57 protein-coding genes, 1 tRNA gene and 1 other RNA gene (2 of these 59 running past the window's edge) are annotated in these 57671 nt (G+C 38.5%); 13 read left to right on the forward strand and 46 right to left on the reverse strand.

What is annotated here, in order from left to right:
* The 17 genes from KDN24_RS23380 to KDN24_RS23460 form a co-directional block, all read right to left on the reverse strand.
* Positions 1 to 334: the 5' portion of a hypothetical protein gene (locus KDN24_RS23380; protein ID WP_409973434.1), read on the reverse strand. The gene continues 944 nt to the left of window position 1, outside the view; the window shows 334 of its 1278 coding nt (coding positions 1-334); it begins with the start codon at positions 332 to 334; its stop codon lies beyond the left edge, outside the window.
* 638 nt (positions 335 to 972) lie between these two features.
* Positions 973 to 1331, reverse strand: a transfer-messenger RNA (tmRNA) gene (gene ssrA / locus KDN24_RS23385).
* A 304-nt stretch (positions 1332 to 1635) separates the two neighbouring features.
* The gene (gene smpB / locus KDN24_RS23390; protein WP_409973433.1) at positions 1636 to 2103 is read right to left on the reverse strand and encodes an SsrA-binding protein SmpB; all 468 of its coding nucleotides are present in this window, start codon (positions 2101 to 2103) and stop codon (positions 1636 to 1638) included.
* 471 nt (positions 2104 to 2574) lie between these two features.
* A complete protein-coding gene (locus KDN24_RS23395; RefSeq protein ID WP_409973432.1) occupies positions 2575 to 2700 on the reverse strand; it encodes a hypothetical protein in 126 nt (41 codons plus the stop codon).
* Positions 2701 to 2850: 150 nt separating this feature from the next.
* Entirely contained in the window at positions 2851 to 5232 is a 2382-nt protein-coding gene (gene rnr, locus KDN24_RS23400; protein ID WP_409973431.1) for a ribonuclease R, read from the reverse strand.
* A 33-nt stretch (positions 5233 to 5265) separates the two neighbouring features.
* Positions 5266 to 6012 (reverse strand): alpha/beta hydrolase, encoded by a 747-nt coding sequence (locus tag KDN24_RS23405; protein WP_409973430.1) that lies wholly within the window; start codon positions 6010 to 6012, stop codon positions 5266 to 5268.
* A gap of 138 nt (positions 6013 to 6150) precedes the next feature.
* Positions 6151 to 6387, reverse strand: a complete 237-nt coding sequence (secG, locus tag KDN24_RS23410) for a preprotein translocase subunit SecG (RefSeq protein ID WP_409973429.1) — start codon at positions 6385 to 6387, stop codon at positions 6151 to 6153.
* A gap of 367 nt (positions 6388 to 6754) precedes the next feature.
* Positions 6755 to 8050, reverse strand: a complete 1296-nt coding sequence (gene eno, locus KDN24_RS23415) for a phosphopyruvate hydratase (protein WP_409973428.1) — start codon at positions 8048 to 8050, stop codon at positions 6755 to 6757.
* Between the two features lie 70 nt (positions 8051 to 8120).
* Positions 8121 to 9659 (reverse strand): 2,3-bisphosphoglycerate-independent phosphoglycerate mutase, encoded by a 1539-nt coding sequence (gene gpmI, locus KDN24_RS23420; protein WP_409973427.1) that lies wholly within the window; start codon positions 9657 to 9659, stop codon positions 8121 to 8123.
* Positions 9652 to 10401: a triose-phosphate isomerase gene (tpiA, locus tag KDN24_RS23425; protein ID WP_409973426.1), complete on the reverse strand. Its 750-nt coding sequence runs from the start codon at positions 10399 to 10401 to the stop codon at positions 9652 to 9654. Before tpiA ends, gpmI begins: the two co-directional genes overlap by 8 nt.
* A 20-nt stretch (positions 10402 to 10421) precedes the next feature.
* Positions 10422 to 11606 carry a phosphoglycerate kinase gene (locus KDN24_RS23430; protein ID WP_409973425.1) on the reverse strand — a complete coding sequence of 395 codons (1185 nt, stop codon included), beginning with the start codon at positions 11604 to 11606 and terminating at the stop codon, positions 10422 to 10424.
* 369 nt (positions 11607 to 11975) lie between these two features.
* Positions 11976 to 12983, reverse strand: a complete 1008-nt coding sequence (gene gap, locus KDN24_RS23435; RefSeq protein WP_409973424.1) for a type I glyceraldehyde-3-phosphate dehydrogenase — start codon at positions 12981 to 12983, stop codon at positions 11976 to 11978.
* 142 nt (positions 12984 to 13125) lie between these two features.
* Positions 13126 to 14145: a sugar-binding transcriptional regulator gene (locus KDN24_RS23440; RefSeq protein WP_409973423.1), complete on the reverse strand. Its 1020-nt coding sequence runs from the start codon at positions 14143 to 14145 to the stop codon at positions 13126 to 13128.
* 187 nt (positions 14146 to 14332) lie between these two features.
* Positions 14333 to 14593, reverse strand: a complete 261-nt coding sequence (locus KDN24_RS23445; RefSeq protein WP_409973422.1) for a glutaredoxin family protein — start codon at positions 14591 to 14593, stop codon at positions 14333 to 14335.
* A 30-nt stretch (positions 14594 to 14623) separates the two neighbouring features.
* Complete coding sequence (rpoN, locus tag KDN24_RS23450) at positions 14624 to 15958, reverse strand: RNA polymerase factor sigma-54 (RefSeq protein ID WP_409973421.1); 1335 nt, start codon at positions 15956 to 15958, stop codon at positions 14624 to 14626.
* A 530-nt stretch (positions 15959 to 16488) separates the two neighbouring features.
* Complete coding sequence (locus tag KDN24_RS23455; RefSeq protein WP_491348189.1) at positions 16489 to 16854, reverse strand: hypothetical protein; 366 nt, start codon at positions 16852 to 16854, stop codon at positions 16489 to 16491.
* Positions 16855 to 16956: 102 nt separating this feature from the next.
* A complete protein-coding gene (locus KDN24_RS23460) occupies positions 16957 to 17154 on the reverse strand; it encodes a helix-turn-helix transcriptional regulator (RefSeq protein ID WP_409973420.1) in 198 nt (65 codons plus the stop codon).
* Between the two features lie 147 nt (positions 17155 to 17301).
* On the opposite strand from KDN24_RS23460, the gene KDN24_RS23465 reads away from it, so the two are divergent.
* From KDN24_RS23465 to KDN24_RS23475, 3 genes are all read left to right on the forward strand, one after another.
* Complete coding sequence (locus KDN24_RS23465; protein WP_409973419.1) at positions 17302 to 17658, forward strand: helix-turn-helix domain-containing protein; 357 nt, start codon at positions 17302 to 17304, stop codon at positions 17656 to 17658.
* Positions 17659 to 17838: 180 nt separating this feature from the next.
* Entirely contained in the window at positions 17839 to 18342 is a 504-nt protein-coding gene (locus KDN24_RS23470) for an ImmA/IrrE family metallo-endopeptidase (RefSeq protein WP_409973418.1), read from the forward strand.
* Between the two features lie 184 nt (positions 18343 to 18526).
* Positions 18527 to 18670, forward strand: a complete 144-nt coding sequence (locus tag KDN24_RS23475; protein ID WP_409973417.1) for a hypothetical protein — start codon at positions 18527 to 18529, stop codon at positions 18668 to 18670.
* 147 nt (positions 18671 to 18817) lie between these two features.
* On the opposite strand, the gene KDN24_RS23480 is transcribed toward KDN24_RS23475, so the two are convergent.
* A tRNA-Arg gene (locus KDN24_RS23480) sits at positions 18818 to 18889 on the reverse strand.
* A 474-nt stretch (positions 18890 to 19363) separates the two neighbouring features.
* Here KDN24_RS23480 and clpP point away from each other — a divergent pair.
* Complete coding sequence (clpP, locus tag KDN24_RS23485; protein ID WP_409973416.1) at positions 19364 to 19969, forward strand: ATP-dependent Clp endopeptidase proteolytic subunit ClpP; 606 nt, start codon at positions 19364 to 19366, stop codon at positions 19967 to 19969.
* 44 nt (positions 19970 to 20013) lie between these two features.
* Here clpP and KDN24_RS23490 read toward each other — a convergent pair whose 3' ends face one another.
* The 20 genes from KDN24_RS23490 to hprK all read right to left on the reverse strand — a co-directional run bounded on the left by KDN24_RS23490 (position 20014) and on the right by hprK (position 37741).
* Positions 20014 to 20271: an HPr family phosphocarrier protein gene (locus KDN24_RS23490; RefSeq protein WP_409973415.1), complete on the reverse strand. Its 258-nt coding sequence runs from the start codon at positions 20269 to 20271 to the stop codon at positions 20014 to 20016.
* A gap of 33 nt (positions 20272 to 20304) precedes the next feature.
* Entirely contained in the window at positions 20305 to 21246 is a 942-nt protein-coding gene (gene whiA, locus KDN24_RS23495) for a DNA-binding protein WhiA (RefSeq protein ID WP_409973414.1), read from the reverse strand.
* A 6-nt stretch (positions 21247 to 21252) separates the two neighbouring features.
* Positions 21253 to 22230 (reverse strand): gluconeogenesis morphogenetic factor MgfK, encoded by a 978-nt coding sequence (gene mgfK, locus KDN24_RS23500; protein WP_409973413.1) that lies wholly within the window; start codon positions 22228 to 22230, stop codon positions 21253 to 21255.
* Complete coding sequence (rapZ, locus tag KDN24_RS23505) at positions 22227 to 23120, reverse strand: RNase adapter RapZ (RefSeq protein WP_491348190.1); 894 nt, start codon at positions 23118 to 23120, stop codon at positions 22227 to 22229. The genes mgfK and rapZ overlap by 4 nt, the downstream gene beginning before the upstream one ends.
* Positions 23121 to 23135: 15 nt before the next feature.
* Complete coding sequence (locus tag KDN24_RS23510) at positions 23136 to 23594, reverse strand: 8-oxo-dGTP diphosphatase (protein WP_409973412.1); 459 nt, start codon at positions 23592 to 23594, stop codon at positions 23136 to 23138.
* Between the two features lie 476 nt (positions 23595 to 24070).
* Positions 24071 to 25021 (reverse strand): thioredoxin-disulfide reductase, encoded by a 951-nt coding sequence (gene trxB / locus KDN24_RS23515; RefSeq protein WP_409973411.1) that lies wholly within the window; start codon positions 25019 to 25021, stop codon positions 24071 to 24073.
* Positions 25022 to 25307: 286 nt separating this feature from the next.
* Positions 25308 to 26810, reverse strand: a complete 1503-nt coding sequence (locus KDN24_RS23520) for a tetratricopeptide repeat protein (RefSeq protein ID WP_409973410.1) — start codon at positions 26808 to 26810, stop codon at positions 25308 to 25310.
* A gap of 246 nt (positions 26811 to 27056) precedes the next feature.
* Positions 27057 to 27692 (reverse strand): bifunctional phosphoribosyl-AMP cyclohydrolase/phosphoribosyl-ATP diphosphatase HisIE, encoded by a 636-nt coding sequence (gene hisIE / locus KDN24_RS23525; RefSeq protein ID WP_409973409.1) that lies wholly within the window; start codon positions 27690 to 27692, stop codon positions 27057 to 27059.
* A complete protein-coding gene (gene hisF, locus KDN24_RS23530) occupies positions 27689 to 28447 on the reverse strand; it encodes an imidazole glycerol phosphate synthase subunit HisF (protein ID WP_409973408.1) in 759 nt (252 codons plus the stop codon). Before hisF ends, hisIE begins: the two co-directional genes overlap by 4 nt.
* A complete protein-coding gene (hisA, locus tag KDN24_RS23535) occupies positions 28441 to 29178 on the reverse strand; it encodes a 1-(5-phosphoribosyl)-5-[(5-phosphoribosylamino)methylideneamino]imidazole-4-carboxamide isomerase (RefSeq protein ID WP_409973407.1) in 738 nt (245 codons plus the stop codon). Before hisA ends, hisF begins: the two co-directional genes overlap by 7 nt.
* Positions 29150 to 29449, reverse strand: coding sequence for a glutamine amidotransferase-related protein (locus KDN24_RS23540; RefSeq protein ID WP_409973406.1), 300 nt, complete (start codon positions 29447 to 29449; stop codon positions 29150 to 29152). The genes hisA and KDN24_RS23540 overlap by 29 nt, the downstream gene beginning before the upstream one ends.
* 32 nt (positions 29450 to 29481) lie before the next feature.
* Positions 29482 to 30075, reverse strand: a complete 594-nt coding sequence (gene hisB, locus KDN24_RS23545; protein WP_409973405.1) for an imidazoleglycerol-phosphate dehydratase HisB — start codon at positions 30073 to 30075, stop codon at positions 29482 to 29484.
* 5 nt (positions 30076 to 30080) lie between these two features.
* Positions 30081 to 31349: a histidinol dehydrogenase gene (hisD, locus tag KDN24_RS23550; RefSeq protein WP_491348503.1), complete on the reverse strand. Its 1269-nt coding sequence runs from the start codon at positions 31347 to 31349 to the stop codon at positions 30081 to 30083.
* Positions 31350 to 31401: 52 nt separating this feature from the next.
* Entirely contained in the window at positions 31402 to 32046 is a 645-nt protein-coding gene (gene hisG / locus KDN24_RS23555; RefSeq protein ID WP_409973404.1) for an ATP phosphoribosyltransferase, read from the reverse strand.
* Positions 32043 to 33227: an ATP phosphoribosyltransferase regulatory subunit gene (locus KDN24_RS23560; protein ID WP_409973403.1), complete on the reverse strand. Its 1185-nt coding sequence runs from the start codon at positions 33225 to 33227 to the stop codon at positions 32043 to 32045. The genes hisG and KDN24_RS23560 overlap by 4 nt, the downstream gene beginning before the upstream one ends.
* 354 nt (positions 33228 to 33581) lie before the next feature.
* Positions 33582 to 34124 carry an acyltransferase gene (locus KDN24_RS23565; protein WP_409973402.1) on the reverse strand — a complete coding sequence of 181 codons (543 nt, stop codon included), beginning with the start codon at positions 34122 to 34124 and terminating at the stop codon, positions 33582 to 33584.
* Entirely contained in the window at positions 34121 to 34774 is a 654-nt protein-coding gene (ppaX, locus tag KDN24_RS23570) for a pyrophosphatase PpaX (protein WP_491348191.1), read from the reverse strand. Before ppaX ends, KDN24_RS23565 begins: the two co-directional genes overlap by 4 nt.
* Positions 34758 to 35711: a nucleoside recognition domain-containing protein gene (locus tag KDN24_RS23575; RefSeq protein WP_491348192.1), complete on the reverse strand. Its 954-nt coding sequence runs from the start codon at positions 35709 to 35711 to the stop codon at positions 34758 to 34760. Before KDN24_RS23575 ends, ppaX begins: the two co-directional genes overlap by 17 nt.
* A gap of 125 nt (positions 35712 to 35836) precedes the next feature.
* A complete protein-coding gene (gene lgt / locus KDN24_RS23580; RefSeq protein ID WP_409973401.1) occupies positions 35837 to 36655 on the reverse strand; it encodes a prolipoprotein diacylglyceryl transferase in 819 nt (272 codons plus the stop codon).
* A gap of 165 nt (positions 36656 to 36820) precedes the next feature.
* Entirely contained in the window at positions 36821 to 37741 is a 921-nt protein-coding gene (gene hprK, locus KDN24_RS23585; RefSeq protein WP_409973400.1) for an HPr(Ser) kinase/phosphatase, read from the reverse strand.
* A gap of 390 nt (positions 37742 to 38131) precedes the next feature.
* Between hprK and KDN24_RS23590 the strand changes: the two genes are divergently transcribed.
* Positions 38132 to 38836 (forward strand): N-acetylmuramoyl-L-alanine amidase, encoded by a 705-nt coding sequence (locus tag KDN24_RS23590; protein ID WP_409973464.1) that lies wholly within the window; start codon positions 38132 to 38134, stop codon positions 38834 to 38836.
* A 50-nt stretch (positions 38837 to 38886) separates the two neighbouring features.
* Here the strand turns inward: KDN24_RS23590 and KDN24_RS23595 are convergent, their stop codons facing one another.
* The 5 genes from KDN24_RS23595 to KDN24_RS23615 all read right to left on the reverse strand — a co-directional run bounded on the left by KDN24_RS23595 (position 38887) and on the right by KDN24_RS23615 (position 46410).
* On the reverse strand, positions 38887 to 39246 hold the full coding sequence (locus KDN24_RS23595; RefSeq protein ID WP_409973399.1) for a phage holin family protein: 360 nt from the start codon (positions 39244 to 39246) through the stop codon (positions 38887 to 38889).
* 42 nt (positions 39247 to 39288) lie between these two features.
* Positions 39289 to 40404: a DUF4097 family beta strand repeat-containing protein gene (locus KDN24_RS23600; RefSeq protein ID WP_409973398.1), complete on the reverse strand. Its 1116-nt coding sequence runs from the start codon at positions 40402 to 40404 to the stop codon at positions 39289 to 39291.
* 285 nt (positions 40405 to 40689) lie between these two features.
* A complete protein-coding gene (gene uvrA, locus KDN24_RS23605) occupies positions 40690 to 43566 on the reverse strand; it encodes an excinuclease ABC subunit UvrA (RefSeq protein WP_409973397.1) in 2877 nt (958 codons plus the stop codon).
* Between the two features lie 7 nt (positions 43567 to 43573).
* Entirely contained in the window at positions 43574 to 45553 is a 1980-nt protein-coding gene (gene uvrB / locus KDN24_RS23610) for an excinuclease ABC subunit UvrB (RefSeq protein ID WP_409973396.1), read from the reverse strand.
* Positions 45554 to 46176: 623 nt separating this feature from the next.
* Complete coding sequence (locus KDN24_RS23615; RefSeq protein ID WP_409973395.1) at positions 46177 to 46410, reverse strand: CsbA family protein; 234 nt, start codon at positions 46408 to 46410, stop codon at positions 46177 to 46179.
* Between the two features lie 243 nt (positions 46411 to 46653).
* Here KDN24_RS23615 and KDN24_RS23620 point away from each other — a divergent pair, with 243 nt between their 5' ends.
* Positions 46654 to 46932 (forward strand): alpha/beta-type small acid-soluble spore protein, encoded by a 279-nt coding sequence (locus KDN24_RS23620; protein ID WP_409973394.1) that lies wholly within the window; start codon positions 46654 to 46656, stop codon positions 46930 to 46932.
* An 85-nt stretch (positions 46933 to 47017) separates the two neighbouring features.
* Here the strand turns inward: KDN24_RS23620 and KDN24_RS23625 are convergent, their stop codons facing one another.
* The 3 genes from KDN24_RS23625 to KDN24_RS23635 form a co-directional block, all read right to left on the reverse strand.
* Positions 47018 to 48235: an amidohydrolase gene (locus KDN24_RS23625; protein ID WP_409973393.1), complete on the reverse strand. Its 1218-nt coding sequence runs from the start codon at positions 48233 to 48235 to the stop codon at positions 47018 to 47020.
* Between the two features lie 65 nt (positions 48236 to 48300).
* The gene (locus tag KDN24_RS23630) at positions 48301 to 49536 is read right to left on the reverse strand and encodes an amidohydrolase family protein (RefSeq protein WP_409973463.1); all 1236 of its coding nucleotides are present in this window, start codon (positions 49534 to 49536) and stop codon (positions 48301 to 48303) included.
* A 94-nt stretch (positions 49537 to 49630) separates the two neighbouring features.
* Positions 49631 to 51208 carry a glutathione ABC transporter substrate-binding protein gene (locus KDN24_RS23635; protein ID WP_409973392.1) on the reverse strand — a complete coding sequence of 526 codons (1578 nt, stop codon included), beginning with the start codon at positions 51206 to 51208 and terminating at the stop codon, positions 49631 to 49633.
* A 691-nt stretch (positions 51209 to 51899) separates the two neighbouring features.
* Here KDN24_RS23635 and KDN24_RS23640 point away from each other — a divergent pair.
* The 7 genes from KDN24_RS23640 to KDN24_RS23670 form a co-directional block, all read left to right on the forward strand.
* Complete coding sequence (locus KDN24_RS23640) at positions 51900 to 52802, forward strand: ABC transporter permease (protein WP_409973391.1); 903 nt, start codon at positions 51900 to 51902, stop codon at positions 52800 to 52802.
* Between the two features lie 20 nt (positions 52803 to 52822).
* A complete protein-coding gene (nikB, locus tag KDN24_RS23645; RefSeq protein ID WP_409973390.1) occupies positions 52823 to 53743 on the forward strand; it encodes a nickel ABC transporter permease in 921 nt (306 codons plus the stop codon).
* 16 nt (positions 53744 to 53759) lie between these two features.
* Positions 53760 to 54779 carry an ABC transporter ATP-binding protein gene (locus KDN24_RS23650; protein WP_409973389.1) on the forward strand — a complete coding sequence of 340 codons (1020 nt, stop codon included), beginning with the start codon at positions 53760 to 53762 and terminating at the stop codon, positions 54777 to 54779.
* Positions 54779 to 55774, forward strand: a complete 996-nt coding sequence (locus tag KDN24_RS23655; protein WP_409973388.1) for an ABC transporter ATP-binding protein — start codon at positions 54779 to 54781, stop codon at positions 55772 to 55774. Before KDN24_RS23650 ends, KDN24_RS23655 begins: the two co-directional genes overlap by 1 nt.
* Positions 55775 to 56072: 298 nt before the next feature.
* Positions 56073 to 56852, forward strand: coding sequence for a sensor histidine kinase (locus tag KDN24_RS23660; RefSeq protein WP_409973387.1), 780 nt, complete (start codon positions 56073 to 56075; stop codon positions 56850 to 56852).
* Positions 56849 to 57541 carry a response regulator transcription factor gene (locus tag KDN24_RS23665; RefSeq protein ID WP_409973386.1) on the forward strand — a complete coding sequence of 231 codons (693 nt, stop codon included), beginning with the start codon at positions 56849 to 56851 and terminating at the stop codon, positions 57539 to 57541. Before KDN24_RS23660 ends, KDN24_RS23665 begins: the two co-directional genes overlap by 4 nt.
* Positions 57538 to 57671 carry the start of an SLC5/6 family protein gene (locus KDN24_RS23670; RefSeq protein WP_491348193.1) on the forward strand. 1192 nt of this gene lie beyond the right edge of the window, so the window shows 134 of its 1326 coding nt (coding positions 1-134); its start codon is at positions 57538 to 57540; the stop codon falls past the right edge of the window. Before KDN24_RS23665 ends, KDN24_RS23670 begins: the two co-directional genes overlap by 4 nt.

Raw genomic sequence — 57671 nt, forward strand, 5'->3', positions numbered from 1 at the left:
CAGCAAATTCACCAACGCCTTCGTATATATCTTCATAGAATGGTACTGTAGGTAAGACCGCTTTTATTGTCTTTCCCTCTGATGATATTTTAACAAAATCAATTTCAGCAAGATTCTCCACTATACTATTACACATATATGTAGGAATATCTAAAAAATGATATGCTGCCAACTTTAGGGTATCATAAGGAATCATTGGAAGCCCTCGTATATTTAATGCAAGTTTAATCATATTCCCGATTTCTGTTAATAATTCAAACTCTGGTACTTGTTTATTACCTAAACCAATTGTAATATCATGACTTCTCAGCGCTAATTCCTGACGTTTATTCATAATTTCCGACTCACCTCTAGGTATATTTTACCATAAATTACAATTAGTTTTCTATCTTTTAGTGCGTGATCAAAACGAAATACTATTTTCCTTATTACATATAATCATATAATTAAGAAGCCAATTACTAAAATGCCAATTGAATAGTAGTTTTTCTTACTCTTTGGTGTCTTTACTAGCCATTTTATATGCATTTTTTCACAAACTAAGTTTCATTTTTCTTTTACATCCAATTGTTATGAAAGGCATGTAATTATTCAATCTGGCACTTTAATTGAACCATACATTGAAAAGAATACTTCTTATTTATTGATTTTTTAAAAAAACTTTAAGGCTTAGAATAAAAAAGGTTTACAATGAAAAAGAGTTACATTCTTTAAATTAATACCTTTATATTTCTGCACCATAGTATAGGAAATATCTAAATTCCCAAGTTCTTTCCTTACTATTTTCTATTCTTGTACATCAAAAAACACCGTTCGAATAGGAACGGTGTTAAACGTATTTCTTTAAATATTATTATCAGCTTCTTATTGAAGCATATTTTTGCCAAAGGTTTATTGAAGCATACCTTTGCCATTCCGGCAAAATTATGCTTCATTTCACATAAAGTAATAAAAAACCACCAAATATGTATTTGGTGGAGACGGAGGGAGTCGAACCCTCGTCCAGAAATATCGGCACTTAAGCGTCTACGAGTGTAGTCGACATATTCGCAATTCGCTAGTCCTTCTGCCTATCGACAGGCGTCCAGCCAGCTAGTCTGGTTGTTCTCTTCCTTCATCCTCAGACGGTGGAATCCGGCGTAGCCCACTTAAAGTGAGTCCGCTACCCTACCACATGGGCAATGGAGGGGCGAACAGCTACGCGCTATTAAGCAGCGAAAGCTAAGTTATTGTTTGTTTTGCCAGTTATAGGCTTTGACGTTTTAACGAGGCCGATCCCCTCGACTCGCAACCTAAGCTCGAACTATCCCTGTCGAATCCGTAGCGTCCCCATTATAAGAAATGCTCTATGGCGCTCATTCATCAGCGACCAGCATAAGTTGAGCCGGCATGAAGGTTGTTCTCCTTAACCCTCTTTACGAATTGGCTTATGTGCTCGAGCCGATGGTGCCTGGAGCTGGACAACTATTGGAAATAAATCAAATCGCCAATTTATTTCCTATGAAGTGAAGTATCCATTTATACTAACGACTTCCGGAATGCTCAAGTATAGATGAGCTAAAGTTTATGTCACTTCATTGTGACATCTTTTATTATATCACAAATTGCTTCAATTTCAATTGTAAGATATTGTAATTACATTTTCTGTCTTTCACGGAAAGCACGTTCTACTTCACGTTTTGCTTCTTTCTTTTTCAAATCTTCTCGTTTATCGTATTTCTTTTTCCCTTTAGCTAGACCAATTAATACTTTGGCATAGCCATTTTTCAAATAAAGCTTTAGAGGAACGAGTGCATAACCAGCTTCCTTCGTTTCACCGATCAATTTGCTAATTTCCTTATTATGAAGAAGCAGTTTTCTCGTACGAAGTGGGTCATGATTGTAACGGTTGCCTTGTTCATATGGGCTTATATGCATTCCGATTAAAAATACTTCCCCTTTATCGATTCTGGCATATGAATCCTTCAAATTCACTCTTCCAGCACGTATTGATTTAATTTCTGTACCTTGAAGAACGATTCCTGCCTCATACGTTTCCTCAATGGAATAATCATGATAGGCTTTTTTGTTTTGTGAAATCATTTTACCAACGCCTTTTGGCATGTTAACTCCCCCTTACCTCTATCTGCTTAGCAAAAAACCTTTTGGGGACCAACTGGCAAATAGAAATATCTTATCAAATTTATTATCGTAAGTTATCCTTTATTGTAGCAAATTTCCTAATCACTCTCAATGCGAAAGGAAGCTAACTTATCCATTTAACGAATTATGTGATTGGGTGCTTATGCCGCTTTGTACATTTGCATTAGCATAACTATCGGTTATTTTATCGTTTGCATACTCTATTTTAGGTCAATAGACTTGCGCTATTGGTCATTTGAGCTGTTTGATGGCTCTATTTTGGTCATTTGAATCTTGCTATCGGTCATTTTGACGGTTTGATTACTCTTTTTTTGTCAATTGATTTGCGCTATCGGTCATTTGGGCAGGTTGGTAACTCCATTTTGGTCATTTGAATCGCTCTATCGGTCATTTTGACAGTTCAATTACTCCATTCCAGTCATTTGAATCGAGCTATCGGACATTTGGACGATCCCCACACTCCATTTTAACCATTTGAATCAAACTATCTGTCACATCAAGAAATCCACCACCAAAAACTCGCCAAACGTAAAGATGATTGAAAAGCTTGGTATCCACCAAATTTTCCCAGCGAATACCCTAGCTTACCTTATGCGATATTATAAACGCTACTATTATTTGGACTTGATTACACTTTAGTACGTTAATAAACTTAAACTTTCCTACTAGCTAAAAAAAGATGCTCCTAACAAAAGAGCATCTTTCCGATTATCGCTTGTTCTTACGCTTGGCTTTCGGGGCGTTTTCGTAAAATTTGCGTTTCTTCTTTTTCGATTTAGTTCCTGAGCTTCCGCCAGTTTTATCACTTGAACCTCTGCCAGAGCTGTTATTTTTATTCCTATCATTGCTCCGTTCGGAGGTTCTTCCTCTTCTTGGCTTTCGGTCATTGCCACCAGACCCTGATGTTCTAAAGATTTTCTTTTCTCTTGATTCTGGTCGTCTACGAGTTCCTTTCATGCCGACGATTTCAAAATCAACTGACCGTTCATCTTTATTGACACTAATCACGCGAACGGTGATTTCATCGCCGATTCGAAAGACATTTCCAGTTCGCTCCCCGATCATGGCTAGATGACGTTCTTCGTAACGGTAATAATCGTCGGTCATATAGCTAACATGAATGAGCCCTTCGATCGTATTTGGCAGCTCAACAAACATACCGAAATTCGTAACCGAACTGATAATGCCATCGTACTCTTGACCAATTTTATCTTCCATATATTCCGCTTTTTTCAGCTCATCTGTTTCCCGCTCAGCTTCAACTGCTCTGCGCTCCATACTTGAAGAATGCTCGGCAATATCATGGAGCATTGCATTCCATTTCTCTCTCGTCGCCTCATCTAATTTGCCCTCAATTAAATACGTTCTTATTAAGCGATGAACAATTAAATCTGGGTAACGACGAATTGGAGAGGTGAAATGTGTATAAAAGCTCGTTGATAACCCGAAGTGACCTAAGCTTTCTGGGTTGTATTTTGCCTGCTGCATCGAGCGAAGCATGACGGTTGAAACGACCATTTCTTCAGGTTTTCCTTTTACCTCTTCAATAATTTCCTGCAATGCACGAGGATGAACTGAATTCGCGGTTCCTCTAACTAAGTAGCCAAAATTCGTAATGAACTCGAAAAATCTTTGGAGCTTCTCTTCCTTCGGATCCTCATGAATTCGATAAATGAAAGGTACGTCCATCCAATGAAAATGCTCGGCTACTGTTTCATTTGCTGCTAGCATAAATTCTTCGATCAGTTTTTCTGCAACAGACCGTTCACGAAGAACGACATCACTCGGTTTTCCTTCTTCATCCACGATGACTTTCGATTCTTTAAAATCAAAGTCAATCGCACCACGATTCATTCGCTTTTTTCGTAATATCGCTGCCAAGTCTGCCATATCTTGAAACATGGGAACGAGAGGCTCATATCTTTGCATCAATTCTTCATCTTGATCTTCGAGAATTTTATTTACGTCAGAATAAGTCATTCGCTCTGTTGTTTTAATGACACTTTGAAAAATTTCGTGTGAAACAGCTTCCCCGCTCTCATCAATCTCCATTTCACAAGATAAAGTTAATCTGTCTACCTGTGGATTTAATGAACAAATTCCATTTGATAGACGGTGGGGAATCATTGGGATCACACGGTCTACTAAATAAACACTCGTCCCTCGATCACTTGCTTCCGCGTCAATCGCTGAATTTTCTCGGACATAATGCGTAACATCAGCAATATGCACGCCAAGCTTATAATTTCCATTCGGTAATTTTGTGACCGTAACTGCATCATCTAAATCCTTCGCGTCGGCGCCATCAATTGTGACGATCGTTTCATTTCTTAAATCACGGCGGTTTTCAAGCTCACTTTCGGAAATCACTTCAGGCGTTTCTTTCGCCTGATTTAACACTTCTTCAGGAAATTCAATTGTGATTCCATACTTATGAATGATGGAAAGAATATCGACACCTGGATCATTTTTATGACCAAGAATTTCAATAACTTCACCTTCCGCACTTTTCCTTCCTTCTGGATAAGTAATTAACTTGACAACTACTTTATGCCCTTCGATTGCACCTAAAGATGCATTTTTTGGGATAAAAATATCTGTTGCAAATTTCTTATCATCAGGAATAACAAAGCCAAAGTGCTTACTTTCTGTATATGTGCCGACAATTTGCTGAACACCACGCTCAAGAATACGGACAATCGTCCCTTCTCTTCTCTGTCCCAAATGCTCAGATGTAACTCTTGCTAATACGATATCTCCATTTAAAGCATTATTCGTTTCAGTCGGCGGGATAAAAATATCATCCATTCCTTGTTCATCTGGGATTACAAATGCAAAGCCTTTTGCATGTGCAGACAGTTTCCCCCGAACAAGATTCATTTTCTCAGGCAAGCCGTAGCGATTGCTTCTTGTTCTTACGACAAGCCCTTTTTCCTCCATAAAAACAAGTGCCTTAACGAAGTCTTTGAAATCAGAAGAATCCTCAATCCCAAAAGCTCCCTCAAGCTCCTGCACTGTTAGCGGCTTATAGGCCTCATCCTTCATATAGCTTAAAAGTCTTTCTATCGTTTGCTCAATATTATTTTCCATTAAATCTATCTCCTTACCAAGAGGTATCTACTCTTATTCTTCCCAATCTAGCTTCTCTAAAAATTGGTATATATCTTCATGGAGTTGTTCCCGCTCCTTATCAAGTGTTATCACATGACCTGATTCTTCATACCATTTTAGCTCTTTAAAATCTGTTTCTATCTTATTGATAATGATGTTTGCACTATCCGTATTAATCATCTCATCATGACGCGCCTGCACAACAAAAGTCGGTGTGTATACCATTTCAATAGTGTCCCGAACATCGGCAATCAACGTTTGCAAAGCCTTTAATGTTTTCATCGGTTTTTTTTCGAAATCTACCATTTCTCGCTCAATTTCTTCCTTGCTTTTTCCTTCCAACCTTTTATATTCTCTGGCATATTGTAAAATGCCTTCGTACATGACGGCTTCACTTTTTATATACATGGGTGCACACATGGGAATTATACCCTTTATAGGTACAGTGTAACCTAATTTTAATGAAAATACGCCCCCAAGTGATAATCCAGCAACCGCAATCTCATTATGACCATTATTTCTCAAATATTCATATCCATTTACAACATCTTGCCACCAATCATCAGGCCCTGTCGTTAAGAGTTCTTCAGGTGGCACTCCATGCCCTTTATATTGAGGTGCATGGCATGTATAGCCTTTGCTTTCAAGAAAGCGCCCTAACATTCTTACATCAGCTGAATTCCCCGTAAATCCGTGTAATAGTAGCACAGCTCTTTTCCCATTTCCAAATGTAAATGGCTTCGGTGTAACAATTCTCATGTATGTAAACCCCTTTTCTTGCATAATTACGAGCAATGTTTTTTGTATTTTTGCACCTGTTGATAGGAGCGGAAATCAAAAGCATGTTTAACAGAGCCAAACGAAAAAAACCTGACCCTTTTCAAGGTCAGGCATTTTTTATAGCGCAAAATAAGAAACAGCAATGGTAAGTAAAAAGAAAAGTACTGTTAGAACAATCGTAATGCGATGCAAAATTAAATCAAGACCACGTGCTTTTTGTTTTCCAAAAAGCTGCTCTGCTCCTCCTGAAATTGCACCAGATAGACCTGCACTTTTACCAGATTGTAGAAGTACAACAGCGATTAGTCCTATTGAAACAATTACTAACAATGTGATTAAAATTGAATGTAGCATAAAGCCCACCTCCATCAAACGAACAATTACAATATTATTAATTTATCATATATTTCTCTCATATACAATAGATGAGCGAAGGAGGACGAGATTTTCACTCACATGAAATGATTTTTTCACTGAATTTCAATGTTCACAGGTTCCTTAGAAACTTGGCTTTCGGTCAATAGATGATGGCTTTCGGTAAGAATTTTAATATTTACCATAAAATTGCGTCATTAGGAGACAGCTTTCGGTCATTATCTCTTGAAACTACATTGATTATGGTCATTAGATGATTCCTATCGGACAAGCCCAATGAATATTCTATGGAATATTGATTATAGAGTTAAAGGAGATTGCCCATAATAGGCAATCTCCCCTCTTATTACTTCCCTAAATTATAAAAACTCTTTAACCCGCCATACACTGCTAATTCTCCAAGCTCGTCTTCAATACGAAGCAATTGGTTATACTTCGCAATGCGGTCTGTACGGCTCATGGAACCAGTCTTGATTTGACCAGCATTTGTTGCAACGGCAATGTCAGCAATTGTAGCATCTTCTGTTTCACCAGAACGGTGGGAAACAACAGCTGTATAGCCTGCACGCTTCGCCATTTCAATCGCTTCGAACGTTTCGGTTAATGTCCCGATTTGGTTCACTTTAATAAGGATGGAGTTACCCACACCTTGCTCAATTCCTTGCGCTAGTTTTTTCGTATTTGTCACGAATAGGTCATCCCCAACAAGCTGAACTTTGCCACCGATACGCTCTGTCAAGAGCTTATGGCCTTCCCAATCGTTTTCGTCTAAGCCGTCTTCAATTGAGATAATTGGGAATTCATTTACAAGTTCTTCATAGAAGTTTACCATATCTTCAGAAGTTAAGCCTGTTCGACCTTCACCTGCAAGATCATATTTGCCTGTTTCTTTATTATAAAATTCAGAAGAAGCAACATCCATCGCAAGATAAATATCTTTCCCTGCTTCATACCCTGCATTGCGAATCGCTTCGATAATCACTTCTAATGCTTCACGGTTAGAGCCAAGGTTTGGTGCAAATCCACCTTCATCCCCTACAGCTGTGTTCAAGCCTTTTCCAGATAAAACCTTTTTAAGCTCATGGAAAACTTCAGCTCCCATACGGATTGCTTCTTTAAAAGTAGGTGCACCTACAGGCATGATCATAAATTCCTGGAAGTCTACATTGTTATCTGCATGTGAACCACCATTAATAATATTCATCATTGGTGTTGGAAGCTGTTTCGCATTAAAGCCGCCAAGATAACGGTATAATGGGAGACCAACAGATTCAGCAGCAGCATGAGCAGCAGCCATTGAAACACCAAGAATCGCGTTTGCACCAAGCTTTCCTTTATTTTCTGTACCATCTAACTCAATCATAATCCGATCGATCCCAACTTGGTCTGTAACGTCTATGCCAAGAATCGCTTCTTCAATAATATTATTCACATTATCTACTGCCTTTTGTACTCCCTTACCTAAATAACGTGATTTATCTCCATCACGAAGCTCGACTGCTTCATGTTCACCTGTTGAAGCTCCAGAAGGGACTATTGCGCGACCAAAGAAGCCGGATTCTGTAATAATTTCAACTTCAACTGTTGGATTACCGCGAGAATCTAATACTTCACGTGCATATACATGTTCGATAAATGGCATTTTCGTACTCTCCTCTATTTTCATATTTAATCATTGTTTGTGGCTACTTTAATTCAAAATTTCCTACCCGTTATTCATTGACTACAAGTGATTTCCCTGTCATTTCTTCCGGTTTTTCAAGTCCTAATAAATCAAGCATTGTTGGGGCGAGATCTCCAAGAATCCCGTCCTCTCGCAAAGTTAATCCAGCTTCGGTAATAATAACCGGTACCGGATTTGTCGTATGGGCAGTCATCGGATTGCCTTCCAACGTTACGACCTCATCTGCATTTCCATGGTCAGCTGTAATAATTACCTTGCCGCCTTTAGCGACGATTAAGTCCACAATTTTTCCTAAACATTCGTCAACCGTTTCAACAGCTTTAATTGTCGGCTCAAGCATTCCAGAATGTCCGACCATATCAGGATTTGCAAAATTTAAGATAATCGCATCGAAATGGTCATTTTCGATTTCTTTCAATAATGCGGCTGTCACTTCATAAGCGCTCATTTCCGGCTTTAAATCATATGTAGCTACTTTCGGCGAATTAATCAAAATTCGCTCTTCTCCTGGAAATTCCGCTTCACGCCCTCCGCTCATGAAAAACGTCACATGCGGATATTTTTCCGTTTCAGCAATTCTAAGCTGTTTTAGACCATTTTGCGAAAGAACCTCCCCAAGTGTATTATCTAAGTTACTCGGTTCAAATGCAACATACCCATCAACTGTTTCGCTAAAATGAGTTAAACAGACGAAAAATAGCTTGCTTGGGTGCTTAAGCCCACGATCAAATGAACGAAAATCTTTATTCGTAAAAGTGTTTGAAATTTGAATCGCACGGTCTGGGCGGAAATTATAAAAAATAACTGCGTCATTTTCAGATATTGTTGCGACTGGCTCCCCGTTTTCCTGCTTAATAACGGAAGGAATCACAAACTCATCGAAAATCCCATGGTCATAGTTATCTTTCACAACATCCATTGCTTGATTATAGGAAGGTCCTTCTCCATAAACCATCGAGCGATACGACTTTTCGACTCGCTCCCAGCGCTTATCTCTGTCCATCGAATAGTAGCGGCCAGAAATTGTCGCAAATTTGCCGACACCGTATTCCTTCATCTTTTCTTCTGCTTCCTTAATAAAGCCCTCCGCTGTTTGTGGACCAACATCACGGCCATCTAGAAAGCCATGAACATACACATTTTTTACACCTTCTTCTGCTGCAAGATGTAGAAGTGCATATAGATGATTAATATGGCTATGAACACCGCCATCTGATAGCAATCCCATAATATGTAAGTTCGTTCCGTTCTTTTTCACATGATCCATTGCTTTCAAGAAGGTTTCATTTTTATCAAATGCACCTTCGCGAATAGCAACATTCACTCTCGTCAAGCTTTGATAGACGATTCTACCTGCACCGATATTTAAATGACCTACTTCAGAGTTTCCCATCTGTCCTTCAGGTAAGCCGACTGCTTCACCAGAAGCTTGTAAAGTCGTGTGGGAAAATGAATTCCAAAAGCGTTCGAAATTCGGTTTCTTCGCTTGTGCAACTGCATTTCCTTTTTGTTCATTTCGCAGTCCGAATCCATCAAGGATGATTAGCGCAACAGGTGATTTACTCACTTTTCCCCGCCTCCAATAATTGCAGGAAGCTTCCTGCTTCAAGGCTTGCTCCTCCAACAAGAGCTCCATCAATATTCGGCTGAGCCATATATTCCTTAATGTTCTCGGGCTTCACGCTGCCTCCGTACTGAATGCGAACAGCTCTGGCAGCCTCTTGTGAAAACTGCTTACTAACAACTTGGCGAATATAGCCGCATACTTCATCAGCATCCGCAGCAGTAGAGGATTTTCCTGTGCCAATAGCCCAAATTGGTTCGTACGCAATCACGACTTGCTTAACTTGGTCTTCTGTCATCCCTTTTAACGCCAGTTCCACTTGTGAACCGACGAAAGCATTTGTTTCTCCTTTTTCTCGTTGCTCAAGCGTTTCACCACAGCAAATGATCGGGGTTAAATTGTAGCTAAAAGCGGCTAAAGCTTTTTTATTTACGGCTTCATCTGTTTCATTAAACATTTCACGGCGTTCGGAATGACCGAGAATAACATATTTCACACCAAGATCTTCAAGAGCTGCAGGGCTAATTTCTCCTGTAAAAGCACCTTGAACTTCGTAGTGCATATTTTGCGCACCAATGCCAATTCCATAGCCGACTAATGCTTCTAAAAATAATGACGGTGCACAGACGACCGTTTCTACTTTATCTTCAGCTGGGATTTTTCCATCAATTTCTCCAAAAAAATCTTTAGCCTCTGAAAGTGTTTTATGCATTTTCCAGTTTCCTGCAATAATTGGTTTACGCATGTGAACAAATCCTTTCCAACCTATTTATTATTTAAAGCCACTATACCAGGAAGCGCTTTTCCTTCCATAAATTCAAGTGAAGCGCCTCCACCTGTAGAAATATGGCTCATTCGCTCAGCGAGATGGAATTTTTCAACTGCTGCTGCAGAATCTCCTCCACCGATAATTGAATATGTATCATTTGCTTCAGCTAATGTTTCTGCAACGGCTCTCGTACCACCAGCATATTTTGCCCATTCAAATACACCCATCGGTCCATTCCAAATGACTAACTTTGAATCTTCAATAACATTACTATAAATCTCAGCCGTTTTTGGACCGATATCAAGTGCTAGCCAATCAGCTGGAATTTCTTCGATTGACACCGTTTTAGAATTTGCATCAATCGCAAACGCATCAGCAACAACAGCATCAACTGGCATATAAAATTTTACGCCTTTTTCTTCGGCTTTTTTCATAAATGATTTAGCTAATTCAAGCTTATCTTCTTCTAGTAACGATTTCCCAATTTCATGGCCTTGCGCCTTCACAAATGTATAGGCAAGTCCGCCACCAATAATTAAGTTATCGACGATATCAAGCAAGTTTTCGATAACGCCAATTTTATCCTTCACTTTTGCCCCACCAATAATAGCTGTGAATGGTCGTTCTGGATTTGATAAAGCTTTACCGAGTACAGCTAGTTCTTTTTCCATTAACAGACCAGATACAGCTGGGAGATAATGGGCAATCCCTTCTGTCGACGCATGAGCACGGTGTGCAGCCCCGAAAGCATCATTCACATAAAGATCAGCTAATTCAGCGAAAGCTTTCGCAAGTTCAGGATCGTTTTTCTCCTCTCCAGGATAGAAACGAACATTTTCCAAAAGGAGGACATCGCCTTCATTCATATTTGCTATCATTGCTTTAACTGAATCCCCATATGCCTCATCTGCTTTCATGACTTCTTTTCCAAGAAGAGTAGACAATCTACCAGCTACCGGAGTTAAACGCATCTCTTCAACAATTTGCCCCTTCGGACGACCTAGATGGCTTGCTAAAATTACTTTTGCTCCGTGCTCCATCAAATACTTAATTGTTGGAATTGCTGCACGGATACGCGTTTCATCCGTTACTTGTCCATCTTGCATCGGGACATTGAAGTCAACGCGGCAAAATACTCGCTTTCCTTTTAACTCTACATCTTTTACACTCTTTTTGTTCATCGCCAAAGGACCTCCATTTATTATTTCTACTCAGAAAAGCGCAAGTGCCTTGGTCAGCGACGTATAAACTGGACCGACCTCGACTGAGATAAAGGAAACACGGCGAGTGACAGGATTCGCAGGCTAATTACGCCACGTCCTGTGGCAACGCCTGCGCTAGCACATCCTGTGCGTCGCAATGTTGACTTATCGTAGGGAGAGGGAGGGAAGTTTACTAGTCGCTAGGCGCTGGAGCTAGACACTCATCTAACTTCAAAGATATAAATTCTGGTATTGTGAAAAAGGGAAGAGGGGATTGTTCCCCTCTCCCCATATACCCTCTTCATTATAGACGGTTGAGCATAGAATTTCCAATAGAGTTATTAGTGGTTAAATCCCCTTTTTCGCAATGTATTCAATAAGGTCAACAACACGGTTTGAGTAGCCTGCTTCGTTATCATACCAAGAAATAACTTTAACCATATTGCCTTCCATTACCATAGTTGAAAGAGCATCAATCGTAGAGGAATCAACATTTCCGTTATAGTCACCAGATACAAGCGGTTCTTCACTATACCCTAAAATACCTTTTAATTCCCCTTCAGAAGCAGCTTTTAAAGCAGCGTTTACTTGTTCAACAGTTACTTCCTTCTCTAGCTCAACGACTAAGTCAACTAAAGAAACGTTAGGAGTTGGAACACGTACAGCTCCACCATTTAATTTGCCTTTCAACTCTGGCAATACTAAAGAAACAGCTTTTGCAGCTCCTGTTGTCGTTGGAATAATATTCATTGCAGCTGCACGGGCACGACGGTAATCTTTATGAGGTAAATCAAGAATTTGCTGGTCATTCGTATAAGAGTGGATCGTTGTCATCATTCCACGTTTTATTCCGAATTGATCATTTAAAACTTTAGCAAATGGTGCTAAACAGTTTGTTGTACATGAAGCATTAGAAATGACGTGATGGTTGTTCGGATCATATTGTTCATGGTTAACACCCATTACGACGGTAATATCTTCATTGCTTGCAGGAGCAGAAATAATTACTTTTTTCGCACCAGCTTCTAAATGCTTAGCTGCATCATCCCGTTTTGTAAAACGACCTGTTGATTCAACCACAACTTCTACACCTAAGTCTCCCCAGCCAAGCTTAGCAGGGTCACGTTCTGCAATTACCTTCACTTTATGTCCACCAACTACTAAATAATCACCGTCAACTTTAACCTCTTCATTTAATGTTCCATGAACGGAATCATATTTTAGAAGATGAGCAAGCATATTGGCATCTGTTAAATCATTTACTGCTACAATTTCAACATTCGGATTGTTTAAAGCTGCACGGAATACTATACGGCCAATTCTACCAAATCCATTAATACCTACTTTTACTGTCATTATTTCTTCCTCCCTTAAGGATTATTATTATTATTAAATTCGCCTTAGCTTTTGCAATCTCTTGCAACCGCTTGAGGCGATACCTTTTTCAGTGAAAAATTATGCTATCCTTCGTTATCAAAATGTCCTTTGCTATCCACAATTAATGCAATAGTTGTCTTGCCGCACCTTCATCTGTTATGAGAATAGTTGCTGTTGGCGCTTGTTTCATGTATGCAGCAATTGCTTTTGCTTTTGCTGCCCCTCCCGCAACGGCAATAACATGTGGAATCGTGGATAAATCTTTAAGTTGCAGTCCAATCGTGTGTACTTTATGAACGACCTCACCAGCTTCATTAAAATAATAGCCAAACGCTTCTCCGACCGCCTTTTTATTTTGGAGCTTTTCAATGTCAGTTAAGCTTGTTTTACGGCGCTCCGCCATTGTGAGGGCATCACCTATTCCATGCAAAATGACGTTCGCTGACCGAATTAAATGTAAAACTTCCTTTATTTCAGGCTCATTTATTAATGATTCATGAATCTCTTCACTTACTTGGTCAGGTACGTAAAGAACTCGATGTCTGCAACCAGCATTGTCTGCCATCGTGGCACAAATGGTATTAGCTTGATTTTTTACATTCTCTCCTAATCCTCCACGAGCAGGAACAAAAAGACTATTTCGACTAACAAATTCAGGGGTCAGCATTTCGGCAACTGCAGCCATCGTCGATCCACCTGTCACTGTAATGATATTTTCCTCTTGAAGAATGGATTTCATCCTAATGGCTGTTGCTCTACCTAGTTCTTGCTTTACCCACGGAGACTCATCATTATTCCCTGAAACAATCATGACCTTTTGAATGCCTAACTTACTTTCCAATTCTTTTTCGAGTGAGGCAATCCCTGAAATATCTCTCATCATGCCTTCAAGCTTCTCAAGAATGTTCTTTCCATCTTCAGTAAGATTCATGCCTGAACTTTGAATGGTAATAAGATTTTGGTCTTTCAAAAATTCAACCTCACTTCTTAATACCCTCTCCGTCAGGTTTAAACTAGCCGCTAAGCTTCTTCTTCCTACTGGTCCCATTTGGCCAATGAATTTTAAAATATGATAGCGTTTTTGCATGACAGTGAGCAAATCTGGTAATAATCTCTTTTGAATATCAATCATTGAGTTCATGCACCTTCTCCTTTAGTGGCCATTTTTTGTCCCGCATAGACATATTATGTCCCACTAGCTGCAAAAAAATTCACTCCTGCTATAATTCTATTCTAACAGGAGCGAAATACGAATTCAACTTATAAAGTTAATCTGCGATAAATATGTGCTTTCACTGCAACATCCTGTGATTCTCCATCTCATCATTCTACAAGATAGATTTACTTTTCTCTTCAAATGCCTCAATAATAGAAAATTTATCTATTTGACCATATTGAATTTCTTCGCCATTTAGTTCAACTACCGGAATCATCAATCCATATTTTTCCGTTAATTCGTCGCTTTGTGCAATATCTATAATTTGAAAATGAAAATTCCATTCTTCTTGCAATTCTACTATGATATTTTTAGCTTTATCACATAATGGACAACGATCACGTGAATACAAAATTAATGTATTCTTTGTCATTCCTACTCACCTCTTTATACGATGCAACGATTATTTATCATATCTTTTTCTTTTTGATGAGGATGGGATTCCAAGCTGATCACGATATTTTGCAATGGTTCTTCTTGAGACGACCATTCCCTCTTGATCTTTTAACACATGTACAATCTCTTGATCAGATATTGGCTTTTGTTTATCTTCCTTTTCGATCAATTTGCTTATCATTGTTTTCACTTGAGTTGAGGACGTATTTTCATCAGATGTCGTCTTAATCGTACTCGAAAAAAACGATCTTAACTCAAATGTACCAAATGGAGTTTGGGCATACTTTTCGCGGACTGTACGACTAACAGTTGATTCGTGAATATCAAGCTCATCCGCAATTTCTTTCATCGTCATTGGTCGTAAATGTGTTGGTCCATTTTTGAAAAACTCATGCTGCTTCTCAACAATTTTCAACGATACTTTCGTTAACGTTTCTTTTCTTTGCTCAATACTTCTTACGATCCATTGATAATCTTGATAATTCTCCTGTAAAAAACGACTAACCTGCTTATCTTTAGAAGAAGAAAACTTTTGATAATATTCTTTGTTAAAACTAATCTTCGGCAATACTTCATCAAAAACACTAATAATAAACGACTCGCCATCTAATTTTATCAGCACCTCAGGCACAATATAAGAAAACTTTTCTTGCTGAAAGGGTGAAGCCGGACGAGGATTTAATGTTTGAATAAAATCAAAAATCGCTTGAATATCAGACAGTTTAATCCCAAGCTGTTTAGAAATATCCTTCCACTTTTTTTCCGCAAACTCGTTAAAATAGTTGTCCACGATTTCTTCTGCTATTTCATTGCGTTTGTCTAGCCTTCTTAATTGCAGCAGAAGACATTCCTGTAAGTTCCGAGCTCCGATTCCCGCTGGCTCTAAGCTTTGTAATAGCTTTAATGTTTCCAAAACATCCTCTTCACTTAGCTGAAAACGATCAGCAACCTCCTTAATCTCAGCACGAAAGTAACCGTTTTCATCCAAACATTCTATAAGATAATCAAAAGCCCTTTTTCTATCTCCATGAACGGCTGCAAAATCCAATTGTGATTTAATATAGTCACTAAGGAAAAACTCTTTTTTCCCAATTTGTTCGATCCAGTTTTGCTTATCCTTTTCTACTTTCTTCCGCACCGATTTAGCACGATCGGAACGGGGGTCCATTGCTTGAACATGTCTGGATTCTATCTGTAATAAAGGATTTTCCAATGCTTTATTTTCAAGGAATTCAGAAAGCTCCTGTGCATTATATTGCAACAAAGCAATCGCCTGAGTTAATTCTTGCGTCATCGTAAGTTTCAATGTTTGCTGCTGCCATAACCCAGTTTGTAAATTCATCCTACATCTCCCCCCTCACTCCATTCTACAATAAGATGAAGGATAGTAGTATTGAAATATATTGGGTCTAATCATTGGCACAATCTTACATAGTTGTTCTACGTTAAGCATGGAGAACAGTGACATATCTGAAACTGGAATCTTGATTTTTTCAAATATATCGGTCAATTCTTCATTTTATCGGTCTTTTTTCCATTTTATCGGCCAATTTCTCGATTTATCGGCCTTTTTCCCATTTTATCGGCCAATTTCTCGATTTATCGGCCTTTTTCCCATTTTATCGGCCAATTTTTCGATTTATCGGCCTTTTCTTCGATTTATCAGCGACTTTTCCCAATATATCAGCGACTTTCCGAAACCGAAAATGTCTAATTGAATTAGGTTAGATATTTTCTAATTACTCTTTTTTGTGAATACGTAACACCCTCGGAGGACGTGTATAATATATTAAGAAGTCTTTATATATCAATGTTCGCTTCTTAGTTTGTGTAAAATATGTGAAGAAAAGGCTCCAATCTCGTGTAAATAAGTCATGTGGTAATCTCCACCATTTCATTTATTTTTGTGTTTAATTTATCCAATGCGACAACTTGTTTATCCTTTTCTTTGTCAGCTCTTTGTACTTCTGCTGATAATTTAATCTCTTGTACATACCAAGCGATAAAGGAGTGCAGCATATCAATTTCATCAGTTTTAAAGTAAAACTCGTATAACTCTCTTTCTTCCCCTGCAAACTCGCTATTAAAACGGTCTCTTATATCGTCAAAGACCCTTATCATCTTTTTGCCTTCTATGCGCCCATAATTTGATTTAAAGCCTTTTGTAATGTTGTTTCTCATTACATTCATGTGTAATATCAATGAACTTAATTCAAACTTGTCCAATATCAAAATCACTTTATCATCCCCTTAACCTTCAATCACTCCTAAACAATCCATTTTTTCTTTCCTCTTGATTGTAATTCTCCTCTCTTCCAAAAAACACAAAACGTGGTTTATTTAATCAAAAAAAATTTCTTGTACTGACATTTGATAATAATTTGCTAATTTAATCTTTATTTCATCTTTAGGTATACGTTCTCCCTTCTCATACATTTGGATCGCACTTACACTAATACCTAGTGATTTTGCAACCTCAACTCTTGGTTTGCTGCCACGAAGATCAATTAATTTATTTGCAATTTTAATTTTATTCATAAAAATAAATCCACTCCTAAAAAACACGTTTTGTGTCCTGATGTTCTTGATTATAAAACACATTTCGTGGTTTGTAAACACTTTTTGTGGTTAATAATTAAAAATAACACGTTTTGTATTATCATAATTGACAAGTAGGTGATGTTAATGAAAACTTTTGGAGAAAGATTAAAAGCACTAAGGAATGCTAAAAAATTGAAACAAGAAGAACTAGCTCAAAAAATTAGTATTAGCAAAAGTGCAATAGGCATGTATGAACGAAATGAAAGAGAGCCTTCTTTCGAAATTCTTGAAAAACTAGCTAATTATTTTGAGGTTACCATAGATTTTTTATTAACTGGAGCTCAACAGAAAAAAGATAATAATGCGAGCGGGTTATTCTTCTTTGATATGGATGGACTTACTGATGAAGAGATTGAGGATATTAAACGACATATTGAATATGTGAAATGGAAGGCGAAAGAAGAACGAGGGAGATATGATGACAAAGAAAGGAAAAAATAATATTTTGCACATGTATTAAAAGGAATTATCCTTATCCCGGAATTATGGATTATTTTCTATTTTTAAATCTATATGATTTACTAAATATATAATAGCTCTGGAGCTTCCAGTGCTATTTTTTTATCTTTTTACATTGATAAGAGGAATGTTCGTTCCTATAATTAGTTTGAGGTGATTCATTTGACCTATGCATATAGTCCATTTCCTCTGGATAAATGGGTATCAAGCTTTTTAAGAAGATTAGGAATTTTTAATAGTGAAGATATTGATGAAAGAGCAATATCTAGGAAACTTAATATACACTTGAAGTATTCCAATAAGAGAAATTATTCATATCAAGAGGGAAATTTTAAAATTATTAACATTAATATCGATCAGAACAAAGAAAAGCAAAGGGAAGTATTCTATCATGAACTTTGTCATATATTGCGCCATACTGGCTGTCAGTTATCGATGCCTTTATCATGGAAAGAATTACAGGAATGGGATTGTGAGCATTTCACTCGATATGCTGCCATCCCCTTTCATATGCTTTTGGAGCTGGATTGGCGAAGCCCTACGCTTGTCAGTGATATGTCATCGATGTTTAATGTATCAGAGGAGATTTGCCAAGCACGTATCGAACATATTAGAAGGAACATGAAAGAAAAAAGTAAAGGAGCTAGAGTGCAGTGGCAAGTATAACAAAGAGAGGTAAGACTTATCAGTTTGCTGTCAGTAGAATGGTTAATGGTTAATGGAAAATCAAAACCAATTCGAAAAGGAGGATTCCGCACAAAAAAGATGCACAAGTTGCAGCTGCTGAAGTTGAAGCAAATTTGCAATTCATGGTTTAAGACATACTCATGCAAGTATTCTCCTATATAAAGTGTCTATATATTATGTTGCCGAACGTTTTGGACATTCTGATATTGATACAACCACAAGGCACTATGCACATATTATTAAAGAACTAAGGAAGGAAGATACAAAAAACACCCTTAGCACCTTTGAAGAAATGACCAATGTGTAAAAATTGTGTAAAAAAATCTAAAACCAATCGTTTTTAATCATTTTCTCACGTATACAAAATCAAAAGGAAACACCCTAAAACATTGATATATCAATGTTTTAGGGTGTTTCCTTCAATCATCAAATTGGACTTAACTTAACTCGGTAACGCCCTCGGAGGGAATCGAACCCCCATTTTAAGAACCGGAATCTTACGTGCTATCCGTTGCACCACGAGGGCAAAAAAAATAGAAAACTTACATAGAACAAGATCTTTAAAAACGTTTTCTTTAAGTAAAAAGACACTTTAATTTTATGCGGTACGATTATATATTATATGATAGAATTTTAGACATTGCAAGGAGTCTTTTGTTTAAAAACTGATGTAGCGGGTATGATGGAAATTAGATGTGGAAAACATTGGCTAACAGTAAACCCAGCTGTCGAATAAATCATCGGCTTCTTTTCAAGTCAATTGTTTGACCTTTATTGACCATCAGTGTATCATGAAGTTAGTTAATCAAATTCGCCAAGGTGAATTTGAGCCTTGAGGCAATCGCCTATGACTTTAACTTTATTCAGCTATGGCTTAAAATCCTCGGATAGTCTTCGACACTTTAAAAGTGAGTTGATTTTTGCAGTTGAATGAAGGTAAAAGCAGTTTTTTTTGCGAATATGTTATAATTACCCTTATTTTTAAAGGAGGAATTAAAAGATGAATTTAATCCCTACAGTTATTGAACAAACAAGCCGCGGGGAGCGTGCATATGATATTTACTCCCGACTTCTAAAAGACCGTATTATTATGCTTGGCAGCGCTATTGATGACAATGTAGCTAACTCGATTGTGGCGCAATTGTTATTCTTGGAAGCTGAAAACCCTGAGAAAGATATTACATTGTACATTAACAGCCCTGGCGGAAGTATTACAGCAGGTATGGCTATTTATGATACGATGCAATTTATTAAAGCCGATGTTTCAACCGTATGTACGGGTATGGCTGCTTCTATGGGTGCTTTTCTTCTGGCTGCTGGTGAAAAGGGCAAGCGTTATGTACTTCCAAATAGTGAAGTCATGATTCACCAACCATTAGGTGGAGCTCAAGGTCAAGCTACAGAAATTGAGATTGCTGCTAAACGGATTTTATTCTTACGTGATAAGCTTAATAAAATTCTTTCTGAACGTACTGGTCAACCGCTTGAAGTTATTGCAAAAGACACGGATCGTGATAACTTCATGACGGCTGAAAAAGCTGTTGAGTACGGATTAGTTGATAAAATCATCACACGTAATCCTGGAACTGAGAAAAAGGGCAAATAATGTAAGCAAAAAAACAACTCGCATTTTTTGTGCGAGTTGTTTTTTTATTGATTTTGTTGAATATACTCAGCCAGTTCTGCAATTGCCTCAACTTCATCTTTACCGTCGACTATTAATGTGATCACTGAGCCTGAACTAATCGCAAGACTCATCAATCCCATAATGCTTTTGGCATTTACTTTTTTTCCGTCCTTTTCTACAAATACATCAGATGAAAAGCGATTTGCTTCTTGAACGAACAAAGCTGCTGGTCTTGCCTGCAAACCTGTTTTTAATTTCACTTCTATTTGTTTTTCCACCATGTCTCTCTTACCTCCCTAATCCAATTCATTTATTTAAATCGTCTCTCCAGCCCGCAATTTGTCTGCAATTTCGTCAATCTTTCTTAAACGATGATTAATGCCAGATTTACTAATGCTGCCCCCAGAAACCATCTCTCCAAGTTCCTTTAATGTGACATCCTGATGGGCGACACGAAGCTCTGCAATTTCTCGTAATTTATCAGGTAAAATATGAAGGCCGACCGAGTCAGCAATATAGCGAATGTTTTCAACCTGTCTAAGCGAAGCACCAATCGTTTTATTTAAGTTTGCTGTTTCACAATTGACAAGTCGATTCACTGAGTTTCTCATATCTCGAACAATCCGGATATCTTCAAATTTCAGCAATGCGCTATGAGCACCGATAATGCTTAAGAAATCAGTAATTTTTTCTGCTTCCTTTAAGTAAGTAATAAACCCTTTTTTTCGTTCTAATGTTTTACTATTCAAACCAAATGTATTCATTAATTCACTTAAAGAGTCATTATGCTCTTTATAAAGTGAAAAAATTTCAAGATGATAGGACGATGTTTCGGGATTATTAACGGATCCACCTGCAAGAAAAGCACCGCGTAAATAAGAACGCTTACAGCATTTCTTTTTAATTAGCTCTGCAGAAATATCATGCGTAAAAACGAAGCCTTCACTTAAAATTTTTAGATCATCAAGAATTTCATTTGCTTTCTCTGACAATCGTACGATATACACGTTATTCTTTTTTAGCCTCATTTTTTTTCGAACAAGGAGTTCTACTTGTACATTATAATTCCTTTTTATTAGAATATAAATTCTTCTTGCGATCGCAGCATTTTCTGTTTGGATGTCGACAACTAACTTTCTATTTGAAAAAGAAATCGAACCATTCATCCGAATAAGTGCTGATAGTTCTGCTTTTCCGCAGCAATCTTTAACTTCAAGATTCGTTAATTCCTTTTTCGTTTCTGAAGCGAAAGACAATTTCCTTCACCTCCGCTTGTTCTTTTCCTTATTAATTAAAGAATATAAAAGCTCTGCAACAACCTTCGTATCGTGACGAATTTTGCCGTTTTTCAGTGTGACAATTTCGCCTGAAATCACTTCAAGCCCTAATTCATGAAGACGTTCAACATCGAAAACGACAGGCTTTGCCTTTTCTTCTCGATAACGTTCTTGAACTTGTAAAGGGATATTATCATTATTTACAAGAATCGTGTTCATAAAAGCACAGCTCATATGATCATAGATCGCTTTCACATGGTCACTTGCTGTAAAATTATACGTCTCACCCGCTTGTGTCATTAAGTTACATACATATACCTTTTTAGCAGAGGAACGACATACTTCAGCTCCAAGCTTCGGAACGAGTAAATTTGGCAAAATACTCGTATACAAACTTCCCGGTCCGATAATAATTAAATCTGCTTTTCTAATGGCAGAAATAGTTTCTGGAAGCGGCTTAATATTATTCGGTGTCAAAAATACCTTTTTTATTTTTTTCCCGGAATAAGGAATCTTCGACTCACCAGATACAATCGTTCCATCTTCCATCTCAGCATGTAAAATAACACTTTGATTTGCTGCCGGCAACACTTTCCCGCGTACATTTAATACTTTGCTCATTTCCTGAATAGCATGAACAAAATTCCCTGTTATGGAAGTCATTGCAGCCAGAATCAAATTACCAAGTGAGTGACCTGACAATTCATTTGAAGTTGTAAAACGATGCTGAAACATCTCCTCTACCAGCGGCTCAACATCGGATAATGCAGCTAATACATTACGGATATCACCAGGCGGCGGAATATGCAAATCATTTCTTAATCTCCCAGAGCTGCCGCCATCATCGGCTACTGTTACAATTGCTGTAATATCAAGAGGATATTGCTTTAATCCTCTTAATAGAACAGGAAGGCCTGTTCCTCCACCGATTATGACGATTCTTGGCTGTCTGTTTGCACTCATTTCCCATTATCCTTTCTCCTCTGAATATCACGGTGCGTAATACGAGTTGGATAATCATTTTTAAAATAATTACCTAGATATTCTGAAATAGCTACAGAGCGATGTTGGCCTCCCGTACAACCGATTGCAATGACGAGCTGCGCCTTGCCTTCTCTTTTATAATGCGGAAGCATAAAGCTTAATAATTCCGTTACTTTTTCGAGAAATTTATGTGTTTCCGTCCATTTCAGTACGTAAGTCGATACTTCCTCATCCAATCCCGTTTTCGGGCGCATATGATCAATATAATGAGGGTTCGGCAAAAACCTAACATCAAAAACAAGATCAGCATCAATCGGCAACCCATGTTTAAAGCCAAAAGACATTAGATTTACGGTGAAGAGCGTTGATTTATTGATCGAAAATTCCATTTGAATTTTCTCACGAAGTTCTCTCGGCTTCAAATGGGTCGTATTAAAAATAAGCTTGGCTCTTCCCTTCAGTTCATCCAAAAGCTCGCGTTCTAATTTAATTCCTTCTAACGGAAGTCCAGAGGGTGCAAGCGGATGAAATCTTCTCGTTTCCTTATATCTTCTCACTAATGTTGCATCATCCGCATCAAGGAAAAGAATTTGCGGCGTCACCCAAGATGTTTCTGAAAGATCATCAAGTGCAATGAACAAATGTTCAAAAAACTCTCGGCCACGAAGATCCATAACAAGCGCAACTTTATTCATTTTATTCCCAGCATCCTTCATCAATTCAAGCAATTTAGGTAATAAAGTTGGCGGCAAATTATCTACGCAGAAAAAACCAAGATCCTCAAAACTTTGAATGGCAACTGTTTTTCCTGCACCAGACATTCCTGTTATTATGACCATCTGAGTTTCATTTGTGGCGCCTATACTCATGCTTATTTTCCCCCTCTAACTTGGATCTAGCCGATAACTTATTAATTCGAAGCTTGGTGTATAGGTGAATGTCCCATAAATGATGCCTTTTCCATGAATCATATATTCTAATATATGGTAGTCCCCTGCAGCCATTGGAAGGTTTTTAATATGTTCAAAAGGGTGCCAATGAATTTTCCCTTCTTCTGATTCATCCAAATTTAGCCCGTCTGCTTCAGTTGCAAAGAAAGTAAACATCATCCATTCCGATACAATTTTGTCTCCTTCTTTCATAATGAAAGTAAAGATCCCTTTAATCTTCGGATTGCGTAAATAAATGCCTGTTTCTTCTCTGAACTCGCGAATGCATGAATCCCTAACTGATTCACCCTGCTCCATCTTCCCGCCTGGAGCTACCCACCAGCCGCGACTCGGCTTTTGTAATAACAAAACTTGATCATCTTTTAAAAGTACACAGTTAGTGACTCGCTGCAATTCTTTCACCTCTATTTTTAACCTAGGACAGAAGCTCTCGAGGTTAGGCAAAACGCCCGGCTAATTTTATTATTTCGACAGAGTTAATGTATATTTTATTATACTACTTTTGTTATACGGTCACAATTAATAGAAGGTTCCAGTCATTTTCGTTAAATATTAAAACATTTTTTTATCTGTGATAAAACAAGCACCAATTTTTTACAAAAAAAAAGCACAGTTTACCTGCGCTAAGAAAAAATATATCTTTAAAAGGGGGTCAATTTCATCTTCAATAATAGCTGATATTTGTTTCACCACTGTTACAGAATAATTAAATTGCAATAACTTTTTGTAAAGAATTGAAAAGCTCTACAATAAGCCATGTGTAGCTTTTCTAATTTAAGATTACTAACGTACAATAGTATATCTCATAATGATATCAAAAAAACGCAGACGAGCGCTAAATACTTGCGAATGTCTGCGTTTTTCTAATGTTACGCTTTCGTTTTTAAGCTTTCTTTTAATTCTTCGATATAGTGTTGGGCACTTTGGGCAGCAATACTGCCATCGCCAGTAGCTGTAACGATTTGGCGAAGCAGTTTCTCACGAATATCCCCAGCAGCAAAAATACCAGGAACCTTCGTTTCCATATTCTCATTTGTTTCGATATAGCCATTCTCATTCGTAATGCCTAAGCTTGCAAATGGCTTAGAAAGTGGAATCATTCCTACATAGACGAATACGCCATCCGCACTATATTCTTTCTCTTCACCTGTTTTTGTTGAAACAAGTGTCACGCTTCCTACTTTGCCATCTTTATCATTAATTTGCTTGACGGTATGGCTCCAAATAAAATCAATCTTTTCATTATCAAATGCACGCTGCTGTAAAATCGCTTGTGCGCGAAGCTCATCCCGACGATGGATAATCGTAACTTTTGAAGCGAAGCGCGTTAAATAAACACCTTCTTCAACAGCAGAATCTCCACCACCAATGACGACAAGTTCTCTTCCTTTAAAGAAAGCACCATCACAAACGGCACAATAAGAAACGCCACGTCCACCAAGTTCTTTTTCACCAGGAACACCAAGCTTGCGATATTCTGCACCAGTTGAAATGATGATAGCACGGCCCTTATATTGCTTTGAACCTGCTACAACTGTTTTATAATCTTCTCTATCAATAACTTCCTTAATATCACCGTAAGCATATTCAGCACCGAATTTTTTCGCGTGCTCAAACATTTTTGTTGATAAATCAGGACCTAAAATCGTTTCAAATCCTGGGTAGTTTTCAATTTCTTCCGTGTTGGCCATTTGTCCACCAGGAACGCCACGTTCGATCATTAAAGTTGATAAATTTGCTCGAGATGTATATACAGCAGCTGTCATACCGGCTGGTCCTGCGCCGACAATAATAACGTCATAAATTTTTTCTTCAGTCACGTTGTCTCACTCCTCCGATTACAGTACAGTGCATGGCATTTTGAAAGTTGCCATCAAAATATGCCTCGGTCTTTTAGTCCTAGATTTTTCAATATCATTTATCTAAGACAGCCGTTGCGTTCACTTTATTCAGCCAAGATGTATACGTAGAAAAATATCAGCTGCATATTTGCACCCTCTTCCGACATTTCCGTCAATGGCGTTGAATAAAGTTGAATGTATGTTTATAGTATATGCTTTCTAATATTATCCTATAAAAATAAACGACTTTCGTCCAAATATCTGCTCACTTAATGAAATTGTTCACTAATTTAATATATTTGCTTAAAGTTGACGAAGAAATATGATAATCACTAGCCATTTTTTGCTGTGATTCTTTTTCTCCTCTCAATTTTCGCCATACATATTCAACAGCAGCTGCCCAAGCATGATGATTTTTCAGTGGCAAATTATGATTTACGATTTCAACATAAATGGAAAACCACATTAAAAATAAGCCAACTTCAACAGTACCAATAGGATGATATTTTTCATATAGAAGCTCTGCAGTTTTATGTGCTGCAATGATATTCATTTGATTTGACTTATTTTCCGCACGAATAAAAGATAAATATTCTCGCTCTAAATGTGAGAATTTTTTATTTTGATTTATCTCTTCCGTTCCGAATAAATCCTCTTTCCGATAAGATATCGAGGTTAAAAATAAGGCAAAAAACCGCTCTTCAATATAATCACTGCTTAGCTTTTTAAGGATGGATGTATAATGATTTTCAAAACCATCATGACTAGTCTTTTCATCATTCCAAGGCTCGAAGCCCACTTTCTCTGGGTTTAGCTTAACTGCTTTTTCCCAAGCTGAATGGGCAAGCTGTTCCCTGCCGGTAAAATAAGCAGCATAAGAAAGCCAATAATAAAAAGCGCCATCCCCATCAAAACCTTTTTTCTCAAGCTTTCGCAGCCATGAAAAAGCTGCCTCATATTCACCAATTAAAGCAAAGGTTGCCCCAAGCTTAAATTGATGCTCAAACGATAAAGGCTTAATTTTTTTCAAAATCTCCTTCATCACATTAACTTCTTTAAAGTTTCGTTCATAAAAAGCAAATACAAGCTTATTGCAAAGTGCGTGTAAATTTCCCGGATTTTCCTTGAAAACCTTCTCTAAAATTTCTGCAGATTTTTGTGTCTCACCTAAGTAGAAATAGGCAAGAGCAAGATTATTATAAGCAGACCAATATTCTGGGTAATCAACAATGACAGAATTAAGAATTTCGACAGCCTTTGGAAAATGACCTGATTCAAGCAGCTCTCTCGCTTGCTCTTGTTTCGTAATTAATTCTTCATCTTCATATAGCTCTTCATCCATTTCCTCTGCTTCCAATGTCAATACTTCAAGCAAATCGATCGCATCATCAGCAAACTCCCCGTCTTCTTCAAAATCTAAATAGATATTTGCATGACGGTAAGCATCCTTAAAGAACCCTAGATGGGCATAGTTATTAGCAAGGAAATAATGACATTCCACCATATCTGCATCAAGCTCTTCAAGAATTTTATGCAATAATTGGTTGGCATAGTGATACTCGCCTGTTTCAGAGCAAATAATCGCTAATTGGCAGACAATCATCGGTTCATCTGGCTCTAGCTGCATCGCACGTTGTATATATTTTTTTGCTCTTTTAAGATCGCGTTTATGATATGCCTTTAATCCTTTCGTAAAATAATATTCACCTGTCGGATTAAAGGACAATATTTTCCCTTTTGTTTGTCTTGCTTTAGAGTCTTTACTCATAAAAAAATCATCCACCATTCTTATTTGCCTCAAGTAGTATATCATATGAGCAAGCTCTTGGAGAAGGGATAGGCGAAATCAAATTCAAGTTGCCATATTTTTTAAATAAAGCCTCTATAAACATGGCTGTTGATTTCCGCTCCAATCAACGGGTGCAAAAGTCAACATTGTCCTTTCACAGAGCCAATATAAAAAGAATGATCATCAAAGAAATTTTTTCATAATAAATAATAAAAAAATCGACCGTTATTCAGCCGATTTTTCCCGCCTTTTTTCCAGTACACTCAAAACTTCTTTTAAAGGTAACTGCTGCTCCCGTAATAAAACAAGCAAATGGAAAAGTAAGTCTGCCACTTCCCATTTTAGCTCTTCAATATCACGATTTTTTGCAGCGATAATAACTTCAGAAGCTTCTTCACCAACCTTCTTCAACATTTTATCGAGGCCCTTTTCGAATAAATATGTCGTATAAGCTCCTTCCGGACGCTGCAGCTCCCGCTCATTAATAATTTCTTCAAGTTCGAGAAGAATTTGAGTGTTAGGAGTACTTGAACGTTCAGCATTTCCATAAATCCCCTCCGAGAAGCAGCTTTTAGCTCCGGTATGACATGCGGGACCAGCAGGTTCAACAAGGACGACGATCGAATCTCTGTCACAATCCCATTTCATTTCACTAATTTTCTGGGTGTTTCCGCTTGTTTCTCCTTTATGCCAAAGCTCTTGTCGTGAACGACTGAAAAACCACGTCTCGCCTGTTTCGATTGATTTTTCAAGTGATTCTCGATTCATATAAGCAAGGGTCAGTACTTCTTTCGTCCTTGCATCTTGAACAATTGCTGGGATAAGGCCTTGCCCATCAAAGACAATTTCTTCGATATTCATCGGACACTCACCCCTTTTTCCTTTAAATAAGTTTTTACTTCCGTTACAGATGTTTCTTTATCGTGAAAGATAGAAGCAGCGAGAGCAGCGTCTGCCTTCCCATCCATAAAAGCTTCAGCAAAATGCGCCGCATTTCCTGCCCCACCTGAAGCAATTACCGGAATAGATACAGCTTCACTAACCGCTTTCGTTAATGGAAGATTAAACCCGTTTTTCTCACCGTCACAATCCATGCTCGTCAGTAAAATTTCCCCGGCACCAAGAACAACTACTTTTTTTGCCCAGTCAATGACTTCCCAAGCTGTCGGTGTTTTTCCGCCATGTGTATACACCCGCCATGAGCCCAGATCCGGATCATATTTTGCGTCAATTGCCACGACAATACATTGGGAGCCGAAAAACGCTGCACCCTCTGAAATTAATTGAGGATTGTTTACAGCAGCAGTATTTATAGATACTTTATCTGCACCTGCTCTCAATATTCTTTTCATATCATCTAATGAGTTGATTCCCCCACCGACTGTAAAGGGGATGGCAAGTTCAGACGCAACGGCTTTGACGACATGAACCATTGTTTGACGTCCTTCGACTGACGCTGATATATCAAGAAAAACAAGCTCATCAGCACCTTGTTCATCATAAAAACGAGCGAGCTCAACTGGGTCTCCAGCATCCCGAAGCTGTACGAACTGAATGCCTTTTACTACCCGTCCATCTTTTACATCTAAGCATGGAATAATTCGTTTCGTTAACATGTAGCCCTCACCTCATCAAGTGCTTCCAATACTGAAAAACGTCCTTCATAAATTGCTTTGCCAATAATTACACCTGAAACACCCTCTTCATTAAACTTCTTTAAGCTAGCTAAATCAGCAAGCTTGCTAATGCCACCTGAAGCTATCACACTTTTCTTCGTTTCTTTCGCCAGCTGCCTCACAGCTTCAACATTCGGTCCGGAAAGCATTCCATCTGTTGCAATATCTGTAAAAATAAATGTTTCCGCTCCTGCTTCAGCAAAGCGTTTTCCAAGCTCGACTGCCTTCATCTCAGAAGTATTTAGCCAGCCATCTGTTGCAACATATCCATTCTTTGCATCAAGTCCGACCGCAATTCGGCTGCCATATTTCTTGAGCATCTCAATGGCAAATTGTGGGTTAGAAACAGCCACACTTCCGATAATGACACGTGCTATGCCATTTTCTAAATAATGAATGATGTCTGCTTCTGTACGAATGCCGCCGCCAATTTGAATATGTACCTTTAATTCGGTGGCAGCCTTAATGACAAATGCATCATTCACTCTTTTACCATCCTTCGCTCCGTCAAGATCAACCATATGAATCCAGCTGGCCCCTGCAGCAGCAAACCTTTTTGCCATCTCAAAAGGAGAATCACCATAAACGGTTTCCTGCTGGTAATCCCCCTGCAGCAAGCGCACACATTTGCCGCCCCTCATATCAATTGCCAGATATATTGTAAAACTCATGAATGACGCCTCCTTTCTCTACTATCCTTGTAAAATTATGCAGTAATGCCATTCCAAGCTTGCTGCTTTTTTCGGGATGAAATTGCATCCCGATCACATCTCCTTTTCCTACAACCGCTGGAATAGCCTTCCCTTCGTATAGACTCTTTGCTAATATGACATCCTCATCCGATGATTTAACATAATACGAGTGTACAAAATAAACGTAGTCTTCGTTCACATATTGAAAAATAGGGTTTTCCTTCATAAATTCCAAGCGATTCCAGCCCATATACCCATGCCATAATCAATGAGGCCTATCATTTATAACAGCCCTTTCGTTGAAGGAACTCCTTTCATTTGTGGATCGACGGTTGTCGCTTCTTTTAATGAACGTCCTAATGCTTTAAAAATCGCCTCGATCATATGGTGAGTATTGTGACCATAGTGAACGATAACGTGAAGATTCATCCTCGCTTCAAGGGCAAGCTTCCATAGAAATTCACGGACTAGCTCCGTATCGAATGTGCCTACTTTCTTACTCGGAAATTCCGCCCGCATTTCTAAATGTGGACGATTGCTTAAATCAATTACAACTTGAGCGAGAGCCTCATCCATCGGCACGAACGCATTTCCATAGCGATTGATTCCTTCCTTATTGCCTAGCGCTTCCTTTATCACTTGTCCAAGGCAAATACCGATATCCTCTGTCGTATGGTGATCATCGATTTCAATATCCCCTTTAGCGTTCACAGTTAAATCAAACTGCCCATGCTTCGTAAATAAATCAAGCATATGAGTTAAAAACGGGACACCTGTAGCCAATTGACTTTCCCCTTGGCCATCAAGGTTCATCGATAAATAAATATCTGTCTCATTTGTTTTTCTCGTTGTTTCTGAAACTCTAGTCACCCTCATTCCTCCTATTTCAACCGAATTTCAATTGCCCTCGCATGTGCTTCAAGCCCTTCAAGCCTTGCAAATGAAGCAATTTTTTCTCCGTTCTCCCTTAAAGCTTTTTCACTGTAAAAAATAATGCTCGATTTCTTTTGAAAATCTTCCACATTTAAAGGGCTTGAAAAGCGAGCTGTGCCGTTCGTTGGCAACACATGATTAGGTCCTGCAAAATAATCCCCAACAGGTTCAGGACTAAATCTCCCAATGAAAATAGCACCTGCATGGCGGATCTGCCCGATATATTCAAACGCATTTTTCGTTAAAATTTCTAAATGCTCTGGTGCAAGACGATTGATCGTCTCAACTGCTTCATCCATCGTATTCGTCACATAAATGGCACCGAAGTTTTCAATGGATTGTGCAGCAATTTCTTGTCGAGGAAGCTGAGATAACTGCTTGTCAACTTCCTTCGCTACCTCATCAGCTAAAGACTGTGAAGGGGTAACAAGAATGCTGCAGGAAAATACATCATGCTCCGCTTGTGATAATAAATCAGCCGCAACTTCCTCTGGTTTTGCTGTATCATCGGCAAGAATGGCGATTTCGCTCGGACCTGCAATCATATCAATGTCAACATCTCCAAAAACCTCACGTTTTGCTAAAGCAACATATAAATTGCCTGGTCCTGTTATTTTATCAACACGATCAATCGTTTCTGTTCCATAGGCAAGTGCTGCTATTGCTTGTGCACCGCCGATTTTATATATTTCTTCCGCACCTGCCTCTTGTGCTGCTACGAGTACGGCGGCTGGAAGCTTGCCTGTTTTTTTATTAGGGGGTGAAGTAATGACGATTCTCTTCACTCCAGCCACCTTTGCAGGAATGACATTCATTAACACTGAGGAAGGATAAGCGGCTGTTCCACCTGGCACATATAGGCCAACAGAATCAAGCGGAGTTACCTTCTGGCCAAGAATCGAGCCATTTTCAGCTGTTGTCATCCAAGAAGGGCGGAGCTGCTTTTCATGGAAGGAACGAATATTTTTGGCAGCTGCTTTTATAATCTCAAGAGTGTCCTCATTAATTTCTAGATAAGCTTCTCGTTTCTCCGCATCCGTTACGGTGAACGCTGTCAATAAAATTCCATCAAACTTCTCCGTAAATGCAGTTAATGCCTGATCCCCACTTTTGCGAACCGACTCAATAATTGTTTTAACAATAGCTCGCTGCTCTTCTGTTCCGCTATCAACAGATCGTTTAATAGATAGATCGTCACTTACTTTTAAAATCCGCAACATCGATTCACTCCTTAATGGCTGATGCACCCAGTGTTCTTCCATGCTCTAATCAAAATTCGCTGCTTTGTAATCTCTTTATTTCACTTAATCGTTCAACAAGCTCACGAATACGATCATCCTTCAGTTGAAAGCTTGCTGGGTTTACGATTAGCCTAGAAGTAATTTCAACTATTTTTTCATATTCCACTAAGCCATTTTCCTTTAAAGTTCTCCCAGTTGAGACAATATCAACAATTCGATCAGCAAGACCGATTAAAGGAGCTAGCTCGATCGAACCGTTCAGCTTAATGACTTCCACCTGCTCACCTTGTTCTCGAAAATAAGCTGATGCCACATTCGGATATTTTGTAGCAATTTTTGGTGCGATGTCATTCATTTTCGTATTTGGCAATCCAGCCACAGCGAGATAGCAAGCGCTAATTTTTAAATCGAGGAGTTCATATACAATTCTTTCCTCTTCAAGCAGAACATCCTTCCCAGCAATTCCGAGGTCAGCAACACCGTGCTCCACATAAATAGGAACATCCATTGGCTTAGCTAAAATGAAGCGAAAGTTTTCTTCTGGAACATCAATAATCAATTTTCTAGAATCATCAAATTCTGGCGGCAATCGAAAGCCTGCTTGACAGAGAATCTCAACCGCATCATTGAATATTCGCCCCTTTGGCATAGCAATTGTTAATCTCTCTCTCATGTAACCGCCTCTTTTCCAGCTTTACCGACTAAAAAGATGATGTCTTCGTAGTATTTCGTACATTTATCAATGTCCTTTACCCCATTTATATCTTGGAGGATAATCTTTTTCCCTAATTGGCGCTCTTTCTGTGCGAATTGAAAAGCTTCTTTTCGACGTTCTTGACTAAATAATATACATGCAACAGGTTTACATTGAATGTCACTATGGAGTGCTTCAATGAGACGATCCATTCGCAGAGCGAAACCGGTCGCCCCAGTTGATTTCCCGAATTTTTCGAGTAGCATGTCATAACGTCCACCATTGCCAATTGGATATCCAATATGACCTGCATACACTTCAAAAACAATTCCGGTATAGTAACTCATATGACTCACGAGTGTTAAATCAAAGCTTGTCATTTCCTCCAGTTCATAATCAATAAGCATTTCCCATAGCTGTTGAAGTTGAGCAACCGCCTCTTTTCCATGATCATTTTCGAGCAGGCTATAAGCCATTTCAATGATCTCTTCCCTCCCTCTTAATTTTAAAAAATCAAGAAGGCGTTGCTTATCTATGGATGAGAGTGCCAGATTTTTGACATGCTCGCGATAGCCTACATAATTTTTCTCGAATAAATATTTTATTAAAGCCTCTACTCTTTCATCTGTCCCTAAAATTTGTTGAAAAAACATTCTTACAAAACCAATATGACCGATCGAAAGTGAAAAATATTCAAGTCCTGCCGCTTTCAAGGAATGGATCGTTAATGCAATCCCTTCTCCATCAGCGCTAATGGTTGAATCGCCAATGCATTCAATCCCAATTTGTTCAAATTCAGCCGGACTTCCACCTTCCCTTTGCTGGGCACGAAAAACATTTGCTGAATAAGCGAGACGAATAGGCAATTCATTTTTCAATAGGCGAGATGCAGCAACCCTTGCAATAGGCGCCGTCATATCTGGACGCAAAACAAGTGTATGCCCTTGCTGATCAAGGAGCTTGAATAGCTGTTGGTCTAGGATTGCCGATGCAGAGCCGACCGTTTCGTAATATTCAAGAGTTGGTGTTTCGATAAATTGATAGCCCCAATTTGTCATCTCTTTCGCTATTTTCGTTCGTACGATTTGTTTTCTTTCATATAATTTTGGCAATGTATCTCTCATGCCTAATGGTTTTTCAAACATAAATAAGCCGCTCACTGCTTTCCTCCTTCCAAAAAGTCCATATGTATCTATCTTGATAGAAATCTGAGGTAGGATTTTTGGAACTCGGTGAGAGAGCCAGTTTCTTTTTTGACCTCGACTTCAAAATAAGATTTTATAATTACTTTAGTTTGCTAATATGGTAGAGAAATAAAGTTATATGTATTTTAACGTTCTCATCATATTCCGTCAATCATTAATCTAGAATTCTGTTCAAGTTTTTATTACCTAACTTTTTGAGAAGAAAAGTAGTGATGGATAAAAAAAACAGGAATGGATAAGGAGTCATATAAACAAAAAAAAGCCCTGTCAGCATTTTTTGCTAACAGAGCTTAATTATTAGGATAAATCTTATTCTATAAAGTTTCCTCTACGATAGATCGGGTCATCAGCCCAACGTGCCTCAAGTTCTTCTTTTGTATAAATGATTCGCATTGGGTTGCCCCCAACGAAGCAGCCAGGAGGGACATCTTTATGAACGAGCGTACCAGCAGATACGATGGCTCCATCTCCAATTGATATGCCGGGCAAAATGGTTGAATTCGCTCCAATCATAACTTCGCTGCCAATTTCAACTTGTCCAAGCCGATATTCTTTAATTAAATATTCATGGGCAAGAATGGTTGTATTGTATCCAATAACTGTATTGCGGCCGACACTAATTTTTTCTGGAAACATGACATCAAGCATAACCATGAGTGCAAATGATGTTTCTTCCCCAACATTCATGCGTAAAAAGGTTCGATAGAGCCAATTTTTCATGCCTAAAAATGGTGTGTAGCGCGCAAGCTGGATTACTATAAAATTCTTAACGACTTTCAAAAAAGGGACGGTTTTGTATACATGCCAAAGGGAATTCGCACCTTCGACTGGAAATCGTTCCGTTCTCCTCATTTCATTTCTACCTCGAGAATTTTGAGCAAATCGGTCATGTTTTCAAGTATATAATCTGGTTCGAAGCCTAATAAAAATTCTTTTCCTTTAAGACTCCAGGCGACACCAGCTGTTTTAGTACCTGCATTTTTTCCACCTAAAATATCATGTGAGTTATCTCCGACCATAATCGCTTCCTCAGGAGATGAGCCTAAAAGCTCTAATGCCTTATGAATTGGTTCTGGGTCTGGCTTTGCTTTTTGTACATGGTCTAATGCAACAATGACATCGAAAAACTGGTCAAGTTTTGTCAGCTTTAACCCTTTTTCAACCGTTCGTAAAACCTTTGTTGTCACAATACCTATTTTAAAGCCCGCATTCTTCAATGCCTGAATCGTTTCAAAAACACCGGGAAATTCTTTCACAAGCAAATCATGATTACGAATATTGAACTCTCGATATGCCTCAATCATTTCATCGACTTTTTCAGGATTAATTGATTCAAAGGTTTCTCTTAAAGTCGGACCCATAAAAGGCAGTACATCGTTTCGCTTATATTTCTCAGGGTAATAATTATTTAGCGTATATAAAAATGAATCAATAATTAATTCGTTCGTATCAATTAAAGTTCCATCTAAATCAAATAAAACTGTATTAACTTGTGTGCTCATATGTTGTTTCCTTTCTCTTATTGAAATCTGCACGATTCCAAATAAATGCGACAATTAATGTTAGCAAAATGGCGACACCTAAACGTATGAAGAAGAGTGGGAGAATCGGGATGCCTAACGGAACGAATATTAATGTATCCTCAACGACAGCATGACAGGCAACGAGAAAAATAAAGGCAATCGTTGCGTCTTTTTTACTAACTCCATCCTCTTTCACCGCTTGAATCATCACGCCTGCTCCAAACGCAAGCCCGAATAATAAACCTGCAGCTAACGTCGTCGACGTATTTTCCTTCATGCCTAATCCTCTTGTAATCGGAGCCATCCATTTCGAAAAGACGGCGAGCCACTTATAATCCTTTAGTAGCTGAATAACGATCATTAATGGGATGACAATCATCGCAAGCTGCAATATTCCAAGCCCTGCTTTTTCTAAAGCATTTATTAGGATCGGACCCCATCCAACGATTTGTTCTTCCTTTGCTGGGATAAATCCGTATTTCGCAATTTCTGAACCACCTTGCCATACAAGATTTATAATGATAGCTGAAATAATGGCTAAGCCTACCCTTACAGCAACCATTATCCATAGCTTTACTCCTACTTTCACGGCGACACTTGATTCAACGAGAAGATTATGTGAAAAGGAAAGCATAACGGCGATAATAAAGACTTCCTTTACAGTCAAATCAAGTGATAAAATCGCTCCGATTCCTGCATATAAATTTAGGAAATTCCCTAATACAATCGGAATGGCCGCATCGCCTGATAAACCAATCATATTCATGAGGGGGGTTATTAGTTTGATTATCCATGGCAGCACAGGTGTATGCTGGAGCACGGCGACTATTACGGTTATGGGAAAGATAATTTTCCCTAATGTCCAAGTTGTTTTTAAACCAACTAATATCCCCCTTTTTGATGATTCAACAAACATTTCTCGCTCTCCCTCTATCTTATATATCAAATCAGCCTAGATTTTTGATTCTCACAAATTTTGCCGCCAGAATGAATCTCACTTCTTCAAGATGTAGGAGACTTTTGCTGAATGAAGTTATGAAGCTATGCACTTTTATCTAAATATCGGATGTTTGCATATCCTTTCATTCGTCTTACGACCATAAGGATAATTGCACCTACGATTAATGCGATCGAAAGTGCTTGGGCAATTCTTAAGTATTCCGTTAACATTAGGCTGTCTGTTCGCATTCCTTCGACAAAATAGCGACCAATTGAATACCAAATAACATATGATAAGAACAACTCACCGCGACGTAAATTTACTTTTCTTAATAAGATTAAAATGATAAATCCAATAATATTCCAAATTGATTCATACAAAAAGGTTGGTTGATAGGTAACCCCTTGAATCGTCATTTGGTCAATAATAAATTGAGGAATATGAAGATTTTCGAGTACAGCTGGATCTACTTGCCCCCCATGAGCCTCCTGATTCATAAAGTTTCCCCAACGACCAATTGCTTGCCCTAAAATAATACTGGGTGCGGCAATATCAGCAAGCTTCCAAAACGAAACATTTCTTTTTTTGGCAAAAACAATTGTCGTGACAACTGCACCGATTAGTGCTCCGTGAATGGCGATACCGCCTTCCCAAATCTTAATAATTTCACCTGGGTTTTGCGAATAGAAATCCCATTTAAAAAGAACATAATAAATACGTGCCGAAATGATTGAAATCGGAATGGCCCAAAGCATTAAATCAGGGAATAGTTCTTTGTGAAGCCCACGTCTTTCCCCTTCTCTAATGACAAGCCATAAGGCTAATGCAATGCCAATCCCAATAATAATTCCATACCAACGGACTTCAAGCGGCCCGAGTGTAAATGCAATTGGATTTAACGGCTGGATAGTCGATTCCATAAATCACTGCTCCTTCTAATCATTTAATCATTTATTTCACTTTAATTCCAAAGGCTTAATGTCCACTCCACACGTACAAAACCACACAACTGTCCACAACCGGTGCCAGGCACCACAAAAAGACAATTGGCTATGATCTGTCCATTGGTGGTGCCTGGCACCGGTTTAGCGGTCGGACATTTGTTCGGCGAGGCGGTTGGTGAATTGCTCAGCCGCATTTACGCCCATTTGTTTTAAGCGGAAATTCATGGCTGCCACTTCGATGATGACTGCTAAATTTCGACCAGGGCGAACAGGAATGGTTAATTTCGTTAATTCAGTATCAATTATTTTCATTTTTTCTTCATCAAGTCCAAGTCTATCATATTGCTTTTTTTGATCCCATAGTTCCAAGTCCATAACGACTGATATTCGTTTAAAGGTGCGTACGGCTCCTGCTCCAAACAATGTCATCACATTCATTATTCCTAATCCACGAATCTCGAGCAAATGCTCAATGAGCTCCGGAGAAGTACCTACAAGTGTATTTTCATCTTCCTGTCTAATTTCCACACAATCATCTGCAACTAATCGATGGCCACGCTTTACAAGCTCAAGCGCTGTTTCACTTTTACCGACACCACTCTTGCCAGTGATAAGAACGCCAACCCCATATACATCAACAAGAACACCATGAACAGCCGTTGTTGGAGCAAGCTTGCTCTCAAGAAAATTCGTTAGCAAACCTGAAAATCGTGTTGTTTTTTGTTTCGTTCTTAAAAGGGGGACAGCCTCTTTTTCTGATGCTTCAATTAACATACTCGGAACATCTAATCCTCTGCAAATGATTATGCCTGGTGTGATATCTGTACAAAGCTGTTCAAATCTTAGCTGTTTTTCAGAATCTGTCAGCTTCTCGGTAAATGTGAGCTCCGTTTTACCAATTAATTGAATTCTTTCAGCAGGATAATAATCGAGAAAACCTGCTAGTTCAATACCAGGCCTTGAAAGATCACTCGTTGTGATCGGACGGTTAATTCCTTCTTCCCCACTAATGAGCTCCAGTTCAAATTTTTCTATAATATCCTTTACGCTTACTTTAGCCACTTGCTTCCCTCCTACTAAAATATATAGCGTTTATATTCACTACACCGTCTTCGTTATAGGCTACGAGCCATCCACAAGTATCTTTGATCAAGAACGGCTATAGAAATTTAAATAGTCATACACACAGTATTCCTTTATTTTAGCATTTTTTGCTGTGGATCCAAATTTCTAATTCCGCAACGGTGAAAAAATGTCAATCGTCTTTACCCTAATAATTAAAATCAGGTTTTGGATAAGAAGCACATCATACACCCTCCTTCCTTGTCCTCTCCATGTCCTTTTTCATGTTTACAACATATAGTAATAGAGAAAAGTCCATTTTATAAGCTAAGCCGCGGAAAGACAACCATTTCATATTTATTTCTAGAAGGAGTGAATGCATTGAAGATTATGTTAGATGCTGGTCACGGATACAGTACTGCTGGAAAACGTAGCCCCGACGGAATGAAAGAATATGAATTTACAAGAGTTGTCGCTACGTATGCTAAGCAGTTCCTTGAAGGCTATAACAATGTAGCTGTTTATTTTGCTCATTCAGACGAGCGTGATGTCCCTTTACAGGAAAGAACAAATAAAGCCAATCAGCTCAAAGTCGATCTATATGTATCCATCCATGCAAACGCATTCGGTTCTAATTGGAATGATGCGAACGGAATTGAAACATATGTTCATCCTAATCATTCTAAACAATCAATCGAACTTGCTCAGAAGATTCAAAAAAGCTTAATTGTCTCAACTGGTTTAAAAGATCGTGGTGTAAAAACAGCGGATTTCCATGTTTTACGTGAAACCACCATGCCTGCTGTTTTAGTGGAGTGCGGGTTTTATACAAATCAAATAGAGCTTGGCCTCTTGCGATCTGAAACTTACAGAAAAACTTGTGCTGAAGCGATCGTAAAAGCAATTGCCGAACATTATAAATTAATTAAAAAAGCGGCGCAGACGGGAGCAAAGCCTGTACCACCAACTACAACTCCGAACCTCTATAAAGTGCAAGTTGGAGCATTCCATGATAAAAAAAATGCAGATGAATTAGTAAAAGCTTTGAAAAAACTAGGATTTGATCCGTATGTATACATTGAAAAGAAATCATAACAAAAGAGGTCAGCACATTTTCTTCTTGTGCTGACCTCCTTATATATTTATTACTTATCCTTTGCACGATCAAGCACTGCCTTTTGAATAATAAGATTGGCGAGCGACATAACGATCGCAATGATTAGAGCTGTTCCAAAACTAGCAATTTCAAAAGAACTTCCCATAATCTTATCTGTTATTTGCAATGTAATGGCATTAATAACAAACAGGAAAAAGCCAAGTGTTAAAATCGTTACGGGCAATGTGAGGATGATCAAAATCGGCCGAACTAAAATATTTAAAAAGGATAGGATAACACTTGCCCCAATAGCTGCTCCAAAGCCTGAAATATAAAAGGAGTCTTCGAAAAAGCCAGATATCGCTATAAATAAAATTGCATTGATTAAAATGCTAACGATCCATCTCATTTTCTTACATCACCTCAGATCTGGTGAGCCTACAACAAAAGCTTAAAAAGATACAGATTTTGCTTTTTTTACATGTATAGCGCCTGTTTTCGTATCAGCAACTAGTTTTAAACCGTTCTCAGGCTCTTTAATTGATTGAAAGCGCATGACTTTTTGGAGCACTTCACTCTTTTCTTCAACAACTTGAATGCCATCTAAGTTAACATGGAAGCTTCCAAGATTCGTTTTCAGTTCCCCTTGAACATCTACTTGCTCTGGAACATGCAATTCAATGCTGCCTGTTGTTGCTTTTGCCTCGACAAATTCACTTTTCACACCAGTAAGAGCACAGAAAACATCGCCATTAAACGATTGCAGCTCAACCTTGCGATAATCACCATCAATCGTAAGGGCACCATTCAACGTTTCAGCTTCAAGCTGATCAATTGTGCTTTTTTGTATGTTAATATGGCCATTCGCTGTCTCAGCATCTACATAATTACTTTCAATATTACTAAGTGAAATCTTCCCGTTTGCAGTCTTTGCTTTATAGCTTTCCACCTTTAACTGTTGGCTCTCGATGGCGCCATTGAACAAGCGAACCTTAATGTGATTATACTCTGTTTGCGGAATATAAATAACCGCATCAATTTTCATCCATTTCTGCTGTGTGGCGAATCGGAGCTTCTGCCCAGAAATGGAGAACGTCACATCTTTTAAAAAGTTCATACGTGCCTCATCTTGCGTTTCCACCCGATAGACTTTCGCATGACAATCAATGCGCACGTCACTTTGCTCCCACGGAATAATCTTTACTGCTCCATTGGCAATATCAATATCGACGTCCTTTAAATACACATCACTCTGTTGAAAGATATGAGCAATTTCTACAGATTGACCAAAATTAAAATCAAGGTCGACATCTTTTATTTTCTTATATACGGTATCAACAAAATCAACAATTTTATCCTTTACAGAATGAATTGTTTGGTTGAACGAATCTTCTTTTTTGGCTTCTTCAAACTTAACACTTGTAGAAATCTCTTGGATAATGTCTTCTTTTTTCTGATCAACGGTTTTGTTTGTTTTATCAAGTTCCCCTAATAATAGCAAAGCCTCATCAACCGTTAATTTACCTTCTTCGACCATTTTCAATATACGTTTGCGCTCATCTAGCATTCTAATCCCTCCTGCTAATTTTAGACACCATTAATCAAATTCGCCTTGGCTTAGATTTTTTAAAGTTTGCTTAAACAATTCCCCAAAACATTTTTCAGGCAACCAAAGGCTTTACTTTCATTCAACTTAAGTTGGACTCATGCTGTATTGAATACGACTACATTCATCTCACTCTTTGTTGAAAAGAGGGGCTTAGCTGAATAAAGTTTAAAAGTGTTGAAATTGTCTTGTTGGAGTTTTTAAATTACACTGTCAAGCCCTTTGTATTTTATTACGAAAATTGGCTTAGAAAGTTTCAATTTTCTCTTTTTCTTCAATTTGTTTTTTCATTCTTTCTCTTTCACGTTCGAGAATTGGCTTTAAATATTTTCCTGTATAAGACCCTTTTATTTCGGCGACATGCTCCGGCGTACCAGTTGCAATAATTGTACCACCCTTATCGCCACCTTCAGGTCCGAGATCAATTAAATGATCAGCCGCTTTTATGACATCAAGATTATGTTCAATAACAAGTACAGTATCACCATTATCGACGAGACGTTGAAGAACGACTAACAATCTAGAAATATCATCAACATGTAAGCCTGTAGTAGGCTCATCCAAAATATAAAGAGTGCGGCCATTTGAACGCTTATGCAGCTCAGAAGCGAGCTTAACACGCTGTGCTTCTCCACCAGAAAGGGTCGTTGCTGGCTGACCTAGTTTAATATACCCTAGGCCTACATCATAAATCGTTTGAAGCTTTCGACTAATTTTCGGGATGTTTTCGAAAAACTCAAGTGCAGCCTCAACCGTCATATCGAGAATTTCAGAAATGCTTTTCCCTTTATATGTTACCTCTAATGTTTCACGATTATAACGTTTTCCATGGCAAACTTCACATGGAACATATACATCAGGCAAAAAGTGCATTTCAATTTTGATAATTCCGTCCCCACGGCATGCCTCACAGCGGCCGCCCTTCACATTAAAACTGAAGCGGCCTTTTTTATACCCGCGTACTTTTGCCTCATTTGTCATCGCAAAAACATCACGAATATCATCAAACACACCTGTATAAGTTGCTGGATTAGAACGCGGAGTTCGGCCTATCGGAGATTGATCGATATCAATAATTTTATCTAAATACTCAATACCTTTTATTTCTTTATGCTCTCCTGGCTTGCTTTTTGAACGGTACAGCTTTTGTGCTAATGATTTGTAGAGAATTTCATTTATTAATGTACTTTTCCCTGACCCTGATACACCAGTAACAGCAATAAATGCACCAAGTGGAAATTTGACACTAACATTATTCAAATTATTTTCCTTTGCCCCTTTTACTTCAATAAAACGGCCATCACCTTTACGACGTTCCAGTGGCAGCGGAATAAACTTCTTCCCTGCGAGATATTGTCCCGTTAATGATTGCGGATCAGCCATCACCTCTTCAGGTGTACCAGCCGAAACAATTTCTCCACCGTGAACACCTGCACCTGGCCCAATATCAATTAAATAATCAGCGGCAAGCATCGTATCCTCATCATGCTCAACGACGATAAGCGTATTACCGATATCTCTCATACTTTGAAGTGTAGAAATTAAGCGATCATTATCTCGTTGATGCAGACCAATTGATGGCTCATCTAAAATATACAAAACTCCTGTTAATCGAGAGCCAATTTGAGTTGCGAGTCGAATTCTTTGCGCCTCTCCCCCAGATAAAGTTCCTGCTGCACGACTTAATGTTAAATAATCAAGCCCTACATTTATTAAAAACCCTAATCGTTCTTTAATTTCTTGTAAAATTAGATTAGCAATCTTCATTTCTTTTTCTGTCAGAGTAAGCTGCTCAATAAATTTAGATGCCTCTTCAATAGATAATGACGTTATTTTCCCTACATGCTGGCCGGAAATAAGCACCGCAAGCGATTCCCTCTTTAAACGGTAGCCTTTACATGTTGGACATGGTTGTTGAGCCATATATTTTTCCATTTGCTCTCGAATATAATCGGAGCTTGTTTCCTTAAAACGGCGTTCAACATTACGTACAACACCTTCAAATTCAATATAATTCTCTCTTACTTGCCCGAAATCATTTTCATAATGAAAAAAGATTTTTTCACCATTTGAGCCATACAGGATTTTGTTAAACAACTGTTCAGGAATCTCCCTAACAGGAATATCCATATCAATCCCATAATGCTTACAAACAGCTTCCAATAATTGCGGATAATATTGAGAGCTTGTTGGCTCCCAAGGAGCAATCGCATTTTCATTTAAGGAAAGATCATAATTTGGAACAATTAAATCTAAATCCACTTCAAGTTTTGAACCTAGCCCATCACAATCCGGACAAGCACCGAATGGACTGTTAAAGGAAAACATTCGCGGCTCTAATTCACCGATTGAAAAACCACAATGTGGGCAAGCATGGTTTTCACTGAACAATAATTCCTCTTCACCGATTACATCGACAAGTACTTTTCCATCGCCAAGCTTCAAAGCCATTTCCACTGAATCGGCTAGTCGTGAAGCAATTCCCTCTTTTACAACAATTCGATCGATTACAACCTCAATTGAATGCTTTTTATTTTTCTCAAGTTCAATTTCGTCACCGAGATCGTACATTTCCCCATCAATTCGAACACGAACATAACCTTGCTTTTTCACATCTTCAAGCACCTTAACATGAGATCCTTTTCGGCCAGAAATAAGAGGTGCCAGTACTTGCAGCTTCGTTCTTTCTGGATACTCGAGAATTCGATCAACCATTTGCTCAATCGTTTGTGAAGTAATTTCAATATGATGGTTTGGACAGGTTGGCCGTCCAATCCTTGCATATAATAATCGTAAATAATCATAGATTTCTGTCACCGTTCCAACTGTTGATCGAGGATTTCGACTTGTTGTCTTCTGGTCAATTGAAATCGCAGGTGACAGTCCTTCAATCGTATCTACATCTGGCTTATCCATCTGCCCAAGAAATTGGCGGGCATACGCTGATAATGATTCAACATATCGGCGCTGCCCTTCCGCATAGATTGTGTCGAAAGCAAGTGAAGACTTACCTGAGCCAGATAACCCAGTTAACACAACAAGCTTATCTCTCGGAATTGTGACATTTATATTCTTTAAATTATGTGCTCTGGCGCCTTTTACAATTAGTTTATCAATCGCCATCTATACGTCATCCTTCCGCTTTTAACTCTAAAATTAAATCGCGAAGCTCAGCGGCCCGCTCGAAATTAAGCGCCTTTGCAGCTTCTTTCATTTCTTTTTCCATATTTGTAATGAGCTTTTCACGCTCTTTCTTGTTCAGCTTCCCAATTTTCGCAGATGTTTTATATTCTTCTTGATCTTCTGCTGCATATGTCGCACGGATGGCATCTCGAATTTCCTTTTGAATCGTCTTCGGTGTAATCCCATGTTTTTCGTTATATTCCTCTTGAATCGCGCGACGGCGTTTCGTTTCACTAATAGCCAACTCCATCGAATTAGTCATTCGATCAGCATACATAATGACATAGCCGTTTTCGTTCCGAGCAGCACGTCCGATTGTTTGGATTAGAGAACGTTCTGAACGAAGAAAACCTTCCTTATCCGCATCTAAAATAGCTACTAATGAGACCTCTGGAATATCCAGCCCTTCTCTTAAAAGGTTAATCCCAACTAACACATCATATGTCCCGAGACGCAGCTCTCGAATAATCTCAATCCGTTCTAACGTTTTCACTTCTGAATGCAAATACTGAACTTTAATACCGATTTCCTTTAAATAATCAGTCAAATCTTCTGACATTTTTTTCGTTAGTGTAGTCACGAGCACTCGTTCATTCCGCTTTATCCGATCTTGAATTTCACCGATTAAGTCATCAATCTGCCCTTCGATCGGACGAACATCAATAATCGGATCAAGCAGCCCAGTTGGTCGGATAATTTGTTCAACCATTTTAGGTGAATGCTCCATTTCATATGGACCAGGTGTTGCAGATACATAAATAATTTGATTGATATGCTCTTCGAATTCTTCAAACATTAGTGGTCGATTATCTAGCGCTGACGGGAGACGGAAGCCATGCTCAACAAGCACCGATTTTCTCGCTTGGTCACCATTATACATTCCTCTAACTTGTGGCAAGGTTACATGGGATTCGTCTATAACAATGAGAAGATCTTCTGGGAAAAAGTCAAGAAGTGTGTATGGTGTTGACCCCGGAGGACGTAGTGTTAAATGCCTTGAGTAGTTCTCAACCCCGGAGCAGAAGCCCATTTCTCTCATCATTTCAAGATCATAGCGTGTACGTTGTTCTAAACGCTGAGCCTCAAGCAATTTATTGTTCGCCTTTAATTCCTTGAGCTGAGCTTCTAATTCCTCTTCAATGTTTTCAATGGCTGCCCGCATCTTTTCTTCACGCGTCACAAAGTGTGATCTTGGAAAAATAGCAACATGATCGCGATCCCCAATAATCTCACCTGTTAATGAATCAACTTCTCGAATTCGATCAATTTCATCCCCAAAAAACTCAACGCGAATACAGCGTTCATCCTTTGAAGCAGGAATGATTTCAACAACATCCCCTCTTACTCGAAACGTACCGCGTTGAAAGGCAATATCATTTCGCTCATATTGAATATCAACTAGTCTATGAAGAAGCTTGTTTCTTTCCATTTCCATTCCTGTTCTTAACGATAGGACGAGCTCTCGATACTCCTCAGGAGAACCTAAACCATATATACACGAAACACTCGCGATAATAACGACATCTCTTCGTTCAAATAATGATGAGGTTGCCGAATGGCGAAGTTTATCAATTTCATCATTAATGCTGGAATCTTTTTCAATGAAAGTATCAGTCTGTGGAACATATGCCTCTGGCTGATAATAATCATAGTAGCTGACAAAATATTCAACTGCATTATCAGGGAAAAAATCTTTAAACTCACTGTACAGCTGGCCTGCTAATGTTTTATTATGAGCAATGACAAGTGTCGGACGATTTACTTCCTTTATTACATTGGAAATCGTAAATGTTTTTCCAGTACCCGTCGCACCCAGTAATGTTTGGTGCTTCTTTCCAGCATTAATCCCTTCGACAATTTGTCTGATTGCTTCAGGCTGATCCCCTTGTGGTGTATATTTTGAAACTAATTTAAATTGATCCTCCACAAAAAAGCCTCCCGTTCCTCAGTAAGTTCCAGTTTGATATTACATAATTACTCTATATAAATTTTGTTATTTTTTAACTTCCATTTCATATAAACATTCTACCACAAAAGAGGAGAATTAAACTAGCAAAATGCGAACGGGTATTCGTTTTATTTTTTTATACCGAGAATCGACTTCGATCAGGCTCCTTGAGGGACGATTCTAATGCTCTTCTTTTAAGAATCGACATCGTCTGACTCTTTGAAGTCGATTCTAATACTCTTCCTCAGAGAATCGACCTCGTTCTAACTCTTTGAAGGCAATTCTTACCATATTCCTCTGAGAATCGACCTCGTTCTAACTCTTGAAGGCGATTTTTTCGCTATTCTTCTGAGAATCGACCTTATTCAGGCTCCTTGGTGATCGGGTCATAAACTTTAACCAAGACGAAATAAGGCTATCATGTTCATCAAGATACAGATCGAACATGACAGCCAGTATTAGAAAAACTCAGCATTAGCCAAGACCTTTCGGCGAATGCTCTAGCTTTTCTTATGCGGTGTTATTAGCAGTAATTTATTTGAATGTGATTTTACTTTAGTACGTTAATAAACTTAAACTTTCCTACTAGCTAAAAAGATGTATTAGGTTGATTGTTTTGCTCTTTGTTTCATCCAATGTGCATACCAAAATCCAACTGTTAGTGAAAATGCATCAACAACTATGAGCCAAATGGAATCAGTATAGCCTTTATAAACGGAGCCAGCGATTAAGGCAACTGTTAAAATAAGTGCAATGACTCGATTATAAGCAACCCTTGTAAACAATACGACTAACAACCCAGGCAGAAACAGGGCGGATAAATATTTCAATACCAATCTTACCACCTTCTTTCTCCAAATTTATCACAGTGAACGAGCTGGCTAGCATAAAGCGCCTTGTCCTCTATATCGCAGAACAACCATTTAAACGTTAATTAGTAGCTATTTTTCTCATCTTTTACCTACCATTAGAATATCTTCTATCAACTTCATGTTCAAGCTTCTTCGTTCAACCTTCGAGGATATTTATTTTTCGTTCGAACATAATAATGATTAGACGACTTATGGAGGTTATTCTAGATGGCTAGAAAAAAACGGCAGCCGCTCGTTCCTGAATCTCGTGAGGCCCTTAACCAATTGAAAGCACAAGTCATGGCGAAAGAAGGATATAAAGTCGACATAGAAAACCCTGACAACGTGAAATATGAAGTGGCGAATGAAGTTGGTGTTCCCCTTAAAGAAGGGTATAATGGGACCTTAACAGCAACAGAAGCTGGAAAGATCGGTGGAGAAATAGGCGGCAGCATGGTAAAAGAACTTGTCCGCATGGCTCAAGAACGAATGAAACATAAAGATTGAGAAAAGAAACAAAAAGCGAGGGATTTTCCCTCGCCATCATTTCCTTGCATCAATTAGAACACTGTTTATCATACGTTGAGGAAAATTAAATCTGTCCTGCCACAACTTTCCCTTTAAAAAACACAGCCTCACGCTTCGATGTTCTTGCGACTGCTTCTGCAGAACATGCCGCATCAACTAATACAATATTTGCATCATCGCCGACTAGCGGCCATGCAACCTCGCCAGCCTTTGTTAATGGGGTTGGTCCACCTGTTGCCCATTTTAATGACTGTGCTAATGAACGCTCATCACTCCGACGAAATAGCTCACAATAACGAGTGACCTTTTCAAGTACATCGCCATTTCCAAACGGACTCCAAGAATCAAAGAAACCGTCACAGCCTAAATAAACTTTAACCCCTTTTTGATCCAAAAGCTCAATTGGCGGCAATGTTTTTGTAATCGGGATCGTCGACATGATGGACATGCCGGCTGCACTTAGCTTTTCTGCAATTTCTACTTGCTGAGGCACAGGTACTTCACCTAAGCTAAAGGCATGGCTGACCGCTACACGATTATGCCATTTTGCATCCACCGCCATTTCCGCTAGTTTATCAACGGTATAATAACCAACATGGCCATTATCATGTAGATGAATATCGACATCCGCATTAAATTCGGTTGCAAGACTCATTACTTCATAAAGTGATTTTTCAATATTTCGATCAATACCTGCAGGGTCCAGACCTCCAATGATATGAGCACCAGAACGCATTGCCTCTTTCATTAATGCAGGCACATTGTCTCTTAAAAGACCATGCTGTGGAAAAGCAACAATTTCATACGTTAATTTATCGGAATAATCCTCCAAAGCAGCTTGAACACCTTCTAAGTTCTTCAAACCGATATACGGATCAATATTTACGTGTGTACGAATATGTGTTGAACCACGAGAAAGAATCAGCTCAATCATTTCACTTGCCCGTTGCTTTGTTGTCGGTTCTAATTCTACAAGCTCCATCGCTTCATAACGTAGACGTTCTTCTAAATTCTTGACAGGTTTACACGCTTTCCAATCAAGAGAAAGATATGTTTTATCTAAATGATTATGCATTTCCTTAAAGGTTGGGACAGCTAAGAATCCTTTCCCATTAACCACTACATCTCCATCTGGAATTATATAGCCGGCAGGCTGTTTTTCAGCAATTATCCCGTCATTAATTTTCAAATGGAAAAGCTCAGTTTTTGTACTATAAGCTCCCTTTTCATCTTGAATATAACCAGTCTCTAAGCGGACATTTGTCAGCCAATATGATGACATTCCTTTTCCTCCTCTTATCTACAGACTATTGGATTTTCGACGAATAAGTATTTTTCTTACTTCGCTTAATTTGCCTTTACATCATCCGTACGCTTACTTTCAACTTTTTTCCCTTTAAAGTATAGAGATTGCACTGTTGTTCTTCTTGCAATGGCTTCAGCTGAGCATGTAGCTTGAACGAGCATCATTGTGGCATCATCGCCAACCTTTGGCCATACACGTTCACCTTTTTCATTCAAAGGTGTAATGCCACCCGTTCCATACTTTAATGCTCTTGTAAGTGAATATTCGTCCATCATCCGAAATCTTTCGGCTAAAACACTTAACTTTTGGATGGTGTTCCCAGTCCCAAATGGTGACCAATGGTCTGTAATACTGTCATGGCCAACAGATACTGGAATGCCCAATTTATCTAGTGTTGGAATCGGAATCGTCGGGCGATTAATCGGAACTGTTGTCGTCACATCAATCTCTTGTTCACTTAAGTGTGCAGTGAGCTCTGTTAGCTCATCTCCTTGCAAATCCCCTAATGCAATCCCATGGCTAATGGTTGCTCTTCCTTTCAGGCCTGCTTCTTTCGTATAATGAGCCATTCTCTCAAATGTAAACGCCCCAAGGGAGTTCGGGTCATGTAGATGAATATCGACCCCTTTGTTGTTCTCAACTGCAATTTCAAAAATCGTATTTAAAGATTTTTCAATATTTCGGTCTACAGTCGCTGGATCGACACCACCAACTAATGTTGCCCCATTCTTCATTGCATCACGTATGAGTTGAACTGAATTACTCTTTAGCAAGCCGTGCTGAGGAAAGGCAACGATTTCATATGTAAGGACATCTTCATATTTCTCCAATGCCTTAACTGTAGCTTCTAAATTCTTCAGCCCAATGACAGGATCAACATTACAATGAGTGCGAATATGAGTATGTCCGTTTTTTAAATACAATTCAATCATTTTTTCAGCACGTTCTTGTGCCGTTGGTAAAAGCTTTGGTAGTAATTCTTTTTCTTCTTCTAATCTCGTGAAAATTCCGTTTGTAATCGGAGTACACGCTTTCCATGGACCCCCATAGTACGTTTTATCGATATGAATATGCATATCTCTTAAAGTTGGGAGAAGAAGCATTCCATGTGCATCAACTTGTGATTCAATCGAATCTGGGGTAAATTGCGAGATTTCGGTAATTTTTCCATCTTCAATTTTTAAATGGGCAATTTCCGTTTCGGTTGCTGCAATACGATCATGATCATAAATGAAACCCTTTTCTAAACGGACATTTGTTAACCAAAAAGCAGTCATTTTCATTCCTCCAATTTGGGAAAGAGTACTTTTTAACATCAAAAGTACTCTCCACAATTTTATTCTTTCATTATAATATACTTCTAAAATTCTCCTACTTAATTACAACATCATCAATCATGAGATAGCTAGCAGCATTTAACCAAAAACCACTTACATTTTTGCTGTATGCAGCGATATGCTCGTAGTTGCGGATTGGAATATATACGGCATCATCCATTTCTTTTTGCATAACGTCTTCATATAGTTTTAAACGCTTTGCTTCGTCTGTTTCTTGACGGGCTGCCTCAATCATTTTATCAACCTCTGGATTGCTGTAGTAGAAATGGTTTCCTGGAGGTCCTTGTGAAGCAGAATGGAATAGACTGTATTGATTATAATCTCCATCACCAGTTGCATTTCCCCATCCGCCGATAAATAAATCATGCTCACCTTTACCGATCATATCAATATAAGCTCCATATTCCATCACTTGAATTTTCACGTTGACGCCAATCCCTTTTAATTGAGATTGAATCACTTCAGCCATATTAATTCGCTCTTTACGGTCGCTCGTTAATAAATTAAGCTCTAGCCCATTGCCAAAACCTGCTTCTTTCAACAATTTCTTTGCTTCATTCAAATCATAATCATAAGGCTTAATTTTATCACTATATCCTAGCACCTTCGGACTCATTGCTTCATTAGCTAGAGTTCCGACATTATTATAGACACCTTTAATAATAGCTTCTCTTTCAATTGCATGGCTAATTGCTTGACGTACTCTTACATCATCAAACGGTTTTTTCTTCGTGTTAAAACCAATGTACTCAACAGCTAGTCCATCTGTACGATAAAGACCCATTGTATCTGACGCTTCAATCCGTTCAAGTTCTGTTACAGGCACTTGATCATTAATATGTGCTTCACCTGTTTCAATCATTGCTAGACGGGTAGCATCCTCAGGAACTACTTTGAAAACAACGCGATCAATATTCGGTTTTTTACCCCAGTAGTTTTCATTTTTCTTTAATGAAATTTCTTGACCTGTCTTCCATGACTCGAAAACGAAAGGACCCGTTCCAACTGGATGCGTCGATAAATTCTCAGGGTTCTCTGCTATCGCTTTTGGACTAATCATGCTTCCTTCTTGGCTAGCCAGTATTGATAGAAGTGGAGCAAATGGATACTCAAGTAATATTTGAACTGTATATTCATCAACAACCTTTACTTCTTTAATCATCGTGAACTTTTCACGTTGTGGAGATTCCGTTTTTGGATCGAGCACGCGATCAAAGGTTGTTTTTACTGCTTCAGCATTAAATGGGGCTCCATCATGGAAAGTAACGCCCTCCTGCAGCTTAAATTCCCATGTTGTATCATCGATAATTTTCCATTCCTTCGCTAACGATGGCTGAATTTTGAAATCTTTATCTGGCTTAACTAAGCCTTCATACACTTTTTGATAAACAATATTCGCGGACGGAATATCAGTAATAAAGTGCGGATCAAGCTTTGTTGCGTCTGAAAGTCGGACAACCGTTAAAGTTCCGCCATCTTTAGCTGTTTCTTTTTTCCCTGTTGATTCATTTGATGTGGTTGTTTTTGTCGAACATGCTTGAGCAAATAATAGCAGTAATCCAATTAATACAAATAGCATGCCATTTCTTATGGTCCGTTTTTTTCTGGCCATTTTTCTGTCTCCTTTATTGTTTTTATTTTATTTAGCTACAACTTGAACCCCTCTTTACTTGCTTGCTTTCCTTCATCTCACTATAGATGGGATGATTTTCACCGAATAAAGTTAAAAATTCTGAACTTTCAATGTGAAGCTGTTCTCACCTTCCCTCCGCAAATGCTTATTTGCATTATAGAAGATGATTCGCTGGAATATTTACAGAATATTTACTAAAATTTTAACTATTTTGACAAACAATTTAAAAAATATTTACTTTCCGATTAATTTTGATAATTTGTACATAATCCACAAAACAAAATCATGATTTTACCCCCAAATTTCGTGGACATTGTTGGTCGACTTTTACGCTTTAAGTTCGACCAACAATATTTTTTTAAAAGAAACACCCATATGTCTCATTACAGATTATTTAAGATGAAAATTATATATCTGAAGGAGGACGAACAATAACGAGCATTAAACATCTTACTTCAAGGCTCTGTTAAAGGACAATGTTGATTTTTGCACCTGTTGATTGGAGCGGAAGGTGCGAGACTCCTGCGGGAGGAAGGGACAAGGGAGACCCCGCAGGTGCGATAGCGCCGAGGAGGCTCCCGAGATCGCCCGCGATCGCTAAGCAACCTGGAGCGGAAATCAACAGCCATGGTTAACAGAGCTTACTTCAAAAAAATAAGGAGGGCTTTACATGTCTATAGAAGCAAAAGCTGAACAAGAAGTTATCATCACAAAAACTAGTAATCAACTAAAATTATCAAAATTAAAAAACTTCTTCTCTATATTACGAATGAATAAAGCCGCAATGGTTGGAGCGATTATCGTTGCTATTTATATTTTTATTGCTTTATTTGCACCACTCCTTGCTCCATATGATCCATTTGAAATTAAATTAGAAAATAAATTAATGCCGCCATCCACTGACCATTGGATGGGGACAGATGATAAAGGAAGAGACATTTTAAGTCGTATTTTATATGGTTCAAGACTTTCAATGGGAGTCGGTTTTGCAGCTGTATTATTCGGTGCATTTTTTGGCATCATTCTTGGATTAGTTGCAGGTTATTACGGAAAATGGGTCGACACCGTCATTATGAGAATTATGGATGTCATGCTCGCCTTCCCTGGAATCCTACTTGCACTTGCGATCATTAGTGCATTAGGGCCGAGCTTGATTAATGTTACGATTGCAGTCGGGGCGTTTTCCATCCCTTTATTTGCTCGAATTGTTCGCGGTTCAACGTTAGAAGTGAAACAGCTTGAGTATATTGATGCCATTCGGTCACTCGGAGCCAGTGATGCCATTATTATTTTCAAACATATTTTTCCGAATATTCTCTCACCCATTATTGTTCAAGGAACTTTGCGTCTTGCTACAGCCATTCTATCAGCTGCAGGCTTATCATTTCTTGGCCTTGGTGCTCAGCCTCCTTCACCTGAATGGGGAACGATGTTAAGTAATGGGAGAGATTTCTTATTCTCGGCACCTTATATTGCTTTATTTCCTGGCTTGGCCATTTCAATTCTCGTTTTAGGTTTCAATATTTTTGGTGATGGACTTCGGGATGCGTTTGATCCACGAATGAAACAATAGTTAAGAGGAGGTAGGAATCGATGTTCATGTTTATTTTTCGCCGTTTAATCCAAACCATTCCAGTCATTATTGGGGTAACGTTTGTTGTTTTCTTTATTATGCAGCTTGTTCCAGGTGATCCTGCCGTATTGCTTGCAGGTGAAGGTGCTTCAAGGGAAACGATTGAAGCCTTACGTGAACAGTTAGGATTAAATCGCCCATTATTCGTCCAGTATTTCGAATATTTATTTAATGTTTTTCAAGGAGATTTCGGTATCTCTCTTAAAAATAGTCAGCCTGTTTTAGATGAAATATTAGTTAGATTACCTATTACAATGGAGCTCGCTTTTTTTAGTATTCTGATTACGATCGTGTTAGGAATGGCAGCAGGGATTATTTCTGCGATTAAGCCTTACTCCCTTACTGATACAGGTGTCATGTTAGTTGCCTTACTGGGAATATCCTTGCCAAGCTTTTGGTTTGGTTTAATGATGATGTATTTCTTCTCCGTTAAGCTTCATATTCTTCCGGTTGCTGGATGGGATAGCATCCTCCATGTCATTCTTCCGTCCTTTACATTAGGGGCTGGCGGCGCTGCCATAGTTGCCCGCATGACTAGATCGAGCATGCTTGAGGTTATTCGCCAAGATTATATTCGTACAGCAAGAGCGAAAGGACTTCGCGAGCGCGTCATCATTTATAAGCATGGTTTACGAAATGCATTAATTCCTGTCATCACAGTCGTTGGTTTACAGTTTGGCGCCCTCCTTGGCGGCACCGTTCTAGTAGAATCGATTTTTGCAATTAATGGATTAGGACGATTAATCGTTGATGCCATTCGAATGCGGGATCTGCCAATGGTTCAAGGTGGAGTATTAGTAGCTTCCCTAATCTTCGTCGCTGTAAACTTGTTAGTTGATATTTTCTACCGATTCTTTAATAAACGAATTGAATTAAATTAAAAGGTGGTGAATGGGCATGACTGCAAAAAATCAACCCATTTTAGAAGTGAAAGGATTAAAAACTCATTTCTATACGAAGCGTGGTGTGAGTAAAGCGGTTGATGGAATTGACTTTACATTGCAAAAAGGAGAAACACTAGGGATTGTGGGTGAATCAGGCTGTGGCAAAAGCATGACATCCCTTTCCATTCTACGCCTTATCGCATCACCACCTGGAAAAATTGCAGGTGGACAAGTATTATTCAAAGGAAAAGATTTAGTTACGATGTCAGAGGAGGAGATGAGAAAAATTCGCGGAAATGAAATTTCAATGATTTTCCAAGAGCCAATGACCTCATTGAACCCTGTCATTCCTGTAGGAGAGCAGATCGCTGAAGCTCTTCGTCTACACCAAAAAATGGGCCGAAAAGCAGCTTGGGAGAAGGCTGTTGAAATGTTAATGCTTGTCGGAATTCCTTCACCAGAAAAAAGAGCGAAGCAAGAGCCCTTCCAATTAAGCGGTGGGATGCGACAGCGGGTAATGATTGCGATGGCTCTTGCCTGTACACCCGAAGTTTTAATTGCAGATGAGCCAACAACGGCATTAGATGTAACGATCCAAGCACAAATACTCGAATTAATTAAAGACTTGCAAACGAAGCTTGGGATGGGTGTCATTATGATTACTCATGATTTAGGTGTCGTTGCCGAAACATGTGACACAGTTGCCGTTATGTACGCCGGTAATATTATCGAACATGCACCTACTGACAAGATTTTTGCCGATCCTAAACATCCATATACACAAGGCTTGCTAAATTCATTGCCAAAAATTCACGAGGATCAGGAAGAGCTCCAAACGATTGAAGGCAGTGTCCCAAGTCCATATAATATGCCAGCAGGTTGCCGCTTTGCCTCTAGATGTCCTTTCCAACAGCCAATTTGTCACAATCAGTTACCAGACCTTATAGAACAAAATGATGGTGAAAAGGTACGTTGTTGGATGTATACAGATAATTGGAACGATCAAGTTAAAAAAGAGGAGGCTATCAAATAATGCAGGCTACATCAGAAAAAAAGGTATTATTACAAGTTGACCATTTGAAGCAATATTTCCCTGTCAAATCTGACTCCCTTTTTAAACCTAAAGCCTATGTAAAAGCAGTAGATGATATATCCTTTCACCTTTTTGAAGGTGAAACTTTAAGCATCGTTGGTGAATCAGGCTGTGGGAAATCAACAACTGGCCGTGCGATTTTGCGACTTGATGAACCAACAGATGGAAAAGTTTATTATTCGGGACAAAACATTTTAGATTTAAATAAAAGAGAGATGAGAAAACTAAGAGGAGATTTACAGGTTATTTTTCAAGATCCGTTTGCATCATTAAACCCTCGACAGACAGTGAAACAAATATTAAATGAGGCAATGGCGATTCAAGATGTCGTTGAAAAATCTAAAAGAGTAGATAGAATGTTAGAATTACTAGGACTTGTCGGCCTTCCTGCCGAGGCGCTTGATCGTTATCCACATGAATTTAGTGGCGGTCAGCGTCAGCGAATCGGGATTGCCCGAGCGCTTGCAGTAAATCCTAAATTAATTATTTGTGATGAAGCTGTTTCTGCATTGGACGTATCCATTCAAGCACAAATTCTAAATTTATTAAAAAAGCTGCAAAAACAATTTAAGTTAACCTTTCTCTTTATTTCTCATGATTTAAGTGTTGTGCGCCATATTTCCGATCGGGTTATGGTCATGTATTTAGGAAAGGTCGTTGAAATTGCGGAGAAGAAATCTATGTTTGATTCACCGCTTCATCCGTATACTCGAGCATTATTGTCATCCATTCCCGTTCCAAACCCAACGGTAAAAAATGAACGCATTATTTTGAAGGGAGATGTCCCCTCCCCGATTAATCCGCCTAGCGGATGCCGCTTTCATACCCGCTGTCCCTTTGCAACAGAAAAATGTAAAGCGGAAGAACCAGCTTTACGAGAACTAGGTGAAAATCATTTTGTCAGCTGCCACTTTGCTGAAAATTTGGTTCAATAAGGTGAAACTTCAATCAGTGGGGTTTTACAACTCACAGGAAGTGCTAGTGCAGACATTGCGACAGGACACTGCGTTCTTAGTCTGCCCCATCCCCCACTTGATTGTTAGTTGAATCAATCGGATTTTTACGGGCTGTTGTAACCTACTTAGAATGTATTATTCTCTATATTTCTCGAAGTGGATGTTTTTTACAGCCCGTTAATACGCGATAATTCTATTTCCAAATAATATTAATTTAGATAAAATGTAATATTAAAAAAGGGAGTTTATTAGCCTCCCTTTTTCTACATTAAGGAGAATGACGAAGATGCTATCCATTGATACTTTCTCCCTCTATATTATGCTTTGTGTGTTAGCCCCTTTGCTCGGAGCGTTCACATTGCTATTTTTATTTATTTTCGAAAAACGAATAGATCTTCTTGAAAAGCAAACGCGAGAAATTGCGTTAGAAAGGGAATTACAAACAGCTCTTTATAATCAATTAAACCAAGAAATTGAACCACATTTCTTTTTTAATACGTTAAATTCCATTTTAAGCTTAGCGAGACTTGATCGAAAGACAGATTTAATACATTCAATAGAGGCTCTTTCTAAGCTGCTTAAATTTAAGTATCAAGCGAGCAATCGTTTATTTACAATCGAAGAGGAATTAACATATGTCAATTATTATTTAGACATTCAGAAAATCAGATTTCGAAACAGGCTTCATTTTGAGATTTCAACAGATCCAATGATTACTGAGGCGGTTATCATTCCTTTTTTAATCCAAACGCTTATCGAAAATGCTTTTAAACACGCATTCGAAAAATATGCGGGTGAAGCATTTTTAAAAATCGTGATTGAAAAAGAGGAAAATACAGTTCAGATCAATGTTTGGAATAATTCCTTTAACGATGATGAGGAGCTTTCCGATGAGAGAGGTCTCGGGTTAGAAAATATTGCGAAGAGACTGAAGCTCCTTTTCCCAAACGATAGCCCTTCTGTAGCTTTATCGAGTTCAGAAAATGGCACAACCGTTTTAGCGAGTTTCCCGATTGTATACAAATCAGAATATGAAGGAGGCGAATATTTCAGATGAATATCTTGCTCGTAGATGATGAACAACTTGAATTAGACCAACTTGAGTATTTAATTCAAAAAAAGTTTCCAAATTGGCATTTCTTTAAAGCACTAGATGCGTCACAAGCGCTGCAAATCGTCAAGCAGCATGATATCTTCCTTGCCTTTTTAGACATACAGCTTCCTGGAAAATCAGGATTAGCATTAGCTATGGAGCTATCCCACTCATACAAAATGGACATTATTATGGTTACGGCCTTTCAGAATTTTGAATATGCGCAAGCCTCCATTAGACTTGGTGTAGTTGATTATATTACAAAGCCCGTGATTGAAGATGAACTCGCAGCCGTTTTGAAAAAATATGAACGTTTAGGACGTTACTCAGAACAAATCGCAAGCGCTCTGAAAATTATTCATCAAGAATTTAGTGATAAATTAACATTAAATTATTTAGCTTCGAAAATTCATATAAATTCTGCCTACTTAAGCCGAAAATTTCATGAAGAAGTCGGAACAGGCTTTTCCGAATACTTAAATGATTATCGGTTAGTGCAAGCTCAAAAAATGCTTATTGAATATCCTGATCTTAGTATTAGTACAATCTCGGAAAGATGCGGCTTTAATAGCCAGCATTATTTCAGCCAAATATTTCGCAAAACAACTGGGCAGTCTCCACGAGATTATCGCCTAAAGGAGACTTTCCGGTGAATAAGGCTGATTATCAATATTATATAAGTGGTGTGATAAAGCTTGGTGTGAGCTTTGGAATTGTCAGTTTATTAGCACGATGGGTAACAGGAAATACGATTCTTTCCTCTCCAGAAACATTAATAAAATA

The sequence above is a fragment of the Cytobacillus sp. Bva_UNVM-123 genome (assembly GCF_046351715.2).
Lineage (GTDB): Bacteria > Bacillota > Bacilli > Bacillales > Cytobacillaceae > Cytobacillus.

What these genes read in the sequence shown, in the direction of transcription:
- KDN24_RS23630 (WP_409973463.1), bottom strand. Translation starts at nt 49,536, where the DNA reads ATGACTGCTTTTTGGTTAACAAATGTCCGTTTAGAAAAGGGTTTCATT.
- secG (WP_409973429.1), bottom strand. Translation starts at nt 6,387, where the DNA reads ATGCTACATTCAATTTTAATCACATTGTTAGTAATTGTTTCAATAGGA.
- clpP (WP_409973416.1), top strand. Translation starts at nt 19,364, where the DNA reads ATGAATTTAATCCCTACAGTTATTGAACAAACAAGCCGCGGGGAGCGT.
- KDN24_RS23620 (WP_409973394.1), top strand. Translation starts at nt 46,654, where the DNA reads ATGGCTAGAAAAAAACGGCAGCCGCTCGTTCCTGAATCTCGTGAGGCC.
- KDN24_RS23590 (WP_409973464.1), top strand. Translation starts at nt 38,132, where the DNA reads ATGTTAGATGCTGGTCACGGATACAGTACTGCTGGAAAACGTAGCCCC.
- uvrA (WP_409973397.1), bottom strand. Translation starts at nt 43,566, where the DNA reads ATGGCGATTGATAAACTAATTGTAAAAGGCGCCAGAGCACATAATTTA.
- hisF (WP_409973408.1), bottom strand. Translation starts at nt 28,447, where the DNA reads ATGTTAACGAAACGAATTATTCCATGCTTAGATGTAAAAGATGGACGG.
- KDN24_RS23490 (WP_409973415.1), bottom strand. Translation starts at nt 20,271, where the DNA reads ATGGTGGAAAAACAAATAGAAGTGAAATTAAAAACAGGTTTGCAGGCA.
- KDN24_RS23460 (WP_409973420.1), bottom strand. Translation starts at nt 17,154, where the DNA reads ATGAATAAAATTAAAATTGCAAATAAATTAATTGATCTTCGTGGCAGC.
- KDN24_RS23635 (WP_409973392.1), bottom strand. Translation starts at nt 51,208, where the DNA reads ATGGCCAGAAAAAAACGGACCATAAGAAATGGCATGCTATTTGTATTA.
- gap (WP_409973424.1), bottom strand. Translation starts at nt 12,983, where the DNA reads ATGACAGTAAAAGTAGGTATTAATGGATTTGGTAGAATTGGCCGTATA.
- rpoN (WP_409973421.1), bottom strand. Translation starts at nt 15,958, where the DNA reads ATGAATTTACAAACTGGGTTATGGCAGCAGCAAACATTGAAACTTACG.
- lgt (WP_409973401.1), bottom strand. Translation starts at nt 36,655, where the DNA reads ATGGAATCGACTATCCAGCCGTTAAATCCAATTGCATTTACACTCGGG.
- KDN24_RS23660 (WP_409973387.1), top strand. Translation starts at nt 56,073, where the DNA reads ATGACGAAGATGCTATCCATTGATACTTTCTCCCTCTATATTATGCTT.
- KDN24_RS23445 (WP_409973422.1), bottom strand. Translation starts at nt 14,593, where the DNA reads ATGACAAAGAATACATTAATTTTGTATTCACGTGATCGTTGTCCATTA.
- KDN24_RS23595 (WP_409973399.1), bottom strand. Translation starts at nt 39,246, where the DNA reads ATGAGATGGATCGTTAGCATTTTAATCAATGCAATTTTATTTATAGCG.
- hisA (WP_409973407.1), bottom strand. Translation starts at nt 29,178, where the DNA reads ATGAGTTTTACAATATATCTGGCAATTGATATGAGGGGCGGCAAATGT.
- eno (WP_409973428.1), bottom strand. Translation starts at nt 8,050, where the DNA reads ATGCCATTTATCGAACATGTATATGCACGTGAAGTATTAGATTCTCGC.
- tpiA (WP_409973426.1), bottom strand. Translation starts at nt 10,401, where the DNA reads ATGCGTAAACCAATTATTGCAGGAAACTGGAAAATGCATAAAACACTT.
- KDN24_RS23565 (WP_409973402.1), bottom strand. Translation starts at nt 34,124, where the DNA reads ATGAGGAGAACGGAACGATTTCCAGTCGAAGGTGCGAATTCCCTTTGG.
- KDN24_RS23600 (WP_409973398.1), bottom strand. Translation starts at nt 40,404, where the DNA reads ATGCTAGATGAGCGCAAACGTATATTGAAAATGGTCGAAGAAGGTAAA.
- KDN24_RS23540 (WP_409973406.1), bottom strand. Translation starts at nt 29,449, where the DNA reads ATGGGCTGGAATCGCTTGGAATTTATGAAGGAAAACCCTATTTTTCAA.
- smpB (WP_409973433.1), bottom strand. Translation starts at nt 2,103, where the DNA reads ATGCCAAAAGGCGTTGGTAAAATGATTTCACAAAACAAAAAAGCCTAT.
- KDN24_RS23520 (WP_409973410.1), bottom strand. Translation starts at nt 26,810, where the DNA reads ATGAGTAAAGACTCTAAAGCAAGACAAACAAAAGGGAAAATATTGTCC.
- KDN24_RS23640 (WP_409973391.1), top strand. Translation starts at nt 51,900, where the DNA reads ATGTCTATAGAAGCAAAAGCTGAACAAGAAGTTATCATCACAAAAACT.
- hisIE (WP_409973409.1), bottom strand. Translation starts at nt 27,692, where the DNA reads ATGAATATCGAAGAAATTGTCTTTGATGGGCAAGGCCTTATCCCAGCA.
- rapZ (WP_491348190.1), bottom strand. Translation starts at nt 23,120, where the DNA reads ATGAGTATAGGCGCCACAAATGAAACTCAGATGGTCATAATAACAGGA.
- KDN24_RS23465 (WP_409973419.1), top strand. Translation starts at nt 17,302, where the DNA reads ATGAAAACTTTTGGAGAAAGATTAAAAGCACTAAGGAATGCTAAAAAA.
- KDN24_RS23430 (WP_409973425.1), bottom strand. Translation starts at nt 11,606, where the DNA reads ATGAACAAAAAGAGTGTAAAAGATGTAGAGTTAAAAGGAAAGCGAGTA.
- KDN24_RS23440 (WP_409973423.1), bottom strand. Translation starts at nt 14,145, where the DNA reads ATGAACTCAATGATTGATATTCAAAAGAGATTATTACCAGATTTGCTC.
- KDN24_RS23665 (WP_409973386.1), top strand. Translation starts at nt 56,849, where the DNA reads ATGAATATCTTGCTCGTAGATGATGAACAACTTGAATTAGACCAACTT.
- rnr (WP_409973431.1), bottom strand. Translation starts at nt 5,232, where the DNA reads ATGGAAAATAATATTGAGCAAACGATAGAAAGACTTTTAAGCTATATG.
- KDN24_RS23405 (WP_409973430.1), bottom strand. Translation starts at nt 6,012, where the DNA reads ATGAGAATTGTTACACCGAAGCCATTTACATTTGGAAATGGGAAAAGA.
- hisG (WP_409973404.1), bottom strand. Translation starts at nt 32,046, where the DNA reads ATGAGAGAGAGATTAACAATTGCTATGCCAAAGGGGCGAATATTCAAT.
- ppaX (WP_491348191.1), bottom strand. Translation starts at nt 34,774, where the DNA reads ATGAGCACACAAGTTAATACAGTTTTATTTGATTTAGATGGAACTTTA.
- mgfK (WP_409973413.1), bottom strand. Translation starts at nt 22,230, where the DNA reads ATGAGTGCAAACAGACAGCCAAGAATCGTCATAATCGGTGGAGGAACA.
- hisB (WP_409973405.1), bottom strand. Translation starts at nt 30,075, where the DNA reads ATGAGGGTGACTAGAGTTTCAGAAACAACGAGAAAAACAAATGAGACA.
- KDN24_RS23655 (WP_409973388.1), top strand. Translation starts at nt 54,779, where the DNA reads ATGCAGGCTACATCAGAAAAAAAGGTATTATTACAAGTTGACCATTTG.
- KDN24_RS23575 (WP_491348192.1), bottom strand. Translation starts at nt 35,711, where the DNA reads ATGTTTGTTGAATCATCAAAAAGGGGGATATTAGTTGGTTTAAAAACA.
- KDN24_RS23650 (WP_409973389.1), top strand. Translation starts at nt 53,760, where the DNA reads ATGACTGCAAAAAATCAACCCATTTTAGAAGTGAAAGGATTAAAAACT.
- nikB (WP_409973390.1), top strand. Translation starts at nt 52,823, where the DNA reads ATGTTCATGTTTATTTTTCGCCGTTTAATCCAAACCATTCCAGTCATT.
- KDN24_RS23625 (WP_409973393.1), bottom strand. Translation starts at nt 48,235, where the DNA reads ATGTCATCATATTGGCTGACAAATGTCCGCTTAGAGACTGGTTATATT.